This is a genomic window from Candidatus Methanoperedens sp. BLZ2 (assembly GCF_002487355.1).
Taxonomy (GTDB): Archaea; Halobacteriota; Methanosarcinia; order Methanosarcinales; family Methanoperedenaceae; genus Methanoperedens.
This window is the reverse complement of the sequence record NZ_NTMG01000044.1, coordinates 1-48,535: the sequence shown is the minus strand read 5'-3', so window position 1 is coordinate 48,535 and position 48,535 is coordinate 1. Positions and strand designations below refer to the sequence as shown.

The window sequence follows — 48,535 nt, the reverse complement described above, 5'->3', positions numbered from 1 at the left end:
GAGCAGACCCATGCAGTGGGATTTTAACCCTTTGAACATACATTCTTTTTTTTTCCTCCAAATGTTCTGTTTGTTATTCTTTCCTTCTTGTGCTTCGGGGCACGCAACGCAGATACGCATCGTGATTTTCGGGCGCGCTGAAATTTTATTGTTTTGATTTAATAATTATGGTTATGAACCGTTTTTAAATTGAATTTCAATTATCCCATGCTCTTCTATCGTTATTCGGTTTTCCACATCCTCCAGCCCAAATCATCCCTGTGCTCCTTCCTTTCGCTGACTAAGCGCCCGGATTTGGAGCGAGGCCCCAATTGCCTGAAAATATATCCATTTACTCAGGTTACTATTTTATATCTCATCAGCCAAATACAATATTATAATTCAGGAGCAAGAAATGACAGATACCATCCAGTCACTCAAGATCCGTATCGACGCCCTTGAAACAGAGCTTAACATCATGCGTAGAATGCATGGTGTAATTATGGAGAAAAAAGACCCGAAAGCATGGGATAGATTACATGCTGTTGGCAAGGAAATAACAAAAGAGTGGAAAAGTAAAAAACCAAGCTGGCAGCTAATATCCGAAGCAAGAAGATAATATGTACTGCATAGATGCCAGTGTTTTCATAAATTCCGAAATGTGAAATTAATCAGCCTTGATAAACAGCAGAGTGAGAGAGCTGCGGAGTGTATTGAGGTAGCATCGCCACAGGACGAACTAAAGAATTATTAAACATTTCAATTTTAAAATTCTACAACCTTTGTGTTAATCCCTGCTAAATTTCCGCTAAGCCTTTCGACTACATCCCGTTACGGTATGTATGAATAAATTACGTAACGCTAAATGGATCAAAAAATTGCGTAACGTATTCTCTTATTTGCGGTTTTTTTCAAAATGTTTATCAGTTCCCGCTGTAATTTTGCACCTATGTTATCACATGACGAATTGATCTTCCTCATCAATGAAAAGCCCCCCCTTGTCGAAAAAATGATCGACCCGGATATCCAGGTCCAGCCCAACGGTGTCGAACTGACCCTTGCGCGCGTGGAATTTCATGACGGTCCAGGCTTTATCGCTTTTGATAACTCGGAAAGGAAACTCCCGCAGACAAAAAACCTTGAGTTCGATGAGAAAGGGTGGCTGCATTTACCACAGGGAAGCTATAAGATCGTATTCAACGAGGTCGTGAACATCCCCAAAGATATCGCAGCGATCGCAAAACCGCGCTCAAGCTTACTCCGCTGCGGTGTGACCGTGGAAACTGCTGTATGGGATGCGGGTTACAGCGGAAGATCCGAGAGCCTTCTTGTTGTATATAATGAGAAGGGATTCAGGGTAAAAAAAGATGCACGTGTTCTGCAGCTTTTGTTTTTCAGGCTTGGGGAAGAGGTCAGGAAAGGATATTCCGGCGTATACCAGAATGAGAATATCTGAAAAAAGCTTTAATTTATATTAGTGAAAGTCATATGGGCAGTGGCGAAATCTATGAATATACTTGATGTTACAGAAGATAAAATCTTCAAAACTCTGGGCAAAGGCAAAGCTCCTGAATCCAAACCAAAAGAAAAATCCAGTCTTAAAAAGGAAGTTGAACCTTTCGATTTCAGCCGCCTTTTAGAATGAATGTCGGGTTATGATCGAGATGCTTCAATGCATTATCGATCTTTTTGCCATATCTAAATAGTACTTCATTTTACAACTCTGCTCCACCAGCGCCGTAATAAAATAAGCTTCCTCCAGCGTTTTTCCAGCAGAAAATGTCCCGTGGCCAAAAACGATAACGCCTTTATGGGTGCGAAGCGCCTGCGAGGTTTTATCTGCAAGTCCTGGCGATCCGGTAGCGCCTTTCACTACTGGTATTTCCTGAAGGAAATATTCACCTTCGATGTTTATCGGGACAATGGTTTCATTTTCAACAAGCATTGACTCAATAACCGAAAAAAAAGGATGTGCATGGATGATCGTAAGTGCAGGAGTATTTTTGTATATAGTCCTGTGGACTATGGTCTCTGATGAAGCAATGGTATCAAGATTTGAGGATTTATCAATATCCAGTTCCACAACACTGTTCTTGTTAATCTCATCAAGATGAACTCCAGTTCTGGTGATAAGCATCTTATCGCCATTACGGATACTGATATTCCCGAATTGCGATTCCACAAGCCCGCTGTCAACGAGTTTTTTCCCGAATTTTGCAAAATCCCTTATTTCCTGGTATTTCGAAAGCGCCATGTTCTCATCCAAAAGTAAAAGCACTTTTGCATAGTTTATTCAGTACGCATTCCCCGCACAGTGGTTTCCTGGCCCTGCATATTTTTCGTCCATGATGTATCAGAAGAAGTGTTAAAATATCCCAATCATTCTTAGGAATGATCTTCATAAGATCTTTTTCAATTTTTTCTGGATCCGTGTTAGCAGTCAATCCCAGCCTGAAAGCAATCCTTTTTACATGAGTATCAACAGCTATCCCTTCAATTTTCCCGAACCCGCCTGATAATATAATATTTGCAGTCTTTCGCCCCACACCCGGGAGCGTAAGGAGAGTTTCCATGGTATCAGGGACTTTTGAATCAAAATCATTAACGATTATTTTAGACAATTCCTTAATATTTTTTGCCTTGTTCCTGTAGAATCCTGTCGAATAAATGTCCTTTTCAAGTTCTTCCTGGGAGGTTTTGATATAATCCTGTGGTGTCCTGTACTTCTTAAAGAGTATTTTTGTGACCCCATTTACCTGCTTATCCGTGCATTGTGCGGATAGAATTGTAGCGATCAATAATTCCAGGGGATCTGAATAATGAAGTGCGATCTTTACTCCGGGATATTCTTTTTTCAATAAGGCGATTATTTCATTAGCCGTATCATCCGCCATATTCACTAATATTTGATGCAACATAGTTAAGAGTTTTGACAGACCGATATGTATAAATGCTAGCATTGTCTAATTATTTATCATAAGGAATGGAGGTAAAATTTTATGGCTAAAGAAACTGCATCAAAACCTACCACATCGCCCGCGTCTTCGTGGTGGAGTGAAAGAGGTAAAATAACAGCAAGGAAATCCGAAACAGAAGCTGCAAAAACAACAGCAAGGAAATCCGAAACAGGAACTGCAAAACCAAAAAGGAAAGTGAGAACAAAGAAAGCCACCAAAGCAGAATCAGGACAAACATATTATTGTGAGGTTTGCGGATGTGAAATGGTCTGCGCTTCAGATAGCGCAGGTGAAGTTATCTGCTGCGAAGAACCGATGTGTCTTGTCGTCGTCTGATTTCACATTTTTTTCTTTTTGATCTTCATTTCAAGAATTGGCGGGACGGGAACTTCAAACCCGATAATTCCGCACGCTTGACCCCTTTTTTCTGTATCATGACTTTGAATGTCTCGCCCATATCCATTATCAGCGATTTTAGGGGAAGCATTTTCTTATAATAATCCATTGGACTTTTTTCCTGCAAATCCTTCAGGTACTCGTCAATCCCGAGCCCCATTAGAAAATGCGCCTGGTCTGTGAAACCGCTCAATTCAAACCCGGATTTTCGTCCCCAGTGATCCAATGCCGAGAAATTGACATGAGATGTCATATCCTGTTCCCCGATATGCTCAAACGGCGACTCATTCACCGAGTGGTTATAATAGCACATTAGAGTGCCGAGGTTCCTGTATTCCTGGTAAAGCTCACTGGATGGATAACCGTAATCTATCGTTATGACAAAACCCTTTTTTAAAGCTGAACTGATCTCCCGGATCCATTTTATCATATCAAGATTTATTTCTGTGCGATATCCAGAAGGCAATGTTATATTCAGTTCTTTGAAATAATCCTTTAGTTGAGTAGAAGCAGGTTTTAATACCTCAATGAAATTTTTTTCATACCCCACAAAGACCTCCATGAGTTCATTTTCCATTACTACCACATGCACGGGAAATGCATCCGGAAGTTCATTGGAAAAAATACAACCCTCCATTCCCTTAAGATCGTTTATCGAATCGAGCCATTTTATGTTTTCATCACTCAATCGTTTTTTTTGTTCTTTTCGCAAAGAAGGGCTTTTTTCCACGATGCAGTAATTTAATTTCTGGATAAATTCGTGATTTCTTTTTAGATATGATAATACATCTCCTGAAAGAATACCCATTCCAGCGCCCATTTCCACAACAGTGAATTCTTTTTCTCCAAGTATATGCCACATCTCTTCGATTTGTCTTCCCAGCAGTTCACCAAATGCGGAAGTGAGATTTGAACTTGTATAATAATCTCCTGCTCGTCCTATTTTCTCTTTATCTGATGTGTAAAACCCAAGCCCGGGGTAGTAAAATGCCATTTCCATGAAATCATGAAAAGAAATAAGTCCTTGCTGTTTGATCTTCTGGACTATAAGCCTGGATAATGTCATAGCGATAAAAAGCAATGAAAATGAATGGTTCAGTATTTGTACGAATCAACCTCTTCCAATGCTTTTGTCTCTTTTTTCAGAGGCTGGTCTTTGACATCCACATCGTGAAAATCTGTTTTCTGTATTTCTTTAACCTTTCCAATATTCGCGGCAATTTTTCGAAGTGATTCCATGCTTTCTTTCGTCTGCGGCTTAGGCTGTGGTTTTGCTCTTCCTTTTTTCAATTTATAACCCAGCGGCTTTAATTCCGATTTTAAAAGTCCAAGCTCGACTTTTCGTTTATTTATCAGGTCAAGGATTGGCTTTCGTGCATTTTCAGGCAATTTCTCAAGCATCCGCTCAAGATTTTCAAGGGATTTATCTTTTTCAGGCTGCTTCTCCAATTTCTTTTCCAGTTCCTTATTTGTAGTATCGTTATCCATAATAATATTCTATATGTTTTAGTTAGCCCTTAATTCTTTCATATGCTGAATTCTTTTCATGATGAGCTCATCTGTTCCGATATCACGCCTGCTGTGCAATTCTCCTTTCAAACATGACAGGCCATCCTGGGCCTTCTTTTCTGCGTCCCTGATAGTATCAGCAATCCCAAGGACAGCAAGAGCCCTTGAACCAGTCGTATATATTTTATTATCTTTCTCATACACGCTTGAATAGAAAAGAAGAGAATCTTTCATTTTATCAATTTCCACAATAGAATCCTTTACCGGATCATCAGGATAGCCTGAAGGGACTGCATACTTGCATACCGTTGCCTGTTTTTTAAATTTGACATTGATCTTATCAAGTGTCCCGCTGACAATATTTGAACAGACCTCAAGGAAATCATTTTCAAGAAGAGGCAGAACATTCATTGCCTCCGGGTCTCCAAAGCGCGCATTGAATTCTATGACCGATATACCATAAGCCGTTGCCATGAACTGGCCATACAGTATGCCCTGGTAAGGAACACCTGTTTCTTTCTGGATTGCCCTCACTGTATCGTTCATGATTCTTTTGGCATCGATGTAATCGGATTCTTTCATAAAAGGCAAAATATCTTTTGAATCATTGTATGAGCCCATCCCGCCTGTATTGGGCCCTTTATCGCCATCGAACGCCCGTTTATGATCCTGAACCGAAGGAGCAAACGCAAGGGTTTTACCATCAACGAATGCCTGTACCGTAAATTCCTCGCCAATCAACCGCTCTTCGATCACAACATCGTCATTTTTCAGGACTTCTTTTGCATAGTCCTTCGCACCTTCAATGCCAAAATGGTCTCCCATCACCCTGACGCCTTTTCCACCTGTGAGACCTGCTGGTTTTATCACGACATCACCCAGCTCGTCGATGAATTCATCTGTACCGCTTTCTCCCTTCCTGAACACTTTAAAACCCGGACATCCCGGAATTCTGTATTTTGTCATAAAATCGCGGGTCCATGCCTTGTCAAATTCAATCCGGGCTGCAAGCCGCAGCGGCCCGACGACCGGGATCCCGGCATTCCATAACCTATCCGAAATACCAGCCGCAAGAGGAGCTTCAGGACCTATTATGGCAAGTTCGATATTGTTTTTTACAGAAAAATCTACAACTGTCAGGTCTGTCTCCTTTATAAGCAGGAAATCTTTACATAAACGTGCTATACCGGGATTTTTCTTGCTCATAACGGCAAAAAGCTGTGGATTCTTAGAACTTCGGGCAACGGATTCTGCGATGGCGTGTTCCCTTCCTCCGCCTCCGATCAAAAGGACTTTCATAGGTACACCAGAATGTGTCTAAAAATAAAAATGTTCTGGTCTATTTGATTATTTTGAAAATGAAAAGAAACTTGAATATTGGCCTATAACAGACCCAGTCCGTCAAGTTCAAGTACTATCTTTTCAACTGCTGCTTCAGCATCTTCGGGTTTCTTTCCACCCGTTACGACCAGTTTACCTGATCCGAATAAGAGCATGACAACTTTCGGGACTGACAGCCTGTAAACAAGACCAGGGAACTGTTCAGGTTCATATTCGATATTCTCAAGTCCAAGGCCAATGGCTATGGCGTTAAGGTTCAGCACTCTTCCGAGATCGGCTGAGGCCACGATATTCTGTATCACTATTTCCGGTTTTGCTGGTATATCAACACCCATCGTCTTTAATTTATCAAACACCTTGTTAAGACCCACACCTACGTCAGCAATACTTTTTGCTCCTGTGCAGACGATCTTTCCGCTTCCGAAGATCAATGCTGCGGTTTTAGGGTTTGCAGTCCTGTAAACAACACCCGGGAATCTCTCCTTATTATAATCTGCTCCTTCAAGGACCCTGATAACTTCATTAAGGTCAAGTTTTGCCCCAATAGCTGTCGATGCAACCACATTTTCTATCTTTATAGTTTTCTTTGGTTCCGTAGTATTTACCATATTCTCACGTTTATATAGGGTATTTAAAGCTTTATATATGTTGGGGTACAATTCACCTTTTTATATTATAGATATTCAGATAAAACGAAAATATAAGATATCTTTAACTACAATGAACTTATTAAAGGCAAGAAGTGGCGGGAGAAAATCCCGCAGGGATGTGGCCTGATAAGGCTGAACCGTAAAACTACACTGGAGAAAACAATGAAATCAATGTACGCGTACATCAGGGACGCATGGAAAAAACCTGACGAATCAGATGTCGGTGAACTCTTATGGGAAAGGATGCAGGTCTGGAGACGCGAACCGGCAGTAACAAGGCTGGACCATCCGACAAGACTTGACAGGGCAAGAGCCCTTGGTTTTAAGGCCAAACAGGGTATTGCAGTCGCACGTGTGAGAATAAGACGCGGTGGCAGGCGAAAATCAAGATGGCAGCGTGGGAGACGAACCAAGCACATGGGCGTCAATAAGATCACACCCGGGAAGAGCATCCAGAGTATTGGTGAAGAGCGTGTTGCACGCAGATTCCCAAATATGCAGGTATTGAACAGTTATTGGGTAGGCCAGGACGGCAAACACAAATGGTATGAGGTAATAGTCGTTGACCCGAACCATCCTTCGATAAAGGTTGATAAAAACCTTAAATGGATGTGCAGTAATACCCAGAAAGGCCGCGTATTCAGAGGAAAGACAAGCGCAGGCAGAAAGGGCAGGGGCCAGAGGTTCAAGGGCATAGGTACCGAGAAAACAAGACCCAGCCTGAGATCTCACGACAATACTGGCAAATGAATATACATTATATCACTTTTCGGGCAAGCGTTCACGCCACCGAAAGTGATGACAGGGTAAAAACTGCCCTGTCACTTTTTCTTTTTGATAATAAAATTAATGAAACACAGACCGAAGGTCATTTTGGCAATCCGATCACCTTACTTCAGGGACAGATCAAAGGTAAAGACTGCATTCGTTTTATCGATATTTTAAAGTCAGGTTTGCCTGAATATGAACTTGAAAAGTTGAGGAAGGAACGGTGCGAGAGGGTCGATGAAGAATGCTGCTTGCATATCAGGTTCGATAAGCAGGCTGCTTTTGAAGGAAAAGTCAGGCTTGCAGCGACTGCCGATACGATTACTGCAAAAATAAAAATTAGAGCATATCCGGCCAATTACGAAAAAGCGCTTGTTGCTGCGGAAACGCTTTTCTGATCCGGCAGTTTCGGATTATTTTTTCTACCATTTTTAAAAAGCATGAAAAACAAAAATAGTCATCTCAACCATTCTTCTCTTGATATTTTTGCCTGTTTTAGTATTTTTGATATTAGGTCTACCCCGATCTTAATTTTATGAGGATTGGGAATAGTCAAAACCAGATCACCTTTTATCATAAATGGATGTTTGCCGCCAGAATAGGGTCCTTCAAAACCCAGTTCATTAAGGCGCTTAACCAAAAATTTCCAACTTACTGGGATAAGCTTAGGCAACTGCCATTTCTCCAGTTGTTTCTATATGGGAATTTCCGATAGGAGGTATTGTTAATCCTTTTCTTAATCTGATTATTATCCATTCATCGATCACTTCTTCAAGATTCTTTCTGCATTCTTCAAGAGTTTCTCCGCTTGCCCATACACCTTGAAGTTCTGGCACTTCGCCATAATATGGTTCTTCGTCATCTATTATTTCATATTTGGCATGTTCAAGTGCAGCCTTAATATATTGGATCAACATGTCTGATACCTCTTTTTCATTTATTATGATCTATTATATTATATCTTTTTGGCGCCTGATTTTTCAAGTATTAAGAAAGAGTATAGAATTTATTAATCTTTAGTGGCATAAAAATCTATTGCCTTGAGTCACTGACCTCATGATGAATCACGAGGCATCAGATAGATGCTCAGGATTTTATTTTCTCTGAGTTTCTTGATTTCTAAGTTCCAATACAGGCGCAAATATATAATTAAAAGGAGTAACATGTATCATTGCATTGATATAATAGGTAGAAAATTGTATTTTAGCAGAATGTTTATAGGGATAATCCACATTCTTGGTGGATTTTATACTATTTACGAGTTTATATAATTGTACCTGTGAAGAATCCAGTATATATTTTTTTTGAAGGTCCTTTATCAAAATGCTCAACTTGCCTTAATGCGATAGTATTAGTTGGTACGTCAAGAGATATGTCAAAAGTTCTAGGAATTCGACAACAAGAGCATTCAATTTGAAACACACAATTTATTCGAGTATACACCGGGGCACTTTGGTATTCTCTTGACTGGAGAATCATTCCTTCATTGGTAGGTTCATCAGTTATTTCCTTTACCTCTAGTGTGTTTTCGGCTTGGATTTCTATTTCATATTCATTTTTTATCTTTGCCTCCAGTGAAATTTTATTTTCAAGTATCGACTCCAATCCACCGAATAATTTTTTGAGATTAAGACCTACACTAAGGAGAATTTCTGAATTAACGCCATATTCTATAGATAAGTTTGCTTTATGGCGAACACTGACTCTGTGAACTCCATGTATATTTCTTTGAGCGATTAGTTCGGTGTGCCAATCTTTTTCTCGAATAAAAGGATTAACGATTGAGCTTACACGCAAGAGTTTTAAAGAAACTTGATTTTTAAACTTAAGAAATGATTTTTTACTTATAAGAGGTTTGTTAACTTCTATTAAGGACTCATGTAATGCACTCATCTCGTAATGTCGAAGAGCTTGTCGGATCGATTGCGTGAGTTCAGCTCGAGCATTGTCTTTGTCAATAAAACGGAAAAAGCCTAGATTCACTACGTCGGAAGCGCTCACTTTGTCGGCAAAACCCGTTAGCATTATGCATGGTATCTTTAAGCCTAAATCATCCTTTACTTTTCGGACTAACTCTGTTCCTGTCATGCCAGGCATTTCTTGGTCGGTAACCAACACTTTAATTGGATAATAACGTAATATATCAAAAGCTTGGTAAGGATCATCAGCAAGGAATGGCTCAATAGCAAGGTTAAGTCTTACCTCATTTCCCAAGTTCTCTAGAGTGCTCCTAATATCATCAACTATTAATATATCTCGTGACATAGTTAACCTTCTTTTATCTGATAAACTTCTTCTGGCTTAAAGAGGATTTTAAAACATGTTCTAGTATTATTAGATTGTACTAATTCAACTTGTCCATTTACTGTCTCAAGACATCTCTTTGCAATTGAAAGTCCTAAACCCCTTGATGAACCTTTTGTAGAAAAGCCTGGTTCGAAAATCTTGCTTTGAACTTTCGAAGGAATAGGTGCTCCGTTATTTGAAATTAAAATCTCGACCTCTCCATTTAATTTATTGTACGAACCTGCTATTTCGATTTTCCCATTAGGACCTAATGATTCAAATGCATTCTCAAGTATTTGTATAATCGATAATAATAAATTCAACCGGTAATATTTAATTTGAGGTATATTGTCTAATGATAATGAAACTTCTGCTTTATTATTTGTGGCCTCTCTTGTTATCCTTATCGATTTTCGAATTACTGATTGGATTGAAAACCGTTCTGGTTCGCCAGGAAAGAATCCTGCACCTCGCTTAAGAATCCCTTTAATATAATCAAGCGATATCGAAGCATTTTCAAGTAAAGAAATAAAAATTTCTGAATTTTCGTCTTTATCTTTATTTTCTTGATTAAGTCCATAAATCTTTTCATTTAAATTAACGATGGCAAGTTCTATGGATGCAAGGGGTGTTTTGATACTATGAGAAAACTCAGAAGAAACCTCCCTGTAAACTGATAGGAGCTTATCCGAATTGAGTGATTTTTCAGATTTGTAAATTGCTGCTGGTATGGTGATTGCATTTGAGGATATATTAATATTAGATTCTTTGATATTACTTTTATATAATGGTCTTATTTCGTTAAGAAAAAAGTCAAGTTTATTAACAATCTGCCTTAATTCTCTGGGTTCGTTATATTTCGAATCATTAAAGTATGCTTTGAAGGAGCGCATTCCTTTTAATAGATTGATTATTTCATCATTCTCAATCCTAACTTTTTCTAGTTCTCTTAGCTCTTCCCGTCTTTGCATAAATGATTCCATTTCTTTCAAATCATCTTTAATTCTAAAACTTAAGAAAGAAATGTACATCAATATAAAAATTATAAATAGTGATAAATAATCACCTACATTCTGAATATACCTAAATAAATATAAATCAAAAAAAACTATTATAAATGAAAGAAATAATATTTTTTCGCCATGTTCAATGAGAATTTTTCTTAAAATTTTCAGGAAAATAGATGGTTCTGAAGAATACATTTTGCATATAATAATATTTTGATTGCTTAAGCTTATTCCCAAAACTATTATTTCATGAACAGTTATATAATTATCCTATAATGGAAACTTCTATTTCTGTAAAAAATAAAGACTTCAATTTCCATCAAAACGGTTAAAAATTTCCAGTATTCTTATATCTAACAATACAACTTTTGAAGTTACTATTCGCGCCTATTCTTAGGGCTTAAACGCGGTATTTAGGGTTTCAATCACTTTTTGAGCATAAATATTCGTCGCGTGCAGTCACCCCAAACCCCGTACAAATGTCATGGAACCTGTAGATACGTTTTAACTATATATGATCTTATTGAATAATATAGCCTTAATTTATCAAGCCTTAAAACTTACGATTATGCGTTTAATTCTATACAACATGGATTATATTTTATCACGCCAAAATTACCAATACGAATTGAAACCCCCCTAACATCCCCATAATACTAAAAAGAGAATTATGGAACAAAACCTTTATCATTTACCGATACAATTACGGGGTACCCCCATCATTGAATCAATGTGCCTGGGTGGGGTAGCTGGTTATCCTATGGGACTGTGGATCCTACGACCCGGGTTCGAATCCCGGCCCGGGCCTCATTGTTTTTATTTAGAGCTATGCGTATGACTGAACATAACATTTCTCATTTGCCAGTTAAAAATTGTTAAGCCAAAAATATGGAAGTAAAAAGGGGTCAAAATTAAAGCACATAAATTCCGTTACGCAATGTATTTAATAAATTCCCGTTACGCAATTGTGCAGGTTAAATTCCGTAACTGGATTTCATTGTATAAATACCGTTACGGGATTTACTCAACAAATTTCCGTTACGGGAAGTGAATACAATATTTTTATTTAAACCTCTTATTTTAATTTATGGCGATAGTTCTATAGCAAGTCTTACATTTCATACCTTGGCAATCCCAAAACAAGATTTTCAAAAAAAAATGAATTTGACAACAGAAATCTATGGTTTTTTCCGCCGCATTTTGTCAAAAAGTACATATAAGGTAGATTATACGTACTTTTTTTGTTATAAATCATTCTAAAAACATCTCATAAAATTTTAATAATTTTGTTTTTAGCGTTTCATCTTTGTGAGCTTCTTCCAACTGAACCCATCGGTCTGACCACTTATTGATTATAACCATAGTTTCAGGTTTTTTATGTTGATGGGGTAACGAAGAATGAAGCCAGTTAGGTATATAAACAACAGTTTTTTTATCGATATGATGAGCTTCCGATCCAGAGAATGGTTGATTGATAAAAACATCTGCCTCCAATCCACGAAGCACCGCCCCCCTTTTTATGCGGTCTGGTCGAGTCCTTTCATGATATTTTTTCATAATGACTAAATCAAATAAATACATATTGGCAACTGGAATACTAAAGTTTTTTTCTAAGCAAAATCGATTTTTTTTAGTTTCTGCGATTCTTTTTCAGCAACCTCGGAAAATTAGACGGAGTTTTTATATACCTTAAATACATAAAAATAAACTGTTATGCCAGTTGAACTCCCACCAGAATTGAAAAAGCTTGAGACTGAGTTAAAACTCCGTGGCTTTTCAAAACAGACATCAAAGATGTATCTTTTCTATAATCGCAAATTCCTTGAATTTATTGAAAAGGATATCGAAGAGATAAAGGATGATGATATAAAGGAGTTCTTGGCCTCCAAGATATCAGACGATTCTCTGTCAAATTCCTCGATCGCACTCATAAAAGCATCACTAAAATTTTTCTATACAGATATGCTTGGAAAAAACATGTCTTTGATAAAAACGCCAAAAGCATCAAAAAAGCTGCCTGTGGTGCTGACCCATAAGGAGATAAAAGACCTCATCGATAATACTGAAAACATAAAGCACAGGCTCTTAATTGAACTCCTTTATTCCACGGGCCTTCGGCTTTCGGAATGCATCAACCTGCAATACTGCGACCTTGACCTGAATGATGGAACAGGCTGGGTGCGGCTTGGAAAAGGCGCAAAGGACAGGATATTTATTATCTCTGAAATATTCAAGAAGGATCTTCTCGACTATATCGAAAAAACAAATGCAGGAGGAAGAGGTTATATTTTTTCGATAAAAGGCAGGAAAATGTCATCAAGCGGTATTCAACATGCGATCAAAATCTCCGCCGAGCGAGCAGGGATCGATAAACCCGTGCATGTGCACACGCTCCGGCATTCTTTTGCCACACATCTTCTTGAGAACGGGGTGGACATACGAAAAATCCAGAAGCTCCTTGGGCATTCGAATTTGCAGACTACGCAGATATATACTCAGGTCTCAAGTGATGAGATAAAGAAGATCAAAAGTCCGCTGGATATGCTGTGATGTTATAAATGAAATAAAATGAAATAATATAAATTTTATTTTATTACCATTTTATTTCGCCCTGGCTTTGTTCATACATCAATCTGTCTTTCTCTTTATTGAGTTCCATTTCCCTGCGAGCAATCGCTTTCATTGCTTCACTCGGTTTATAATTCACACTGATCCTGTGCTTTTGGTCTTTCGAATAAACAGTATAACCATATAAAAGGAAGGCCATTGTTGCTATCGGGATAAGGAATACCCAGCCAGCCACAAAACTCATAAAAGCCAGCCCTATTAATGAGGTAAAACCGTATGCTAATTTTTTATTCTTGAATATTTCATTTGTATTCATATAGATCAGTCCCTTTTTCGTCATTTAATTTACATAAAATATATTTCTCCTCTGAGGTAATAACTGTTTCTATAAATGTGAATTTATGTTATTTAATTTACATTTAATTGCGTAACGCGATTTTTTGGATTGATTCGCGTAACGGATTTAAAAAGGTATCCTTGAAAAAATCAGTTAGGTAATATTTCCCATTCCAAATATGATAAGTAAGTGGGCAGAAAGGGGGATTATGGTGGTGTATAAAAAAATTTCTCTGCCCACTACGATTCGTATATATACGAACAATAGTATTTATAGCTTACGGTTGTTGTAAACATAAGCATTTATTCTGAATAGGAGGTAGTGGGCTGTGGGATTTATGGTGTGTAGATCGAAAAAAAAATTTTCTCGGCCCACTACAATTCGTATATATGCGAACTAACGTATTTATAGTTTACTGTTATCATAATTATGAGCATTGATATATAAATTATCAGTATTATTGGTTCGAATGAAATAAAATTCATAGTAATCGCTAATAGCATACCTACATGTATTATTATATCCAAGATCAAAAGAAAAGAACAGCTATGTATAGCTTGAACGCTCCTGAAATCGCCACCAATGTTGGAGTATTTAGAAGAGTGATTGTTGCCCTGAAGCCCACATCCCAGTAAATTAGTAGCTTTCTGATATTAGTAATGTCATATGTAAGATTATACGATTCAACTAATGTTATAGAATTGATTTGATATTATACAAAATTACTAATATATACTTGTAATTTTATAGGCTTGCATGGATTGTAACAATGGGAGGGGCTACGAATTCACTAAGATTGGAGTATGGCATGAAAGCCTTGAAAAATTAGGTGCATCCGTGGAATTACAGCTCGATAAGAACTACTGGAACGGGTGGATTTAAGGAATAATACAGTGGTAGGAATAATACCGATATCAGGAAGAGGTGAAAAATCTCCAAAAGAGGTCTCCATCCCTGAACTTACAAAAGCGAAAGATATAGCATTTAGCAATATAACCGTGAAAGGAATGCTTAAAGGGAAGAATTACTCAGTTGAACCCGTAGGGGTATGGCATCCTGAAAATATAGCAGCATTCCAGGTTCATTTTGATAAAAGCTACAAAGATGAATACACCTTGATATCCAAAGGAGAGAGCCAGAGTGCAGTAATTCAGGCGACTTGTATAGCTATAGCAGTAGATCTCGGAACAAAAAAGGTAGTTGATATGTCTCCTATTGTTGGATAGAGGAGGAATAAAAATGAGGCTTCTAAAAATATTCTATCTTACAGCTTTACTAATAACAATTACTGTATCGCCAGTGATGGCAGCAAGTACTAATAATCTAACTACTCTTTACATAAGAGAGGACTCCTTCCGTAATTATGACTTCCTAAGTGAGACAGATAGCAATACTAATGTTGATTGGCCTGTATCAATGCTCTTTTACAATAACGCTGATATTAACAAGGTTAAGAGTATTTTCTTTATTGGCTTTGGATCGATCCTGAAAGGAAGACTTAACGATGGTGCAGGGTGGGTCTGGGATTCTGACGGAGGTACCAAAGGAATATCTTCAAGGTATGGACACTGGTTGCACATGAGAGTATATGCAGATAGCGATGACCGGATGTATAATCTAGCTTGGGGTTACTATGTTATTGGTACGACTCATTACGACGAATATCCTTTTGAATCATGGAGCGGATATAGCGAAGCTGCCGAAGAAGAGTTTGCCTCCATAGCTAGCAGCAAGGGCTATTCAGTATCTGAAGACTGGAGTACCTTCTATAACTATCATTCGGGACTAGAATTATTTTCCCGGTACTAACACACCCTATTACTATCATCGGGTTGACAGCTTCCTTTTTATTGCTTATACTTGTTCATCAATATTTGAATCTACGTGGATGGAAGCTCATCAGGCTGTATATGCTTCCTCATCCTCTTATTGTAAGTCTATTTCAAGCATATCAGGCTTATTTTTACCATGAGACTGATACGACTTGGTGGGGCTGGCTTATTGAGGGAGGGATAGCATATTTTTTACTTGTAACTACTGCTTATATTATCTCTATTCTAATCATACGATTATCAGGCAAGTCGGATCAGATTAAGTAAAGTCGTTTAAGATTAATCAGGGCATCAGAGAACAGTACTGCTCCAGATAAGGCTGTGGAATCCATATGCTGTCCGGCCTCTCTTGCAATATGGCGGCGTGAGTGTATTGCAGCATGTTCTGATATGAAGAACACGAGAAAGCCTATGAATGCAATACCGAAGATAGCAACCTCTGAGAAAAATATTATAGCTATCAAAAGAGCAATTAATATTATTTGTTCTGGCATATTTTCTCGAACTCTTATTTTAACAAGTACTCCTCGCCAAGCATCATATCTGCAATCCCGGATGGCACGTTAAGCAGCATCTCTCTATATTCATATAGTACATTAATTGAGGAAATGATCATCCTGGATCTGGCAATTTCCTTATCAAGAATGCTGTTGATGCCTATATTCGTGTATCCACGAAGCAAATGATCTGAGCCTGGCACACCAGACTTTTTTCCTTCAATTACTTTTCGCAGGTCTACCATATCATCCGCTATCTGCATGGCTTTACCGCATCCAGGCCCATATTCTGCAAAAGATGCTATCTCTTTTCAGCCAGTCCAAGTAGCAGCAGTTCTGTGGGCATCAAGTATTTCACGTAACTGCTGCCCATCCCCGGCAGTTGATCAAAGGAATGGGCTGCAATCCCCGGCCCCAGGAAATATGCAGCAGTAATCCATGCAAAAACATCCCACCTGTGGATACCTGCGATCCCGAACCCGATAGCCAGGAAGCTCAGATTCATTGCCGTATACGGAAGGTGCAGTATAGTCCATATCTCAGCCCGCTTTGAACCCTCAATCTGATACCAGGTCTTTTTCATGGTTAAGAATTGTTTTTTTTTATCCAAAATCTTTTACCTGCGGATGTACTGGTTCTTACAATAGTCTTTTTATACCACCATAACCAATTATTTAATGGAGGTAAAATTATGGGAATGATGGCCGGTTACGGCTATGGCATGATGGGCGGAGGCATGTGGATACTGGGGCTTATATTCTGGATCCTGATATAAAATATCAGGCAGTTTTTCAATTGGAATGGGAGGTTAATTATGGAGAAGAAAACACTCGGTATATTGGGTATTGTATTGATTGTTGCAGGCATCGCCGGACTGGTTCTTATTTCCGGTAACTCTCCTTACACTAATAGGTGGATCGGTCACAGCGGTATGATGGGTGATGGAATGATGGGAGATATGGATCGCACCTTCATCGAGCAGATGATTCCTCATCATGAAGATGCCGTTCTTATGGCTGATCTTGCGCTGCAGAAAGCAGAGCATGAGGAGCTAAAGCAGCTTGCAGCGGATATAAAGACCGCACAGAATAGGGAGATCAGTGACATGCGCTCCTGGTACAAATCATGGTATGGAACCGAAGTTCCGCAAAATTCGATGGGAATGGGAAGAGGCATGATGAGCGAGGACGCAGATATCGAACGTCTCAAAAACGCCAGTCCTTTTGATAAAGAGTTCATTGAACAGATGATACCCCATCATCAAATGGCGGTCATGATGGCGCAAATGATGCTTCAAGCGTCCGACCGGGATGAAATCCGAACGCTTGCTCAGAATATCATCACATCACAAAGCCGCGAGATAACCCAGATGCGAGAATGGCATAAACAGTGGTACCCGTAGTAAAAGATCCCAGAATTAGATATTCTCAGATAATAGAAAGCCTTTTAATCTTTAGATTGTATTAAAATATAGGGGTTATGAAATGAACAAAAATTCCGGTATTTTTGCAAAAATGGGAAGGCAGGGCAATCATAATGATAGTTCAAGATACTGAGGAAAATAGGAAGAAATGCCTTTGCCCGGATTGCCCGAGTTATCCTTATGACTGTAAAGGAGAGATTCTGTATTGCGGCAGGGGTAAGAGTGCCTGTGAAATTAACGCAAGAGGATGCAATTGTGTTTATTGCCCTGTTTATTATGAATATAAGCTGGAAGGATTATATTTTTGTGATACAGAAGAAGTCGGGGCAAGTAATACCCTGATGCGCAGGAAAAGGTCTTCTGAAGATGATTCCTTTTATCGGACAGTAGTGGGAATTAAAGATATGGCAGCCAGGGGAGAAAGCGTTGTAGTCGCGATGGGTTCATTGAAAAAGCTCCCCTTCTCTCTCGATGACCTGCATTTTGTTCCTGCACAGGTGGATAGGATTCCTTTAAATATGGACGATAAAGTGAATACTGAAATTTGTATCGGACCTGATGCGAAAAACCCATTAAAAGTTTCATCCCCCCTTCTGATTTCAGGGATGAGTTTCGGAGCAGTTTCAAAGAATGTCAGACTGGTAATTGCGCAGGTAGCTTCAAATTTAAAGATTGCCTTTAACTCAGGCGAAGGTGGAATTCTGGATGATGAACTCAGTACCGCCCGTGATTATCTTATTGCCCAGTATGCTACAGGCCGGTTCGGCATTAATGAAGACATGTTGAAGCATGCCGCAGCTATAGAGATCCGATTTGGGGAGGGAGCATATCCGGGTAAAGGGAGTTATCTGCCTGCAAGTAAAGTCACTCCGGAAATTGCGAAGATAAGAGGCTTAAGGAGCGGTGAAGCTGCATATTCCCCGGCACACCATACCGACATAACCACAACGCAAGAACTTAAAGAAAAGGTTTCCTGGCTGCGTGATCTCACAGGCGGTATTCCCATCGGTGCGAAGCTGGGATGCGGCAATGTTGAAAAAGATATCCGGGTTCTGGTTGATGCCGGGGTTGATTTTATTGCTCTTGATGGTTTTGGCGGAGGTACCGGGGCCACGGACCTTTACGTGAGGGAAAATGTGGGAATTCCAATTTTTGCGGCCCTGCCGCGTGCTTTTAAATTACTTTCTGATCTGGGTGTCAAAGATAATATTTCTCTTATCGCAGGAGGGGGATTACGCACTTCTGCTGATTTTGCAAAATGCCTTGCACTTGGTGCAGATGCTGTTTATATCGGCACAGCTGCATTGATTGCTATCAATTGTGAGCAATACAGGATCTGTTATACCGGCATGTGCCCCACAGGTGTGACCACCACAAATCCGGTGCTTACAAAGCAGGTAAATATTGAAAAGAGTATTGAAAAACTATCTAATTTTATTAATGTATGTACCCGGGAAATAGCTGGCCTGACCAGGATCGTGGGAAAAAACAATGTCAACGAGCTTGATAGCAATGATCTTGTTTCAATGAACAGGGAATTGGCAATCCTTACTAACACCAGGTGGTTAAATGGAGAATATTTAAAATAATTAGAAATATAGACTTCGAAAATCAGTTAGTTTTGTCTGTCCAAATGGGATAATCAGATGTTTGGGAGGACTTTTGCTGTATGTTATTTTGAGTTCGTTTTTCGAATGTTCAACATCCAAAATATACCCTGCCTTTTCTAACCGCTCTATGAAAAGCGGGATTTTTCGTGTATCAATCGGATTCATATTTTTCACGTCCATTAATTCGATCCGAAAGGATAAAAGCGATTGGAAAGAGCACGGTGAAAGTATCTGTATAAGTGCCTTTCAATTACTCAAATATTCCAGGATCGTCAGAGCATTCATCCACGTAACCGTCATTCCCATACCAGCAATCAACCCCAGGATAGCCCCGCATAAATGATTATCCCGTTTTTCAAGAAATGCGATCAGAAAATATAGGGCTATGAAAAAAATCAGCTTCATGATAACCATATCCGCAAGGCCAGGATTCCCGATCACTCTGATAAATCCCTTTTCCGTTACTCCATTATTCAGGCCGATATATGTCGTTGCCAGGTCCCCGATGAAATAAAACACGAATCCGAAGGTGAACAGTGCTTTGTTATCGTTGTCCATTTTCACTCAATATTCAGATTAACTTATATAACATAGCTTGGTGACCGGACAGCACTCCTCAAAGTAAACCGGTAGTGAAGCGTTCCATGAAAAAGCGAATATTGACGGCCATTGAATAGCCTTAACTCCAGAATGGCTGAATGCACATAAAGCCGGATCATGTTGTCAGAAATATCAAAGAACTGTGGTAATCCAGAGACTTTGATCGTAGTTAAGTTTATAAATACATATAATCATTGTAATATTTGTGATTAAATCCGGGATATATCTTACAGATATTAGAAAAAGCCTTTCAAAAACAGAGTCCTATCTACTTTCAAAATTGTCAGAGGAAGGAAGGGAAATTTTTACGGTAAGAGATGCAACTGATGTTCTAAAAAAATCTTACGTACAGTCCAGAAAAATAATAAGCAATCTCAAGGCTAAAAGGTGGATTGAAAAAATAGAGGCAGGAAAATATCTAATAATACCATTATCCGCTGGCGTTAAGCCAAAATATACGGAACATGAGTTCGTGATCGGGTCAAAGCTTATCGAACCATATTATATCGCGTACTGGAGCGCATTGAATTATTATCATTTGACCGAGCAGATACCTTTCTCTGTTTTCATTGCAACCACAAAGAGAAAGAGTAACAGGAAAATATTGGATGTAGAGTATCTTTTTGTAACATTATCCAAAAAGAAGTTTTTTGGCTATAATACCATAAACATTGCTGGAAAAAACATCGTAATATCAGATAAGGAAAAGACCATAGCAGACTGTCTTGACCATCCAGAGTATTGCGGCGATATAACAGAAGTTGCAAAAGCTTTAAAATCTGAAGGTCTGTCCTTCATAAAAATAGTTGATCATGCAAATAAGATGGGAAATGCAACAATACTAAAAAGGCTTGGATATTTGTCAGAAATCCTGGATATAAAACTGGATGAAGAATTAAAAAAAATGATGCTGGAATATATTTCAAAAGGGTATTCAGTCCTCGACCCGTCCATAAAATCAAGAAAAGGAAAATATAATGAAAAATGGAAGCTGTTGATAAACAGAAAAATAGGTGAAGAGCTTTGATAACTGCAGATGAAGTAAAGAAAGCAGCAAGGAACAAAGGATTTCCAGCAGGAGTTGTAGAAAAGGATTACGCTCTGACTTGGCTGCTTTATGGAGTATATAATTCCGAGCTCAAAGATGTTCTGGCGTTCAAGGGAGGAACAGCATTGAGTAAAGTGTATTTCCCGAAATTCTGGAGGCTGTCCGAGGATCTGGATTTTACACTTACGAAAGAAATCCGGCCAGAAGAAATAGAATCGATGCTGAAAAACGGTCTGAACCTGCTCAATGAAAAGACAGGAATGAATTTCAATATTGCCAGTTTTCATTCCAATCCAGATCATGCCATAGCAGCAATACAATTCACAGGATCACTTGGCAAGAACGTTATCAGAATGGATATCAGCATCACTGAGATGCTGGTCACTGAACTTTTGAAAATGGAAAAAGCTGATGATTATTCTGATAGTATAAGCTTTACAATTCTTGTTTACTCTCTGGATGAGATATTTCTGGAAAAGCTTCGCTCAATTATACAGCGCGGCAAGAGCAGGGATTACTTTGATGTCTGGATGCTCCTGAATAAAAAAAAGTTTGATAAAAGCAAGATCAAATATCTTTTCTTGGAAAAATGCAAATTCAAGAAAATCAATCCAGACTATGAAATGTTTTTCGATGAAACAAAGCTAAATGAAGCAAGAGATTTCTGGGGAAAAGGCTTGGGAAGACTGATGAAGGAAATCCCGGTGTTTGACACAATCATAGCTGATTTGAGGAAAGAGCTTGAATTTCTGAAATGAGCCTTGATGAGTTTATGGAAAAAGATATAGCAATTCCAATCAATAAAGTCCAGATTAAACAAATTATCCCCTGATCAAATGGCACCCAGAGTAAATTTTGGAAAGAACGGTATTTTAATATCAGCAATCGTATTAATTATATCAGTACTTCTAATAATCGATAGACTGCTGGCAACAGGTCCGGTACAGCTTATCCTGGCGGACGGTAGAGCTGTTCCTGTAGAGAGTGCTTCTTTGTTTTCAATAAATGAAGTGTTATTTTTCATAATAACTGCCTGGCTTGGCGGTATGTCTTTTCTGTATATAATACTCTTTTCAAAGGAAAATCAAATACCCGGATCAAACGATGAAAAAACACCTGAATTAAAAGGAGATGCATTAATACCGGAAAGTAAAAACACAGCCATGTTAGCAGCCACAATTCTTGAAGGCGATGAGAAGATATTATTCCAGAATATCCTGGATAACGACGGGATACTGCAAAGAGAACTCATTGTAAAGACAGGTTTTTCAGAGCCAAAGGTAAGCAGGCTGCTTGACAAAGCCGAAAGAAGAGGATTGATAGTTCGCCACAGGGACGGGATGGGAAACAGGATATTTCTGAAAAAATGAAATTATGGAAGCAGCGGCTTAATTTCATTTTTCTGAAACTGCTTTCAGGATAATTTCAGGGAATTCTTATAAGGTCTTTCATACACTGACAAAATATGAATAGATGGAAAGCATTTGCATTAATTATGATCGCCCTTCTGGCTATTGCCATTGGGCTGAGATTTACATATTTAGGGGCGCATACATTTCCAATTAATGAGGAGCAAAGATCTTTTGCAGTAAATGCAGCCCACAATGGGCTACGGGCGGAAATAGGAAATAACAATTATAGTGTTACAGTTCAGGATCGTGGGCGGATAATTTCTACCTTGAACGGGGATAAAAAAGTTGTACGTGTTGTTCTTATCCGGGAAAATATGACCCTGACTGCTCTTGTTGATATGGATACTGGAAATTTAGTTGAAAAAAGCAAAATGGAATCGAGTGGATGGATGATCGATTATAAGGATCAAAGATCAAAGCGCTGGGGTCATCAACGTTTATTCGACCGGTGATATGATGGAAATCATAATGGAGATGCAGGATGTCTGGAAAATTTATCGTATGGGCGATTTTGACGTACCCGCACTTGCGGGAATAGACCTGGTAATAAAAAAAAGCGAGTTCGTGGCTATAACAGGCCCCAGCGGATGCGGCAAATCAACGATGTTAAATATGATCGGTTGTCTTGACATGCCCACACGTGGAAAGGTTTTGCTCGAAGGCAGGAATATATCAGAATTTAAAAGTGACGAACTGGCGCGGATAAGAGGTAAAAAAATCGGGTTCATATTCCAGACTTTTAACCTGTATCCTACCCTGACAGCTATTGCGAATATCCAGCTGCCCATGAGGATTCATGAATTTCCTGAAGTAGAAATAGAAAACACTTCAAGAAAATTGCTGGAAATGGTGGGTTTATCCGAACGGGGAAATCATTTCCCTGCCCAGCTATCAGGCGGGCAGCAGCAAAGAGTAGCGGTCGCAAGGGCGCTCTCCACAGGCCCTTCTATTCTCCTTGCAGATGAGCCGACAGGGAACCTGGATACTAAATCAGGAGGGGAAGTCATGGATGTTTTTAAACGTTTAAACACTGAGGGATTGACTATAGTTATGATAACACACGACCCCAAAATTGCAGGATATGCAGGAAGAGTTGTGAAAATGCTTGATGGAAAAATAGTAGGTGAAACATGAAAAAATTCAATATATTTTTAATAATCGTATCGACATTAATGATAGCACAGGTTGCATCAGCAGCCTCTAATTATCTTGTGACCGAAAGCGCGCCTGTATATCCCGGAGATACGACATATGTCTATGTACCGATACAGAACAAGGGATTTGGGAACTTTATGGAGGATGTTACTGTAAAACTTGCGCCAAAGGACAACGCATCTATTAACGCTGTAACGCTCCTTAACGATATATATTCACTTGGAACTATTACTGACTGGGGCGATCAGCGAACTGCAAAGTTCAGGATATATATAAATCCTGATGTGGTGGAAGGAGATTATTATTTTAATGTTTTTATTACCTACAAAGGATTGCAAACAGACCGCTCTAATCAACAGATGAGCGCCACAACCAAGCTGGATGACCAGATATTGACTATTAGAGGAAAGCCCATGATAATGCTGGTAAATTCAACGATCAGTACCGTAGCACCGGGGAGCAAGAACACAGAAACGCTAACATTTAAAAATACTGGCACAGGTACGGTACAGAATACTGTTGCTGAAATAAACATTGACAATACGAATTCAGCGTTTTCTGTGCTTGGGGGAGGAAAGCAATTTTCCCTGGGTACTATGAAATCAGGAGATATTGCATCGATAACATTCAATCTGGCAGTAGATGTCGCCGCGCGCCCTGGTGTTTATAATATTCCTGTAAAGATCACAGGACAGAACAATTATTCAACCGATAATCTCATCGGATTGGTTGTTGCAGGAATAACCGATTTTGATGTAAGCTATGTGGAGACTGTGGGCTCTTTTTCGCTTAATGTCGCCAATATCGGGATAAGCCCCGCAAATGCAGTAGCGGTCAACCTGCCGCGCCAGAAGAACTTCTCAATAACAGGGAGCAGTACCTCTGTGCTCGGGAATTTGAATCCCGGTGATTATACATCTGCAATATTCCAGATAACGAAAACTGCTGAAGCCGGAAGCATTCTTGAATTAGAGATACAATATACCGACACCAGTGGGCAGAGACATACGATCACAAAATCCCTGCCCGTGATATTATCCTCAACAAGCACACAATCGAGAGGGAAGAGCAGTACGAATTATACATTATGGATAGTCATTGTAGTGATCATACTGGTATTATACTGGCAGCGCGGAAAAATAAAAACATATTTCAAAAAACAAAAATGAAATCCCTTAAGAGGACTTTATGAAGACTTATGATACTTTCAGGCTGTCTTTGAGCCATGTGAAAAAAAGCAAGATGCGAAGCTGGCTCACTATTATCGGAATTGTAATTGGTGTAGCAGCGGTCGTAGCTATAATCTCCATAGGTCAGGGTATGCAGGAAAGCGTGGCTTCCCGTCTGGGAAGTCTTGGGGCCGACCTGATCACTGTCACCCCGGGTTTTTCACGGGCAACTGGCGGTGGCGGTTTTGATGGGGGACGAGGGGGCGGAAGCACCAGTATTAACCTCACAGATAAAGACGTAAACGTGATCAAGCAGGTACCCGGTGTGCTATATGTGAACGGCATGGTTTCAGGCAGGTCGGATATGTTACTGGGTACGGAGAAGACGTCGGTATCCATAACAGGTGTTGATCCCATAGTGTGGCGCTCCATGGTCACAACACAGCTTGAAGCTGGCAGATACCTTCAGCCAGGTGACTCAAATGCAGTAGTTATTGGCTATTCTTTAGCCCATGAAACTTTTTTGCAGCCGATAACCCTGAATAGGCCGGTCACGATAGGAGGTAAGACTTTCAAAGTCGTGGGAATCTTCGTCCAATCAGGAGGAGGTTTTGGAGGCGGAGGTGATAATGCAGTATATATGCCTGCTGATTACGCCAGGGATGTGATAACTACAACCATACCCAGAAATACTTTTACTTCTATCATGGTGAAGGTAACTGACCCGGCGCTTGCAAACCAGGTGGCTGCAGATATTGTAACTAAACTTATGCCTTCCAGGCATGTAAATCCAAGAACCAGGGATTTTACCGTCACTGCATTTGCGGTGATACAACAGCAAATAACCAGTGTTGTCCAGTCCATATCGCTATTCCTTGCTGCGATTGCAGCAGTTTCACTCCTCGTGGGCGCTGTAGGTATTGCAAATACCATGTTCATGTCTGTCATGGAACGAACACGGCAGATTGGATTGCTGAAGGCTCTTGGAGCTACTGATAACGAAGTTATGAAACTGTTTCTTATGGAATCCGGATTATTCGGATTTGTCGGGGGAATGCTCGGAATATTTATCGGCATACTGATATCCGTACTCGTATCCATTGTGGGCGGGCAGGCTATAGGACCGGGTGGAACAATGAACGCAGTTGTAACGCCCCAACTTGTTATATTTGCGCTTGCTTTCTCGATATTCGTAGGCATAATATCAGGCGTCGCACCCGCAAGGTCAGCTGCAAAGATGAATCCGGTAGATGCACTGCGGTTTGAACAATAAGGAGAATCAGGAGAACTGGAGCAAAATTTAAAATAATTCACTAAAAACTTTATACTATAAAGGCTAATAATAGAGGTAGGGAGCGAAATATGCAGGAAATAGGAGTCGGTGACATACATACTCATACCATGTATTCAGGTTTTACGAATTATAAATTTTTGTCATTCCCGGACAGTGTGACCACTCCCAGGACATCCATTAAGGTCGCTGAAAAGATGGGACTTGGTGTACTTTGCATAACAGATCATAACACTATCAAAGGTGCGCTTGTTGCTCAAAAATTCAATAAGGATATAGTGGTGATCGGTGAAGAGATATCTTCAAACGAGGGTGAGATACTGGGATTGTTCCTTCAAGAGCAGGTCGAGCCCGGCTTAAGTGCCGAAGAAACGATCGAACAAATACACAGCCAGGATGGAATAGCCGTTGCTCCACACCCTTATAGTGGATATTGTTCCTGTGTTGGCACGAAAATGAACACATTGAAGTTTGATGGGATAGAAGTATTCAATTCATTACACAGGGATGGATATTCCAATGCTCTCGCTTTTAAAAATTGTAACGGGCATGCAAAACTTGGCGGAAGTGATGCGCATGCAAGTTTTATGATAGGAAACGGTTATACGTTATTTGACGGCAGTTCCCAGGAAGATTTCAGGACAGCCATAAAGAACAGGCAGACACTTCATGGTGGAAGAGTTGCATCTATTAAAGATTTTGTCTATTACGGTGCCCGGGTAGCGTTTGAATCGTCAAAGACAATACTGAAGTTCAATGATGTAGATTGCCCCATGTCTGCCGAAATATCAAAGGTAAGAAATTCACGTAAATTATCATATTTGCTGGGTTCTCTCGTATATGCATTTTCACCACTGCCTGTTATTTGCACACTTCTTGGCGATAGGGTGTTGAAACATAAAGGACGCAGGGTATGGAAAGAACAGCAAGATCGCTATTTGTAATTTCGTTTCGAGTATGAATATCCTGAAGCTTCGCCCCCACTGGCAACTATGTATAGCCATTCGTAAACCGATTTTATCATCCCGAATTGCTGGAACCTGCGCATTGAGAATCCAACCTTCATACGATCATCAAGCATTACACGTCCGATTTTACGCATTCTCAGTGCGATCTCAACATCATCACCCGCATCGATACACTGGTACATGCCAGCCCTGAGGAAAGCTTCTTTATCGAATGCAGTGTTGCATCCCAGCGTATAATACAGGGCGCGGGTATAATACCCGATGCGGGAGAAAGTATTTGCACTCATAAGGGAAATTTTGTGTTTTAATCCCTCTTCAATCGGATAAACAGTCCCATAAAGCTGGACAATATCATGTGACTCGAAATCATTCTTTATTATCTCAAGCCATTCCGGAGGGATTATGCAATCTGCGTCCGTTGTAGCAACGATATCTCCACATGCACGCAATACACCGTCATTCCTGGCTCCTCCCACCTTTTTGCTCGTCTGGGTCATAACTTCATCAGCATATACTTGCGCCAGTTCATATGTGCGGTCATTCGAATTTCCATCAACCACGATGATTTCGTATTCATCCCTGCTAATTGTCTGGTTGCACAGGGATTGCAGACAGGCTGTAATATTAGCTTCTTCATTGTAAGTGGGGACAATTACGGATATCATGATTCTATCAGTTCCCTATATAGATTGCAATGCATTTGGGCAACTTTTTTAATGTCATACTGCTCGGTAAAGTCGCGTGAACCAGGAGCATATTGTTTTAATGATTCATCATCCGCAATCTGCTCCCCGGCCTCCGAAACGTTATTAAAGAATTGAACCGCCCCTCCAAAAATTTCTTTGAATTCCGGTATTCCACGGGCAACCACGGGAAGGCCGCAGGAGAGCGCTTCCAGGATCACCAGCACAAACATCTCAGAATACGAGGGCATTAAAAATACATCGGCGCCGCTGTAAGCTTCCGCAATATCAGGAACGAATCCCGTGAATATTACGTTATCCTGGCATTTCTTTTTCATCCACTCTATCTTGAGGCGATCTTTTGAAAATGGCCCGGCAGGAAACCCTCCAACCCATACCCAGTGCATTTCAGGATGCATTTTTGACAGCTCGATAAAATCATATATTCCCTTGCGTGGCGTCTGCTGGCCTACGGCAAGCACTACCTTCCCGCCGTCAGGTATTTTATACCGTTCCCTGAAGCTTTTTCGCTTTCCTTCATCCCTTTTGAAATAATCCCTGTCCACCCCGTTAGGGATGGTCGTGGTAGGAACAAAAGGTGCGATCTCCCGAACTTCGCTGCGGCACCAGTCTACCAGGGTTATTATATGATCAAACTTCCTGTAGCTGTAAGGATAATAAGGGGTGAAATATTTACTGAATGCCAGGCCGCCTTCATTAAGGCGGGGTGTGACATGTGCGGTCAGTATCTTTATGCCTTTTGAGTATTTGCGGCTCATAAGCGACACCGGGCCGAAAGTGTGATAATGGACTATGTCAAAATCCCGGCCTCTGGAGTTCCATGACACTTCCATATCCGGCATACTGGCCAACTGCCTGTACAGCGTTTTTGCTGCAGTTCCGCATCCCAGATACTTTAAATTCAGGAAATCTTCTGCAAAAATATTAACCCTCATTTATTTTCCTCACAAAATTCATCGCATTTCTGATACAACCATCCATATTAAGATATTCAAATTCCGAAAAACGTCCGACGAGTCCTATGCCAAGTTTTTCGCAAAAGTCTTTTACAATGGCGATATTTTTCTTATAATCCAGGTCATAGATAACATACGCAAACCTTTGCCGCTCCAGGGCAGTATATACTATATCCTCCCCATTCTTTATGATATTCATATTTTTAAGTGCTTTAATTACATGGTCAATTATCTTCCGGTCCGACATTTCTGATACATCATCCCCTTCATGATATGTTATCTCTGCAAGTATCGCTGGATATCCCGCAGGCGCCACATCAGGGCTGTAATTTGATGGAAATGAAATCCTATTAAACAGCCCAAGATCTTTATCAGGAACATACATCCATGAAATATCCGGAAGCTTTCCCCGCACCCCGATAAAAACACAGGCTATCGAGTTATATTTCAGTTCATTGCAGGATCTCCGGACTGTATCCGGAACATTTTCAAGACTTTCCAAGAGCCTCTGTAAGGGAATAGTAGATATGCAGCGATCTGCTATAATAATATTATCGCCATCACTTATTAAATACTTTTCTCCTTCTTTCCTGACTGAAGATACGTTAAAGCCTGTGCGGATGCACTTTTTAATCGGCGATGCAATTGATCTTACCAGCGCCTCGATCCCGCCCTTTCGCGGGTAGGTGAAAATTGACTGGTGCGTATATCCTTCGGTTTCTATCCCGATAGCAGATTTTATAATATCCTCCATCGGCGGGCGGGGAATGCGTCCTTCTACCCAGTGCAATGACATCTGCTCTGCCGGGAATTTCCAGATCTTTTCATTATACGGGATCAAGTACAGGTCAGCAATGCCTTTCCCGAAGGTATGGATGATCCATTCACGAAAATTCCCGGGGGACGGAAGTTTTCCTTTTTCAACAGCGATCAGGGTTTTAATAAATTCATTGATACAGAAAAAGAGGTCATCTTTAGGAAGCTGGTTCAACCCGTTTTCAAAGGGATATTTGATATACAATCCCTTATAGAAAATTTTTGTATTGCGAATATTGCGCTGGCTGTTCTTTCCGAGCACATCATTCATGAATGTGAGAACTTCTGCATCACGGCTGAAAATGATATGCGAGCCCCCTATATCAAAAGTGAACCCGGAATCGCTCACAGAGCGGCATAATCCCCCAAAAACCGGTTCCCGCTCAAGAACTGTGACATCTTCACCTTTTTCATGAAGCAGGCGGGCAAGAGTGATACCTGTAAGACCACCGCCTAATATTGCTGTTTTCACGGTGGAATATTCGCTATCAAGCAATATATTGTTTTCTAAATTGAGCTGGGTATTTGATAATTTAATAATTAAGCTCTTACTTGCCTTGATGGTTTCGGGCTATTCACGGTTCAAGCAATCTTATTTTCAATTGAGAGCAATTTAAATTATTTCAGGAAACGATACAAGATTTTGCAAATGGAAAAAATATAAGTATTAACTTGACTATCAAATCATGTGGAACTGAATGATATCAAAAAATAGATTTGAAAATATCCTATTAAAGGAAATTCAGGGACTTTCTGACCGAGAAATATCTTTAATTATAAAAACAGTACATTTTTTAAAAGAAGAAATAATCAGGGAAAAACATGGGAACTTGCAAGAAATTCTTCATTTTGCAGGGATCTGGAAAGAAATGCCAATACAAGATTTAAATATTTTCTCTGAAATTGTGAAAGAACGTGAAAAATTCAGCGAGGGACGGACTAATATTGAATAGCTTCACGTTGGATACTGATATTGTAATAGAAATTCTCAGAAATGCGGTTGGAATCTGCGCCTGAGGTGGCCGGTGAATGGGAGCAAACCTGACTTATATACAATTATACAATAATTGACTATCAACATCAATGGATGGTTAATGTGAGTTGTGTAAAATTAAGATTATAATATTATTCTTTAAAAAGTGCTTTATTTGCGAATCAATCCGACTTTGAAGTTAAACCACAACTTTCAAGCCATTTAGATACAAAACTCAATAAGCATAAGTATATATATTTTGCAGTTTAAATTGTAATAAATGACAATTTATTGCAAAAATCGCATTTTGATTGTTATATTTGGAGGATTGAACCATAATGTTAATTGAATTTAGTGTCGAAAATTTTCGTTCTATTAAGGAAAAGGTAACTTTAAGTATGGTATCTTCTTCTGATAAATCATTAGATAATAATTTGATTAAAACAGATGTATTGAAAAAAGATAGTCTTTTACGGAGCGCAGTGATTTATGGACCTAACGCATCTGGAAAAAGTAATGTAATTCTTGCCTTTAATTTTTTAGTACACTTGGTCATGACATCTCATAAAAATCAAAAAGATGCTAAAATTAATGTTTCTCAATTTAAATTAGACAAAGAGTATCTATCTAAACCCAGTAAATTTGAAGTTGTTTTTATAAAGAATGAAACTAGATATGTTTATGGAGTATCAGCCACGAGTGAGAAAATTATTGATGAATATCTATATTATTATCCTAAAGGACATAAAGCTATAATTTTCGAAAGGTCGAATACTAATAATTTTAATTTTACTATAGACAAAAAGGTTCAAGAATTCATAAAGGAAAGAACCTTAGATAATGTTCTTTATCTATCAAATTCAACTCAGTTGAATTATATAAAGTCATCTGAAGCTTTTGATTGGTTTAAAGATAACTTACAAATTATAAATATTGACGAATTTCCTTTATTGACCGAATTTACTATTAATTTGCTCAATAAAGATGAAAAATCTAAAGAACTTATAATAGAAGCACTTTTAAATACCGACTTAGGAATTGAGGATATTAAGGCCTCAATTGAAAAAGTTTCTATTGATAATCTGCCTTCTGCTTTTCCAAATGAGTTAAAGGCTTTAATAAGTGAAGGAAAGAGTGAATTCAAGCAATTTAATATTAAAACCACTCATAAAGGCAATAAGGGTAAAGATACAGAATTTGATGTACAATTTGAATTCGATGAAGAATCTGGAGGAACACAAAAGATGTTTTTCTTAATCGGTCCATGGATAGATGTGTTGAGCAATGGCCGAATCTTAATCGTAGATGAATTAGACACTAAACTACATTATAAATTGATACAATTTTTAATTAAATTATTTCATGATCCAAATCAAAATAAGAACAATGCTCAATTAATCTTCACTACGCACAACACAATTTTATTAGATATGAATTTATTCCGCAGGGATCAAATATGGTTCACGGAAAAAAACCCCGATATCGGCAGTACTGACCTTTACTCTCTAGTAGAATTCAATCCACGTAAAAATGAAAATATCCAGAAAGGGTATCTAGCTGGTAGATTTGGTGCAGAGCCTTTCATTATGGAAGAGAGGATATTTTAAAATGACAAAAACTTTGAGTAGAAAAGTGGGTGGGAGAGAACGTCGCAAGAAATATGTTATTGTTTGTGAAGGAACGGAAACAGAACCAATATATTTTAAAAAATACAGAACTAGATATGATAATTTAGAGGTCATAATACCCAATGCAAGATGTACTGACCCAAAAAATCTTGTTGATTTTTGTCGAGAATCTATTGAACATTATCCATTAGATTTAAAAAATGGGGATATTATTTGGTGTGTTTTTGATTGGGATAATAATAAACAAGAAGCTATTTTTACCGCATTTAGAAAGGCTAAGAATGTTAAATTATGTCTATCAAATCCTTCTTATGAATTATGGTACCTTTTGCATTTCGTTGATAGATTTTCGAAATTAAACAATGATGAGTTGAAAGAAAAATTAGAGAGACATATACCGAATTATAAAAAGAATAAAGATTATTTTGAGTTATTAGAAAGTAAAAGAGAAAGTGCAATTAGTAGGGCGAAACGGTTAAATGAAATGCATGAAAAGAAAGGGACAGATTTAAAAAGTGTTGATAGTAATCCCTCAACTCAGGTTTTTAAAATAGTTGAAGAACTTCTTAGTATTACTCAACATTCAAAATAAAATATATGGTTTAATGGGAGGATTAATATTCTAAAAGTAACTAAATCTACCATAATCCCGTATTAATCCTTTACTTGGGCGGCAGTTATTTTTCATGTTCTCAGTAATCGGCTTACAAATTGTATTTATGTTGTTCAGTTCTCCTTGCTACCACAAAGAGAACATATTCATCATCTGTTCAAGACAGATAAAAAGAAATGATTTTATCCAATAACAAGAATTATATATCTATATGCACCGATATGGATAGATATTATGGCATCCAAAACCGAAAGCTTTACGGACATAATATTCAAACTGACCAGGAAAAAGAATGCTCTTGATTACATACGTTCCCTGAAAACCAGTACTGAACTTGCAGATAATATTGAAAAAGCAATGCAGGAAACAAGAAAAGCAAAACTGATTTCATAATTGACCTGCTGCGCCGTAAACCTGCTGCTGAGAGTAAATTGGAAGAGCTAACAGCAGATGGTGATAAATTAACCACAACGCCTCTTAACGCATCCGAACTCTACAAAGGTGCATATAACTCATCCCGGCCGATCGAAGAAGCTAAAAAAGTACGGCATCTGCTCGATACCCTTGATATCCTGGAATTTTCAACCGCTGCCAGTGAAACTTTCGGAAAACTTTCGATAGAACTCCAAAGATATGGAAATGATATCGGGGATTTTGACCTCCTTATAGCAAGTATCGCCCTTACTCATGGCGAGCCTATGCTTACGAAGAATGCACAACACTTTTCGAAGGTTCCGGGGCTGGTTGTTGAGAGTTATTGAAGTTTATCTATTTTTATAATCCCACTCCTTTTTATGATATAAAAGCGCCTGTAATACTTTCTTTGGGAACTTGGGGACTTTTTAGAACAAGCAGCAGCCACAAGCAGATTCGATAGACACCGCTTTCGCTATTTTCTCTTCCATAACTCTTATATTTTCATCTTACATATAGATGTAAAGAAGATGAATGTATAAGTACACTGACCATGCAAAGAAAATGATGGAGACAAGAGAAATAAGCGAACATGAGGCGCAAACAGCAATAGAAAAAGGTAAATTGGAATTTACAAGGACAGACGAAAAAGGAAGAGGCAACGAATACACTCATTCCATAGTGTTAAAGGATACTTTCCCAAGAAAAATCATGGTGGGATGGGCTTATGATAAAGACGACATAGTTATACTTACAGTATATGAAGTGAAAAGGAAATCGAGGTAGATATGGCAATAGTATGCGGTAAATGCAAACAGGAAATGAAGGAAGTAGAACTAAAAGAGTATGAATTTGAGGATGGCATAGTCCTTGAAAGTGTCAAAGCAATGCGCTGTCCGAAAGGCCATGTTACTTTTACAGAAGAACAAGCGCTTCTTATGGAGACGAGAACTGAAGATATCAGAAAACATGCATTCAGATTCATACGTTCGATAAGTAAAAGCGCAAGGTCTCTTGTAATCAGGATTCCTGCTGATCTTGCGAAGAGTTTAGAGATAAGTGAAAGTTCAAAAGTGGAGATGATTCCGATAGGTAAAAAGAGATTTATTGTCGAGATTAAGTAGCAAGTCCCCTTCTCATGAACAAAAGCATCAGCACATCCTGATCTTCGATCGGAAGCCCATTAGAAGTGCATTGTATAGTGAATTCATGCATATTTCATCCGAAAGGAAACGATACAATAAACCGCAAAGTTCGCAAAGAACGCAAAGTGTAGCAGCAAATCTTTGCGTCCTTTGCGTTCTTTGCGGTGAGCATTCAATTTATCTTTGAATTCCTATCGGCTTATTTAACGCTGAGTGACTATATCACAACAAATTCGAAACATAAATGTATAAGTGCATCAATTTAATCTATTGATATGAAGTTACTCGTAAGCCCGATCAATGTTGAAGAAGCGAAAACCTGCAAATCAGGCGGAGCTGATATCATAGATGTAAAGAATCCGAAAGAAGGCTCACTTGGCGCAAATTTCCCATGGATGATCAGAGATGTGAAAAACGTGGCAGGCATAGTACCTTTGAGCGCAACGATCGGTGATTTTAATTATAAGCCAGGAACGGCATCACTCGCAGCACTTGGTGCGGCTGTCGCAGGTGCAGATTATATCAAAGTTGGATTATTCGATATACAGACCAGGGAGCAGGCCCTTGACATGCTCACAAACATTGTCCGTTCAGTAAAGGAATATGACAAAAATAAGAAAGTAGTGGCTTCGGGTTATTCCGATTACAAGAGAATTAATTCCATCTCACCATTTGAACTGCCATCAATCGGTGAAAAAGCAGGTGTAGATGTTGTTATGATGGATACGGGTATCAAGGATGGCCGCTCCACATTTGAATTCCTGACCGAAGAAGAACTCAAAGATTTCGTTTCAAGTTCAAGAGACCACGGGCTCCAGGCAGCACTTGCAGGCACGATCAAATTTGAAGATATTCCTGCATTAAAAAGAATTTCTCCTGATATTATCGGAGTCAGGGGTTGCGTGTGCGGCGGAGACCGCAACTCCTCAATAAGGAAAGATCTTGTTGAAAAATTAAGAGCCCTGATCAACAGGAAATAATGGAAAATGATAATTGGTGCATCATCTTTTGCAGGAACACTTCCTGAACTGGAGCGCGAGGTTGAATCTATAGAACTGTATATACCAAAGCTTGAAGTTTATGAAGGAACAAAGTTAATAAAATCCCGCGTATCCAAAATAAAAGATACGCTTTCGTCATACGATTTATCAACTTCTATCCATGCTCCTTATTTTAGCGATGTGCCAAATTACCCGCACGAACTTATTGTGGATACTGCAAGATTGAATGATACAACAGAAAAACTCATGAAAGAAAGTATAACGATCGCAGAAGCTCTCGGATCAGGGGTTGTGGTCATTCATCCGGGAAGGATAAATGGAGATAAAGACAGAGCATTTGAAAACATGGTGTCAGGATTATCCTGCCTTTCAAAATTTGCCGAAGATGCGAATGTTATACTCGGACTTGAAAATAAGGAAGGGACTGACCCGGATAACCTGTGCATCAGCGCAGCTGACCTGATAAAGGCTATCGAAAAGACAGGTTCACCTAATTTGAGGGCTACGTTTGATATCGGGCACGCTAACCTGACGTGTGAGGGAAACCAGGGGAAACTTCGGGAATTTGCTAAGGAACTAAAAAATCACGTAGTGCATGCTCATATCCACGATAACAAGGGTTTGTGGACAGAGAAGTTCTGGGGCGATCTTCATGGTGCGCCAGGGACAGGAGTTATTGATTTTTCTATTTTGAAAGAACTCAGGTTTAATGGTGTGTATAATCTTGAGGTATTCTCTGTTGATGATGTAAGGGCGGGAAAGAAGATACTTTCAGGTTTGAATAATGGATAAGCCATCGAATATTTTAAATATTATGTATGTTTGTAGGAAAATAATGGGCAGGAATTTTTTTAAATACCACCACCCCCCCAACCTGCCCATTATACCACCATTATTTTGTCTAATATATCAGGATATTTGTCTAATATATCAGGATATGTCTAATATATCAGGATATTTTCAAATATACCAGGATAATCTCAATTGAATATACAAATTGGATAGAGCAGGCAGTGGATAGGATGTGGGGAAAATATAAATGAATTATTTGCCTGCTCATACTAACAATAAGTATCATAACTAATATACTTATTCGGACACTAAAATGAGCATGATGATGACAAAATAATCATTCAATTAACACTACTTCCACTTCTTCACCAGCATTTCGTCCTTCGATATTTTCCGGAATTATCACGAACCCATCAGCTTTAGAAACCGAACTTAAAATCCCGGCCCCTGCTGTTGCCAGTGGTATCGCAACGCCATTATCTATTTTTACACGGGCAAATGTTTTATACCCTGTCCTTCCAGCTATTTTTCCGGAAAGAACTGCCCTTACAGTTCTTTCAGGCTCATCCGGAATATGCCCGAGCCTTCGAAATGCGGCCTTTCCATAAAAAAAAAGCGCCACTATACCTGCAACTGGATATCCCGGCATGCACAAAACAGGTTTACCATTGATAATTCCAAGAGCTGTAGGCTTCCCAGGACTGATCCCGACACCATGAACAAGGAGTTTTCCAAGTGATCCGACAACTGCCGGAACAAAATCGCGTTTTCCCACTGAAGTCCCGCCGCTTGTTAAAATCATATCTGCATCAGGATTTGATATAATAGCTTCTTTTATTTTTTCAGGAGAATCAGTCACAATATCAAGCAGGCGAGGGATGCCCCCCCATTTTCGTATATACAACGCAGACATCAATCCATTCGTTTCATAGACCTCTCCATCCGCCAGGTTTTTCTTACCTCTGGGCGCAAGTTCCTCACCAGTCGGAATAATAACAACAAGAGGCCTTTTAAAAACCTTAATATTCCCGATACCAAGGGATGCAAGAACAGCGATATCACAGGGACGAAGCAGGCGTCCCCTGTTTAAGATAATTTCACCTTTTTGTACATCCTCCCCTATTGCCCCAACGTTCTTGAAGGGATGGATTTGTGCAAATATCTCAACCTTATCGCCGCTTAATACCGTATCTTCCATCATAACGACCGCATCCGATTTTTCCGGCATCGGTGAACCTGTATGCACCCTCATGCATGTACCTTTCTCCATACTATTTGCTAATCTGAGTATGACAGGCGAGCCGGTGCCTGCTCCGAGCGTTTCAGATGCCATGACTGCAAATCCATCCATGGCTGCACGCCTGTAATGCGGCACATCTATACTTGCAATTATATTTTCTGCAATTATCCTTCCATCACATTCTTCGATGGGCAAGGTCTCTATTTTTGAAATTGGTTGAAATGAATGGAGAAATAATTCTTTTGCTTTTTGTGCATTTATTCTTTCTTTAAACATCATCCACCCGACACAGGAGGGAAAATAGCTATTTCTTCACCCGGTTGAAGCAAATTATCCATTCCATTTGATTCAAGAATATTTTCTCCATTCAGAAAGATATTAACATAGGGCTGTAATTTTCCATTGGTGAATAAGATCTTATCAAGGCCCGGGAACTTATTACAAATCATTTCAAGTATCTCTCGAACAGTATCTCCTTCAATCTCAAGCTCACCGGTTTTTGTGAATTCCCTGAAATTTGCAAAGAATCTGATCCTGATTTTTGGCATGCACCATGAATGTTTTTCCAAAACCATAAATGCTATGAATAAGTTTAAACTATCATGGAGTGGATGAATAAAAAAAACTTTCCTTATTATCTTTGTTTTTTTATCCTGGTAGCCCTTGCATTTTTCTTAAGACTTTACAGGCTTGATGAAAGGGTATTTCATCACGATGAGGCTGCTGTAGGTTATTTTACGTACAGGTTGTTCACGCAGCATAGCTATTCTTACGATCCCTCGTTCCATGGGCCTTTCATGTATTATGTGACAACAGAAATATTTAAAAGAATAGGGGATAGTGATTATTCTGCACGGATTCTGCCAGCAATTCTCGGGTCTGCTATGCTGTTATTTTTGCTGCCCTTAAAGAAACATATCGGAAAGACCGGGTTGCTGATCTGTGCTTTCTTCCTTGCATTCTCGCCATCGTTCCTGTATTATTCCCGGTTTTACAGGGAAGATATATTCATGTCCTTTTTCACACTATTATTATTTGTTTGCGCGATCAAATATACAGAGAATTATTCTAAAATGAATTATTCAAATGATAAAAATATAGTGATCAGGAATGCATATTTATTTGCAACTATATTAATAATATTAACACTGGCGTTTATCTGGGTCATACCGGGTTTATATATCAGGATGCTGTCGTTGTTAACCTTAAAAGGTTTATATTTTGTTTCATATGCATTAATTGGATTAGTTATTATTATTCTATATTTTGGCAGATATCCTTTAATGAGATTTCTTTACATTGTTATCGGGGCACTGGCGCTTGCATCGCTGGTGGCACTTAAAGAAAATGCATACATCATAATGGCTCTGGTAGTCTTTTTCCTGTTTCTTTTCGCCATAAGGGAAAAATGGTATAGTGATTTGATCGGGAAAATCAAAAATCTCGATAATAAATTTTTGATCCTGTCTACAGAAATGCTATTATTTATTTTTATATTTTTTGTCTTTTTCTCATTATATTATACGGGAAATTTCCTTGACTTTACGGGGATGAAAGATGCCTTCATGAAAGCGGTTTTACACTGGTACGAGATGCATAAGATCGAACGTATGGGCGGCGTTTTCTTTTTTTACCTGCCGATCATAGCTCTCTATGATCTTCCAATATTAATATTTGGAATTTTAGGAATTGCACATTATAGCTGTTGTGATAATAAGAAAAGAAAGATATTAATGATTTCTCTTATCTACTGGATAATAGTTTTAATATTTTATCTTATATCAGAAACATATCCGGCATCAAGCAGGTTCCTTCCTGTATATTACCTCCCGGCTTCAATAATCGTTTTATTACCGTTGCTGCCATTTTCATTCTTAAGCGTATTGAAGTCAAAAAATCTTTTTGTTGCTTTCCTGACATACTGGGCACTGGCTAATTTCTTTGTATATTCCTATGTCCAGGAAAAAGTACCATGGCTCGTACTCAATCCCTTACTTCCCCTTGTATTAATTGCAGCGATCTACCTGAATGAAATTATTCCGGGACTGGATTTGAATTCCCGTAAAGGGGTTATTACAGTTATAATTATTATTTTAACATCATCTTTTTTTATATATTCAAGCGTTGAATTGAACTTTAAACGTTATACAGATACCGCTGAACCTCTTATCCAGGCGGCCCAGCCACCGCAGAAATTTGCATTATTCTTAAGTAAAATAAATGAAATTTCATCGCAGTATGAGGGTAATTATACAAAGATACAACTTACAGACCCGGAATTAGAAACCCAGTTCCTCTGGTATATGCGCCATTTCAATAATATTCAATGGAAAGCCAATATCAATTCCACTCTTGACGCGCCGTTGATAATCGTTCATCAGGGCGATGAGGCGCCAAGTGAAGCTGATATCGTAAAGCGCAACCTTCGCACAGATTATGAGCGACTTGATAGCGCAAAGATGTCATGGTACTGGTTTAAAGAATCAGATATAACCATTGATTATTTGCTTTACAGGAAGATGAATCGAGAGCCGTCAGAATACAAGATAGTGCTGTTCTATAAGCCTAAATACCAGGATAGTTAAGTTGCCGGATTCAACGCTCCTGGCCAAGCAGCAAGATTGTCCTGGCAGTCTTTTCACACATGATCTCCCAACCTTTAATGAGTTCCTTTCCACCTCTGCAAACCATACTGGCAAACCCCTGTGCTTCATTGCTCCGATCCCCGAAAGCCATTACTGTGTTCGCACTTGATTTGAGCAATTGACCAGCGTCTCTTCCTGTTTCCTTAGCAATGAGTGCAAGCTTGGTATTGACCGCAGTTCTGTCAAAATCAAGGTTAAACAGCACCTTAAGATCATAGACATCCTTGAACCTCTCCCTGCCTGTATGTACTTGTGTTGCCATGATCTTATCTGCGATCAGATCTTCAATGCTTGAGTGGGGAAAGACGACTGCTTCCACGGGTTTTGCTTCTTCCATAACATAAAATTCCACTGGCTTTATGACCTTCTTTATCGCAGGAAGCCATGCATGCTTGCAGTTTATCTGAACTCTTATGGGCTTTGCCTGAACATCATTTCCGGCTACATGCTCGTACTCTCCAAACCTGGAAGGCATCCTGTGCCTGAAGTTCAAGGTTCCTGATGCTTTATCAGCGGACTCAAATTCAAAAAAACCATATGGGATTCCCTGTATCTCAACTGCCGTTCCCTGATTTCTTAGCTGCTTATTTATTTCTTCAATCTTCTGAATCAATGCATTGTGATTCTGTATCGTTGTATTGAAATCAAGATCATTGGATGCACGCTGGAACATTGGATCAATGTAGCTCTGAACGCAGGTTCCGCCTTTGAATATAAGATATTCGCTTATGGGCAGAAGCCTGTATAAAATCTCCATGTGCCAGAACATAGTCTCTGTGAGAAATGCAGGAATGCCATATTTCACCTGTATCTTTCTGAATATATCCTGAGTGAGCTGGTCCCGGCTCCACGTATGTATTGTGGATAGAAGTTTTATCTTTTCCTCAACTCCAAAAGAAATTCTCATCCCATCACCGTGTTTATTGCATGCCTTATCTCCTTTTCATCTACCCAACCGTGTGCCATGGTCTGTTCTTTCCCAGTTACCTCGAAAAGCCTTTTACCCCTTATCTCATTGAACTTTTTCATAACCGCCAGTATAAGAGAAAGTAAACCTTCCTCCTGTGCAAGCTTTTTGAAATATGCAATATCCAGAACATTATCCAGCCTGTTCTGCAGCAGTGCAAGATAAGCACCGTATAGGGTGAATGGTGTCTTCCTGACCAGGCACTCGATAATTCCCCGTTCTACAGACGCCACCCAAACCTCGATACCCAGGAAATCTGTCCTTACAATGTCCGGCGGGATGTTATTACACGCATAAGTAATAATAGTAACATCCCCTGCCTCATCCATATTTTTCTCATATACTTTTATATTTGCAATTTTACCAAGTACCCGGAGGCGGGGATAAAGATGCTTATAGTGATCTTTCAATATGTTTACAGCATAGACAGGAGGATCATAATCTACAGGATTGATCTTCCGGCGTGCAGCAGTAAAGGAGCCAAGGTAGTATTTATCACCGCAAATCCTGTCAACAGCTGCAAGCACGTCCTGTGGAGTACGCAAATAATCTGTGCCTGACAAAAGCAAGTCGCGCAGTTTGTCATGAAGAGGAAATTCAGGGTCAAGAGCTACCCTGATGCGCCCGTTTACAGTTTCTTTTAAGACTCCAAGACCAATTAGCTCTTCAACCTGCTCATATGTGCTCCTAAGACCTGAGCCTGTCATTTTAACAAGCTCATTCCTGGTCATTGACCTGCTGGATTGAGCAAGTGCCTGCAGGAGCTTTATCTTGGTCCTTGTGCCTAATATTAATTCAAGCATAAAGGATAATTTTGACTTCATACCATATAAATATTACTACTTATAGTAGCTAATATATTATATTACTATTTTTAGTAGATACTTGTTCATGAACTCATCTGACTCTGGTTTTGTTATAAGGATCGGTTCGTCGAATTCAAGGTTCTTCAAATAAAGTCACAGTCTACCTCCACTTTAATTTATATATTAGTTTAGTTGTTAGATTATATGGAACATGAAATTTTGGAGGTAGTATGGTGAAAGTTCTCATTGTTGTGGATATGATAAATGATTTCGTCACAGGGAAACTTGGAAGTGACCGCGCCCGGAGTATCGTCCCGAATGTTGTTGCTCTTGTAAAGAAAGCGCATAAACTTGGAGTTCCGGTAATATTTCTACGGGATGCACATAGTACGACAGATAAGGAAATGGGCATATGGGGGGAACATGCCATGAAAGGAAGTAAGGGATCAGAAATTATACCGGAGATTCAGCCTGAAAAAAATGATATAGTGATAGAAAAAAAATGGTACAGCGCTTTTGTGGATACGCGACTTCCTGAAATATTAAAACAAATGAATGCAGACACCCTGATCTTTACAGGTGTGAGTACAGATATCTGCGTACAGAATAATGTTGCTCATGCATATTTTTCAGGATATAAGACTATAGTTGCGCGTGACTGCACTGCTTCAATAGATGAAGAGGCTTATGAATACGCCCTAAAATATATGAAAAATATATTCGGTACGCAAATTTCATCATCTGATAAGGTTTTATAATGGTTTTTATGATCTCCGGAGTCGATGAAGCAGGAAAAGGCCCGGTTCTTGGGCCTATGTGCGTTGCAGGAATACTGCTTGATGGAACAAAAATAGGCGAGCTTTCAAGGATCGGAGTGAAGGATTCTAAACAACTGACTGCAAAAAAACGGGAAGTATTGGCCGGGGAAATAAAGGAACTGGCTGAAAAATATTTTATCCTTGAAGTTACTTCTTCCAGGATAGATGAACTCAGGAAGATAATGACAATGAATGAAATAATGGTTGCCTCGTTTACGAAAGTCCTTAAGGAATTAAGACCCGATCATGCTTTTGTAGATGCAGCGGATGTAATTGCGAACCGGTTTGGCGAAAATATCAGGATGAAATACCCAGGGGAAATAATGATCACCTCAGAACATAAAGCAGATGTTAAATACCCGATCGTATCGGCTGCTTCCATACTTGCGAAAGTCCAGAGGGACTTGCTTGTAAAACAAATCGAAAACGAATTGGGATTGGAAATAGGAAGCGGTTATCCTTCTGATGCTAAAACTATCGGATTTCTTGAACAATGGGTAAAAGACAATAATTCCCTTCCTTCTTTTGCCCGTAGTTCCTGGGAGACTTCTAAAAATATTTTTGATAAATTTGATAGAAACCAGAAAAGATTATTTGATTACGATATATAAAGATGAAACAAGCCTTTCGATAAGCTTTCTTCCTTCTTGAGTCTTGAAAATTGGTAGATTCCAATCCTGTATTATTCTTCTCCTTTGTGTTTTAACTTCCTTTTGTTTTATTGGATCAAAGCCGGTTTTCTCCTGCGATTTCCTGTAAACCATTATGCCGCATCGCTGCCAAACCGGTGTTTCAGCAAGATTGATCCCATGACTGAATACAAGCTCATGGATCTGGCTGGCTTTCATGTTTTTCAGGCTCATTGCAGCCTCATTTTCGCTCATCCCGGATTTTAACAGCGTGTAATATCCATAGGAACTCATATGGTTTCTCCATGCTTCAGCCTGTCTCCACAAAAGATATTTGTAAATGTCTTCTTTTCCAAGAATGACGATCCTTGAATCAAAAGAAACAGGTTTTTCAAGCTTCAACTGGATTGTAAGCGCTGAGGAAACAAATGCTGGAATAATGGAATCGATTTTCTCGACCCTGTTGTTATAAGGCATTTCATAGAAAAAGAAAGATATTTCATCTGAAAATGTAAAAGCAAAAAGTGGGTTCAGGCCGCTTTCCTTAAAAAATAATTCAATAGAATCCGCCATCGCCCTGGCAAATATCTCATCATATGGTTTTAAAAGCCCGAGTAACCCCAGTGCGCGATGAAAACCCTTTCCATCGATCCTTACTGCAAAAGGAGGAAATACCCGAAGGTGGGAATATATTTCCCTCTCTTTCATTTCATTTTCTGAAAAATCATCACTCAAGATTTATTATTGTTCCTCATCTTCCTGGGGAATATCATACTCTTCAGAAACCTCTTCGGGTTTCTTGAACTGGTCTTTGACATGCCTTATGAGAATAACATCCGCAACCGCTACAACCCACCTGAACGGGACGACGACGCCTTTGCTTCCCGAATCGAACATATTGGGATTTAATTTTGTGGCAGCAAGACCCGTTGCTTTTTTCTCGTTTACTTCAAGAACCACATCATTAACCTTTCCGATATATACTCCTTTTTCCGTGTAAATGTTTAATCCAAATAGAGTTGAAACCTCAGCCTGCATTGTATCACCTTACCTGAATATGAATGATATCAATATAAACTTTATTGAATCTTTTTTGAGACTTTTATTATATTCTGGTTTGAAAAACCACAGAGAGCACAGAGTACACAGAGAAAAGCTGCAACGCTCTGTGCTCTCTGGGTACTCTGTGGTCGATTATCCTTACGCACAAGTTTAATATTCTTATGTGATGATTTAGGCTGCAATGTTAACAACTGATGATATTAAAATTCTTATTAAGAAATATGCGCTTCAGAATGCTGTAAAATATAACAAGCTGCCGCAGGCTGGTTCTGTCATGGGCAAGGTCATGGCGGCCCCGGAACTAAGGACAAGGGCCAAAGAGATAAATTCACTTGTGGGAGAAGTGCTGGATGAGATAAACAACATGTCTCCCGATTTATGGGAGCAGGAATTGAACCGGCTTGCGCCTGAACTCATTGCAGAACTCAAGGAAAAGAAAGAGCCGGAAAAAGGCCTTCCACCGCTTGATATTAAAGGGCTGCTTGTGATGAGGTTTGCGCCAAACCCCAATGGTCCGCCCACCATTGGAAGTTCACGCGGTATTGTTGTGAACTCGGAATACACAAAAAAATATAAGGGCAAGTTCATCATACGTTTTGATGACACAGACCCGGCGACCAAGCGCCCCATGCTTGAAGCGTACCACTGGTATCTTGATGACTGCGAATGGCTCGGTGCAAAACCGGATGAGGTAGTTATTGCCTCTGACAGGATCCCGAAATATTATGAGGTAGCTGAACAACTTATCAAAAAAGGCGGAGCATACGTTTGTTTCTGCGAGCAGGAGGAATTCAAGGCGCTAAAAGATGAAAAGAAAGCCTGCCTCCACAGGGGAAAGGATGTGGAAGAGAATCTTACATTATGGAAAAAAATGCTGTCAGGCGAATTTAAAGAGCAGGGAGCAGTGCTTCGAATCAAGACTGATATCTCACATAAAGACCCGGCAATAAGGGACTGGGTAGCCTTCCGCATCATTAAAACGCCGCACCCAAGACCCGAAGTTGCAGATAAATACAATGCCTGGCCGCTTCTTGATTTTGAGGGCGCCGTGGAAGACCACCTCCTGGGCACGACGCTTATTATCCGGGGCAAGGACCTCACGGATAGCGAGACGCGCCAGCGATATATATATAAATACATGGGCTGGAAATATCCCGAAACCATGCACTGGGGACGCGTACAGATACACGAGTTCGGGAAATTAAGCACAAGCGGCTTAAAGAAAGCGATAGCTGACGGAACATACACGGGATGGGATGACCCGCGCGTGCCCACGATAAGGGCATTGAGGCGGCGCGGCATACGATCAGAAGCTCTCAGGAAATTCATGATAGAACTTGGTCTTGGGGAAACAGATATCAGCATCAGCCTTGACACGCTCTATGCCGAGGACAGGAAGATCATTGACCCGATCGCAAACAGGTATTTTTTTGTATGGAATCCTGTTGAACTTGAAGTGGAGGGTGCAGAACCAAAAGTTGCAAAGGCGCCGCTTCATCCTTCAAGAGGAGGGATGAGAGAGATCCCCGCAGGAACAAAAGTGCTAATATGCCAGAGCGATGTGGAAAACCTGAAAGAAGGTGAAAAGCTGCGGTTGAAAGATCTTTATAATATCCAGATCACAGGATTATCGCCGCTGTCAGCCAAATTCATCGGCACCGATATGGATCTTGTCAAGAAGGAGAAAGCGCGCATCATCCACTGGGCTCCGCTTGATGGCCTGAAAGTGCGAGTTCTTTCACCGGACGGCGAATATTCGGGAATTGGCGAGCGCGGGATCGAGAAAGAGCTGGATAAGGTGGTGCAGTTTGAGAGGTTTGGCTTTGTGAGGATCGATAGCGTTAGTGGGGATGAGGTAGTGGCGTATTATACGCATAAGTGACAAATTATTTTTCTTTTTGTTTACAGCGCTCAGGAACATGCTTAAAATACTCGAATAAGCCCAATTAGAAAGAAATCATCGTAATGAAAACCAAACAGTTATTAGAGAGCATACATAATTAATGATCATTGGTTAATATGTCTGAAAGTCTTGTCCATGAAAGTATTGATATCCTGACGAAATCAAAATTCTTCGGAAGTAAAGAGAAATTGCTCGACGAAGCAGTCAGGACTTTGTTGGAAGTCAAACCCTCTTTTAAAATAGAAATCGCGGTGGAACTTTATAAGAAAGGCACTATTTCAATGAGCAGAGCTTCAGAAATTGCTGGAGTATCAGGAGAAGGATTCAAAGAAATACTATCAAGCAGAGGTATAGTCCGAAAGATCAAAGCCCCCACAAGTGAAAAAATGAAGAAAGAAGTCGATTTGATTTTGCAGCGATAAAGATGATTATAATTTTTGATACGGACATACTTAGTGCTTTTGCAAAAATAGAAGCTTTGCCGTTATTAAAAACTCTTTTTTCAAAACATGAAATTTATATAACTCCTGAAATTTATGGTGAGCTCAACGTTCCCATTGATTACGGCTACACTTTTCCTCTGGATATATTCAAGAATTTCAAGGTGATAAATCCTGATAATGAAGAACAAGAAACATACAGGACATTTTTAAGAACAAATCGGCGCATCGGGAAAGGCGAACTTGAAGCAATTTCAATATGCATCAGCAGGAAATGGATTTTCTCATCTATGGATGAAGTTGCGATATCTTTTGCATTAGCAAATGGTGTGATCACCATAAGTCTTCATTCTATTTTAAGATCGTTATGGGAATCAGGTATTTTGACCAAAAATGAAGTGGAAGAAATTATTTTAAAGATCGAACAGAAAGATAATACAAGGATTAGAGATATTCAAAAGATATTGAAATAATAGATTCGATCCAACAAATGCTCTTTTAAGCCCGGTTATGTGCTTGTCGAGAATGAAATAGGGGCGCTGATAGAATCGGCGGGAATAAAATGCATACTATGGAAGTCAATTCAGATTCGATGTTTGATTTCATCAAATTGCCTTAATTGCACCAACATGTAATGTAACGGTCACAAAAATACAATAAGTACATTTTGAAGCAGCAGCTTCATCCCCGCAAAGAGGCGTTTCGGGCAAGAAACTCCTTCGTTTTGCAGGGATATTAAATGCTGATGATGTCACTGATATGACACAGGCAATTGAAAATGGGTATGGTAAATTGGTTTCTATAAGCTGCAAACTTGGCATCTGATAACGATTGTGGAAAGATTCGTGATACTCCTCTCCCCGGGTTATTCTATTCCAGTGTCCGACGGATGGATATGCGGCTCTGCTTTCGGATGGCGAGATGAACGCAGCGGAGGACAACATCGGACGGAGGAGTATTTCAAGGAGACAATGGTGCAGAATGAGAATTATATAATAATAATTTCATTTACAAAGCTCTGCGCTATTGATTATATGCTCACAATTAAGCCAGAAAATATAAGTAAGCACTTTTACCGTACTTTATGCATAAATGAAAAAAAGTGTATACTTTGGCATACATACAATAATTGACCGTCGGGATTGGGGGGAAGTATTTCTTATATACTATGAATCAAACTCATTCATATATAAATTAATTTTAAAATGTTTCGCCTCTGTAGCATTAATTTCTTGTGATCGAACTTGAATTTCTATCATTGTACTTAAAGTCTTTAAATGCTCAACTATTCCAAGAATATTATCTTTTCCATTATTTCTTACTATTATACAGCTGCCTTTCTTCATATCCTGTGGTTTCATAATGCCACTATTTTAAGATTATCCGCCTTGAAATCAATAATATATGCTGCTGTTAATTGTATAAAATTTCATATGCTTGTGAAAATCAGCGAGTTTGGATTCTGCTTTCATACAACTATAAACTCCTTATGAAATGAGCATAACATTTCACAGATAAGATTAAAGTCATCCAAATAGTTTACAGATAAAAAGAGGAGAAAGTGATTGACGATTGCAGAGTTCGACCAGAGGAATGCATATGCGAAATAGGGCTTCGCAAAAGGAGTTTTTATTATGGATAAGGGAGCACATTTTTACAGGTGCGATTTTCAAGTTCATAGTCCGAGAGATAGAAATTGGACTGGAAAACAAATTGGCGTTAATCCAGATGCACTTGAAACATTAACCGCTGAACCGAAAAAGCAAATAACTGATGACAGAATTCAGTTTGCAAAAGAGTATTTGCTTAAAGCCAGAAATGCCGGACTCAATGCAATTGCTATAACTGACCATCACGATGTAGTTTCAGCAAAGCTTATTAGAGAGGTTGCAAAAGAAGAAAATCAAGCATTTATTGCTGATTCTCAATTTGAAAAGATAATAACCATATTTCCGGGTATTGAATTAACTCTTGCAAATCCTGCAAGTCAATGTTTATTAATCTTTGATGCTGGTTTTAGTGACGCCAATCTTGATTATGTTATTAATTTTTTAGGGATCACACCGACAAATGAATTTGAAAAGTCCACAGTAGAAACTGAAAGAATCTCACAAGCGATTATTAACGACTTAGAGCCTATCCGAAAAGTCCGGATGCTCTGAATGTTATCCATGCACATG

General features: G+C 39.3%; 62 protein-coding genes and 1 tRNA gene. 36 read left to right on the top strand and 27 right to left on the bottom strand.

Translation table 11 applies throughout. From position 1 onward, the window contains the following. Nucleotides 1-394 precede the first annotated feature (394 nt). The 3 genes from CL181_RS08275 (at nucleotide 395) to CL181_RS20235 (ending at nucleotide 1,624) form a co-directional block, all read left to right on the top strand. A complete protein-coding gene (locus tag CL181_RS08275; protein WP_097298836.1) occupies nucleotides 395-598 on the top strand; it encodes a hypothetical protein in 204 nt (67 codons plus the stop codon). Nucleotides 599-928: 330 nt separating this feature from the next. Continuing rightward, on the top strand, nucleotides 929-1,435 hold the full coding sequence (locus tag CL181_RS08270) for a deoxyuridine 5'-triphosphate nucleotidohydrolase (RefSeq protein ID WP_097298835.1): 507 nt from the start codon (nucleotides 929-931) through the stop codon (nucleotides 1,433-1,435). A gap of 51 nt (nucleotides 1,436-1,486) precedes the next feature. After that, nucleotides 1,487-1,624, top strand: a complete 138-nt coding sequence (locus tag CL181_RS20235) for a hypothetical protein (protein ID WP_217993121.1) — start codon at nucleotides 1,487-1,489, stop codon at nucleotides 1,622-1,624. A 24-nt stretch (nucleotides 1,625-1,648) separates the two neighbouring features. On the opposite strand, the gene CL181_RS08265 is transcribed toward CL181_RS20235, so the two are convergent. Together CL181_RS08265 and nth are read right to left on the bottom strand one after the other, a co-directional pair. Next, nucleotides 1,649-2,233 (bottom strand): aldolase, encoded by a 585-nt coding sequence (locus CL181_RS08265; RefSeq protein WP_097298834.1) that lies wholly within the window; start codon nucleotides 2,231-2,233, stop codon nucleotides 1,649-1,651. A 4-nt stretch (nucleotides 2,234-2,237) separates the two neighbouring features. After that, complete coding sequence (nth, locus tag CL181_RS08260; RefSeq protein ID WP_097298833.1) at nucleotides 2,238-2,873, bottom strand: endonuclease III; 636 nt, start codon at nucleotides 2,871-2,873, stop codon at nucleotides 2,238-2,240. A gap of 105 nt (nucleotides 2,874-2,978) precedes the next feature. Here nth and CL181_RS08255 point away from each other — a divergent pair, with 105 nt between their 5' ends. After that, on the top strand, nucleotides 2,979-3,272 hold the full coding sequence (locus CL181_RS08255) for a hypothetical protein (RefSeq protein ID WP_097298832.1): 294 nt from the start codon (nucleotides 2,979-2,981) through the stop codon (nucleotides 3,270-3,272). A 25-nt stretch (nucleotides 3,273-3,297) separates the two neighbouring features. Here the strand turns inward: CL181_RS08255 and CL181_RS08250 are convergent, their stop codons facing one another. The 4 genes from CL181_RS08250 to CL181_RS08235 form a co-directional block, all read right to left on the bottom strand. Then, a complete protein-coding gene (locus CL181_RS08250; RefSeq protein ID WP_097298843.1) occupies nucleotides 3,298-4,398 on the bottom strand; it encodes a class I SAM-dependent methyltransferase in 1,101 nt (366 codons plus the stop codon). Nucleotides 4,399-4,427: 29 nt separating this feature from the next. After that, complete coding sequence (locus CL181_RS08245) at nucleotides 4,428-4,820, bottom strand: hypothetical protein (RefSeq protein WP_097298831.1); 393 nt, start codon at nucleotides 4,818-4,820, stop codon at nucleotides 4,428-4,430. Nucleotides 4,821-4,838: 18 nt separating this feature from the next. After that, nucleotides 4,839-6,140, bottom strand: coding sequence for a phosphoribosylamine--glycine ligase (purD, locus tag CL181_RS08240; protein ID WP_097298830.1), 1,302 nt, complete (start codon nucleotides 6,138-6,140; stop codon nucleotides 4,839-4,841). Between the two features lie 83 nt (nucleotides 6,141-6,223). After that, complete coding sequence (locus tag CL181_RS08235) at nucleotides 6,224-6,790, bottom strand: TATA-box-binding protein (RefSeq protein ID WP_097298829.1); 567 nt, start codon at nucleotides 6,788-6,790, stop codon at nucleotides 6,224-6,226. Between the two features lie 204 nt (nucleotides 6,791-6,994). Here CL181_RS08235 and CL181_RS08230 point away from each other — a divergent pair, with 204 nt between their 5' ends. Both CL181_RS08230 and CL181_RS08225 read left to right on the top strand, forming a co-directional pair. Further along, complete coding sequence (locus tag CL181_RS08230) at nucleotides 6,995-7,582, top strand: 50S ribosomal protein L15e (protein ID WP_217993120.1); 588 nt, start codon at nucleotides 6,995-6,997, stop codon at nucleotides 7,580-7,582. Further along, nucleotides 7,579-7,998, top strand: coding sequence for an RNA-binding domain-containing protein (locus CL181_RS08225; protein ID WP_097298828.1), 420 nt, complete (start codon nucleotides 7,579-7,581; stop codon nucleotides 7,996-7,998). The genes CL181_RS08230 and CL181_RS08225 overlap by 4 nt, the downstream gene beginning before the upstream one ends. A gap of 59 nt (nucleotides 7,999-8,057) precedes the next feature. Here the strand turns inward: CL181_RS08225 and CL181_RS08220 are convergent, their stop codons facing one another. The 4 genes from CL181_RS08220 to CL181_RS08205 all read right to left on the bottom strand — a co-directional run bounded on the left by CL181_RS08220 (nucleotide 8,058) and on the right by CL181_RS08205 (nucleotide 11,088). Next, nucleotides 8,058-8,273 carry a type II toxin-antitoxin system HicA family toxin gene (locus CL181_RS08220; RefSeq protein WP_097298827.1) on the bottom strand — a complete coding sequence of 72 codons (216 nt, stop codon included), beginning with the start codon at nucleotides 8,271-8,273 and terminating at the stop codon, nucleotides 8,058-8,060. Next, entirely contained in the window at nucleotides 8,266-8,517 is a 252-nt protein-coding gene (locus CL181_RS08215; protein ID WP_097298826.1) for a type II toxin-antitoxin system HicB family antitoxin, read from the bottom strand. Before CL181_RS08215 ends, CL181_RS08220 begins: the two co-directional genes overlap by 8 nt. A 346-nt stretch (nucleotides 8,518-8,863) precedes the next feature. Further along, the gene (locus CL181_RS08210) at nucleotides 8,864-9,865 is read right to left on the bottom strand and encodes a response regulator (protein WP_097298825.1); all 1,002 of its coding nucleotides are present in this window, start codon (nucleotides 9,863-9,865) and stop codon (nucleotides 8,864-8,866) included. 2 nt (nucleotides 9,866-9,867) lie between these two features. Further along, on the bottom strand, nucleotides 9,868-11,088 hold the full coding sequence (locus CL181_RS08205; RefSeq protein WP_097298824.1) for a HAMP domain-containing sensor histidine kinase: 1,221 nt from the start codon (nucleotides 11,086-11,088) through the stop codon (nucleotides 9,868-9,870). 539 nt (nucleotides 11,089-11,627) lie between these two features. Here CL181_RS08205 and CL181_RS08200 point away from each other — a divergent pair. Then, nucleotides 11,628-11,700, top strand: a tRNA-His gene (locus CL181_RS08200). Nucleotides 11,701-12,144: 444 nt separating this feature from the next. On the opposite strand, the gene CL181_RS08195 is transcribed toward CL181_RS08200, so the two are convergent. Further along, nucleotides 12,145-12,450: a hypothetical protein gene (locus tag CL181_RS08195; RefSeq protein ID WP_141398844.1), complete on the bottom strand. Its 306-nt coding sequence runs from the start codon at nucleotides 12,448-12,450 to the stop codon at nucleotides 12,145-12,147. A 156-nt stretch (nucleotides 12,451-12,606) separates the two neighbouring features. Here CL181_RS08195 and xerA point away from each other — a divergent pair, with 156 nt between their 5' ends. Further along, entirely contained in the window at nucleotides 12,607-13,443 is an 837-nt protein-coding gene (gene xerA, locus CL181_RS08190; protein ID WP_097298822.1) for a site-specific tyrosine recombinase/integron integrase, read from the top strand. 43 nt (nucleotides 13,444-13,486) lie between these two features. Here the strand turns inward: xerA and CL181_RS08185 are convergent, their stop codons facing one another. Then, the gene (locus CL181_RS08185; RefSeq protein WP_097298821.1) at nucleotides 13,487-13,801 is read right to left on the bottom strand and encodes a hypothetical protein; all 315 of its coding nucleotides are present in this window, start codon (nucleotides 13,799-13,801) and stop codon (nucleotides 13,487-13,489) included. An 890-nt stretch (nucleotides 13,802-14,691) separates the two neighbouring features. On the opposite strand from CL181_RS08185, the gene CL181_RS08180 reads away from it, so the two are divergent. Both CL181_RS08180 and CL181_RS08175 read left to right on the top strand, forming a co-directional pair. Beyond that, a complete protein-coding gene (locus CL181_RS08180) occupies nucleotides 14,692-15,024 on the top strand; it encodes a hypothetical protein (RefSeq protein WP_141398842.1) in 333 nt (110 codons plus the stop codon). Nucleotides 15,025-15,037: 13 nt separating this feature from the next. Continuing rightward, the gene (locus CL181_RS08175) at nucleotides 15,038-15,607 is read left to right on the top strand and encodes a hypothetical protein (protein ID WP_097298819.1); all 570 of its coding nucleotides are present in this window, start codon (nucleotides 15,038-15,040) and stop codon (nucleotides 15,605-15,607) included. A gap of 277 nt (nucleotides 15,608-15,884) precedes the next feature. Here CL181_RS08175 and CL181_RS08165 read toward each other — a convergent pair whose 3' ends face one another. Genes CL181_RS08165 through CL181_RS08155 form a run of 3 tightly spaced genes read right to left on the bottom strand, consistent with a single transcriptional unit; the run spans nucleotide 15,885 to nucleotide 16,737 of the window. Further along, nucleotides 15,885-16,124 carry a hypothetical protein gene (locus CL181_RS08165; RefSeq protein ID WP_097298817.1) on the bottom strand — a complete coding sequence of 80 codons (240 nt, stop codon included), beginning with the start codon at nucleotides 16,122-16,124 and terminating at the stop codon, nucleotides 15,885-15,887. Nucleotides 16,125-16,138: 14 nt separating this feature from the next. Next, nucleotides 16,139-16,390, bottom strand: coding sequence for a hypothetical protein (locus CL181_RS08160; protein WP_097298816.1), 252 nt, complete (start codon nucleotides 16,388-16,390; stop codon nucleotides 16,139-16,141). Between the two features lie 38 nt (nucleotides 16,391-16,428). Continuing rightward, nucleotides 16,429-16,737, bottom strand: coding sequence for a hypothetical protein (locus tag CL181_RS08155; RefSeq protein ID WP_097298815.1), 309 nt, complete (start codon nucleotides 16,735-16,737; stop codon nucleotides 16,429-16,431). Nucleotides 16,738-16,941: 204 nt separating this feature from the next. On the opposite strand from CL181_RS08155, the gene CL181_RS08150 reads away from it, so the two are divergent. Both CL181_RS08150 and CL181_RS08145 read left to right on the top strand, forming a co-directional pair. Continuing rightward, nucleotides 16,942-17,529 carry a DUF305 domain-containing protein gene (locus tag CL181_RS08150; protein WP_097298814.1) on the top strand — a complete coding sequence of 196 codons (588 nt, stop codon included), beginning with the start codon at nucleotides 16,942-16,944 and terminating at the stop codon, nucleotides 17,527-17,529. A gap of 134 nt (nucleotides 17,530-17,663) precedes the next feature. After that, nucleotides 17,664-19,139: a glutamate synthase-related protein gene (locus CL181_RS08145; protein ID WP_097298813.1), complete on the top strand. Its 1,476-nt coding sequence runs from the start codon at nucleotides 17,664-17,666 to the stop codon at nucleotides 19,137-19,139. A gap of 267 nt (nucleotides 19,140-19,406) precedes the next feature. Here the strand turns inward: CL181_RS08145 and CL181_RS08135 are convergent, their stop codons facing one another. Then, nucleotides 19,407-19,718, bottom strand: coding sequence for a hypothetical protein (locus CL181_RS08135; protein WP_097298811.1), 312 nt, complete (start codon nucleotides 19,716-19,718; stop codon nucleotides 19,407-19,409). A gap of 247 nt (nucleotides 19,719-19,965) precedes the next feature. Between CL181_RS08135 and CL181_RS08130 the strand changes: the two genes are divergently transcribed. The 8 genes from CL181_RS08130 to CL181_RS08095 all read left to right on the top strand — a co-directional run bounded on the left by CL181_RS08130 (nucleotide 19,966) and on the right by CL181_RS08095 (nucleotide 26,779). Further along, nucleotides 19,966-20,787 carry a hypothetical protein gene (locus CL181_RS08130; protein ID WP_097298810.1) on the top strand — a complete coding sequence of 274 codons (822 nt, stop codon included), beginning with the start codon at nucleotides 19,966-19,968 and terminating at the stop codon, nucleotides 20,785-20,787. After that, a complete protein-coding gene (locus CL181_RS08125) occupies nucleotides 20,784-21,566 on the top strand; it encodes a nucleotidyl transferase AbiEii/AbiGii toxin family protein (RefSeq protein ID WP_097298809.1) in 783 nt (260 codons plus the stop codon). The genes CL181_RS08130 and CL181_RS08125 overlap by 4 nt, the downstream gene beginning before the upstream one ends. 78 nt (nucleotides 21,567-21,644) lie before the next feature. Further along, on the top strand, nucleotides 21,645-22,178 hold the full coding sequence (locus CL181_RS08120; RefSeq protein WP_097298808.1) for a MarR family transcriptional regulator: 534 nt from the start codon (nucleotides 21,645-21,647) through the stop codon (nucleotides 22,176-22,178). A 95-nt stretch (nucleotides 22,179-22,273) separates the two neighbouring features. Continuing rightward, nucleotides 22,274-22,672 carry a hypothetical protein gene (locus CL181_RS08115; protein ID WP_097298807.1) on the top strand — a complete coding sequence of 133 codons (399 nt, stop codon included), beginning with the start codon at nucleotides 22,274-22,276 and terminating at the stop codon, nucleotides 22,670-22,672. 1 nt (nucleotide 22,673) lies between these two features. Next, on the top strand, nucleotides 22,674-23,354 hold the full coding sequence (locus CL181_RS08110; protein ID WP_217993118.1) for an ABC transporter ATP-binding protein: 681 nt from the start codon (nucleotides 22,674-22,676) through the stop codon (nucleotides 23,352-23,354). Next, entirely contained in the window at nucleotides 23,351-24,544 is a 1,194-nt protein-coding gene (locus CL181_RS08105; protein WP_097298806.1) for a COG1361 S-layer family protein, read from the top strand. The genes CL181_RS08110 and CL181_RS08105 overlap by 4 nt, the downstream gene beginning before the upstream one ends. 19 nt (nucleotides 24,545-24,563) lie before the next feature. Beyond that, complete coding sequence (locus CL181_RS08100) at nucleotides 24,564-25,817, top strand: ABC transporter permease (protein WP_097298805.1); 1,254 nt, start codon at nucleotides 24,564-24,566, stop codon at nucleotides 25,815-25,817. An 89-nt stretch (nucleotides 25,818-25,906) separates the two neighbouring features. After that, nucleotides 25,907-26,779, top strand: coding sequence for a PHP-associated domain-containing protein (locus CL181_RS08095; RefSeq protein WP_097298804.1), 873 nt, complete (start codon nucleotides 25,907-25,909; stop codon nucleotides 26,777-26,779). Here the strand turns inward: CL181_RS08095 and CL181_RS08090 are convergent. The 3 genes from CL181_RS08090 to CL181_RS08080 are packed head-to-tail and all read right to left on the bottom strand — an operon-like array spanning nucleotide 26,770 to nucleotide 29,751. After that, nucleotides 26,770-27,468, bottom strand: a complete 699-nt coding sequence (locus tag CL181_RS08090) for a glycosyltransferase family 2 protein (protein WP_097298803.1) — start codon at nucleotides 27,466-27,468, stop codon at nucleotides 26,770-26,772. The two genes, CL181_RS08095 and CL181_RS08090, sit on opposite strands and share 10 nt — an antisense overlap. Next, on the bottom strand, nucleotides 27,465-28,442 hold the full coding sequence (locus CL181_RS08085) for a glycosyltransferase family 4 protein (protein ID WP_097298802.1): 978 nt from the start codon (nucleotides 28,440-28,442) through the stop codon (nucleotides 27,465-27,467). Before CL181_RS08085 ends, CL181_RS08090 begins: the two co-directional genes overlap by 4 nt. Beyond that, entirely contained in the window at nucleotides 28,432-29,751 is a 1,320-nt protein-coding gene (locus tag CL181_RS08080; RefSeq protein ID WP_097298840.1) for an NAD(P)/FAD-dependent oxidoreductase, read from the bottom strand. Before CL181_RS08080 ends, CL181_RS08085 begins: the two co-directional genes overlap by 11 nt. A gap of 226 nt (nucleotides 29,752-29,977) precedes the next feature. On the opposite strand from CL181_RS08080, the gene CL181_RS08075 reads away from it, so the two are divergent. From CL181_RS08075 to CL181_RS08040, 9 genes are all read left to right on the top strand, one after another. Beyond that, nucleotides 29,978-30,232, top strand: coding sequence for a hypothetical protein (locus CL181_RS08075; RefSeq protein WP_097298801.1), 255 nt, complete (start codon nucleotides 29,978-29,980; stop codon nucleotides 30,230-30,232). A gap of 358 nt (nucleotides 30,233-30,590) precedes the next feature. Continuing rightward, on the top strand, nucleotides 30,591-31,859 hold the full coding sequence (locus CL181_RS08070) for an ATP/GTP-binding protein (RefSeq protein WP_097298800.1): 1,269 nt from the start codon (nucleotides 30,591-30,593) through the stop codon (nucleotides 31,857-31,859). 1 nt (nucleotide 31,860) lies between these two features. Next, entirely contained in the window at nucleotides 31,861-32,472 is a 612-nt protein-coding gene (locus CL181_RS08065) for an RloB family protein (protein ID WP_097298799.1), read from the top strand. Nucleotides 32,473-32,727: 255 nt separating this feature from the next. Next, the gene (locus CL181_RS19725) at nucleotides 32,728-32,886 is read left to right on the top strand and encodes an antitoxin (RefSeq protein ID WP_141398841.1); all 159 of its coding nucleotides are present in this window, start codon (nucleotides 32,728-32,730) and stop codon (nucleotides 32,884-32,886) included. Nucleotides 32,887-32,924: 38 nt separating this feature from the next. Further along, complete coding sequence (locus tag CL181_RS08060) at nucleotides 32,925-33,254, top strand: type II toxin-antitoxin system VapC family toxin (protein WP_255251484.1); 330 nt, start codon at nucleotides 32,925-32,927, stop codon at nucleotides 33,252-33,254. 187 nt (nucleotides 33,255-33,441) lie between these two features. Further along, a complete protein-coding gene (locus CL181_RS08055) occupies nucleotides 33,442-33,693 on the top strand; it encodes a DUF4258 domain-containing protein (RefSeq protein ID WP_097298797.1) in 252 nt (83 codons plus the stop codon). Between the two features lie 2 nt (nucleotides 33,694-33,695). Next, a complete protein-coding gene (locus CL181_RS08050) occupies nucleotides 33,696-34,031 on the top strand; it encodes an AbrB/MazE/SpoVT family DNA-binding domain-containing protein (protein WP_097298796.1) in 336 nt (111 codons plus the stop codon). Nucleotides 34,032-34,327: 296 nt separating this feature from the next. Next, nucleotides 34,328-35,032: a (5-formylfuran-3-yl)methyl phosphate synthase gene (locus CL181_RS08045; protein WP_097298795.1), complete on the top strand. Its 705-nt coding sequence runs from the start codon at nucleotides 34,328-34,330 to the stop codon at nucleotides 35,030-35,032. 6 nt (nucleotides 35,033-35,038) lie between these two features. Further along, nucleotides 35,039-35,845 (top strand): sugar phosphate isomerase/epimerase, encoded by an 807-nt coding sequence (locus CL181_RS08040; protein WP_097298794.1) that lies wholly within the window; start codon nucleotides 35,039-35,041, stop codon nucleotides 35,843-35,845. 337 nt (nucleotides 35,846-36,182) lie between these two features. Here CL181_RS08040 and CL181_RS08035 read toward each other — a convergent pair whose 3' ends face one another. Then, the gene (locus CL181_RS08035; protein WP_097298793.1) at nucleotides 36,183-37,364 is read right to left on the bottom strand and encodes a molybdopterin molybdotransferase MoeA; all 1,182 of its coding nucleotides are present in this window, start codon (nucleotides 37,362-37,364) and stop codon (nucleotides 36,183-36,185) included. Next, entirely contained in the window at nucleotides 37,361-37,633 is a 273-nt protein-coding gene (locus CL181_RS08030; protein ID WP_097298839.1) for a ubiquitin-like small modifier protein 1, read from the bottom strand. The genes CL181_RS08035 and CL181_RS08030 overlap by 4 nt, the downstream gene beginning before the upstream one ends. A gap of 63 nt (nucleotides 37,634-37,696) precedes the next feature. On the opposite strand from CL181_RS08030, the gene CL181_RS08025 reads away from it, so the two are divergent. Next, on the top strand, nucleotides 37,697-39,670 hold the full coding sequence (locus tag CL181_RS08025; RefSeq protein ID WP_176505114.1) for a flippase activity-associated protein Agl23: 1,974 nt from the start codon (nucleotides 37,697-37,699) through the stop codon (nucleotides 39,668-39,670). 10 nt (nucleotides 39,671-39,680) lie between these two features. Here CL181_RS08025 and CL181_RS08020 read toward each other — a convergent pair whose 3' ends face one another. Next, nucleotides 39,681-40,637: a nucleotidyl transferase AbiEii/AbiGii toxin family protein gene (locus CL181_RS08020; RefSeq protein ID WP_097298791.1), complete on the bottom strand. Its 957-nt coding sequence runs from the start codon at nucleotides 40,635-40,637 to the stop codon at nucleotides 39,681-39,683. Then, nucleotides 40,634-41,500: a hypothetical protein gene (locus CL181_RS08015; RefSeq protein WP_097298790.1), complete on the bottom strand. Its 867-nt coding sequence runs from the start codon at nucleotides 41,498-41,500 to the stop codon at nucleotides 40,634-40,636. Before CL181_RS08015 ends, CL181_RS08020 begins: the two co-directional genes overlap by 4 nt. 233 nt (nucleotides 41,501-41,733) lie before the next feature. On the opposite strand from CL181_RS08015, the gene CL181_RS08010 reads away from it, so the two are divergent. Together CL181_RS08010 and rnhB are read left to right on the top strand one after the other, a co-directional pair. Next, nucleotides 41,734-42,261, top strand: coding sequence for a cysteine hydrolase family protein (locus tag CL181_RS08010; protein WP_097298789.1), 528 nt, complete (start codon nucleotides 41,734-41,736; stop codon nucleotides 42,259-42,261). Further along, the gene (gene rnhB / locus CL181_RS08005; protein ID WP_255251483.1) at nucleotides 42,261-42,932 is read left to right on the top strand and encodes a ribonuclease HII; all 672 of its coding nucleotides are present in this window, start codon (nucleotides 42,261-42,263) and stop codon (nucleotides 42,930-42,932) included. Before CL181_RS08010 ends, rnhB begins: the two co-directional genes overlap by 1 nt. Here the strand turns inward: rnhB and CL181_RS08000 are convergent. Both CL181_RS08000 and CL181_RS07995 read right to left on the bottom strand, forming a co-directional pair. Then, nucleotides 42,912-43,685 carry a tRNA(His) guanylyltransferase Thg1 family protein gene (locus CL181_RS08000; protein ID WP_320410167.1) on the bottom strand — a complete coding sequence of 258 codons (774 nt, stop codon included), beginning with the start codon at nucleotides 43,683-43,685 and terminating at the stop codon, nucleotides 42,912-42,914. The two genes, rnhB and CL181_RS08000, sit on opposite strands and share 21 nt — an antisense overlap. Nucleotides 43,686-43,691: 6 nt before the next feature. Then, on the bottom strand, nucleotides 43,692-43,988 hold the full coding sequence (locus CL181_RS07995; RefSeq protein WP_097298788.1) for a PRC-barrel domain-containing protein: 297 nt from the start codon (nucleotides 43,986-43,988) through the stop codon (nucleotides 43,692-43,694). A gap of 205 nt (nucleotides 43,989-44,193) precedes the next feature. On the opposite strand from CL181_RS07995, the gene CL181_RS07990 reads away from it, so the two are divergent. From CL181_RS07990 to CL181_RS07980, 3 genes are all read left to right on the top strand, one after another. Then, nucleotides 44,194-45,894, top strand: a complete 1,701-nt coding sequence (locus CL181_RS07990) for a glutamate--tRNA ligase (RefSeq protein WP_097298787.1) — start codon at nucleotides 44,194-44,196, stop codon at nucleotides 45,892-45,894. Nucleotides 45,895-46,031: 137 nt separating this feature from the next. After that, nucleotides 46,032-46,337: a UPF0175 family protein gene (locus tag CL181_RS07985; RefSeq protein WP_097298786.1), complete on the top strand. Its 306-nt coding sequence runs from the start codon at nucleotides 46,032-46,034 to the stop codon at nucleotides 46,335-46,337. Nucleotides 46,338-46,339: 2 nt separating this feature from the next. Further along, nucleotides 46,340-46,828, top strand: coding sequence for a hypothetical protein (locus CL181_RS07980; RefSeq protein ID WP_255251482.1), 489 nt, complete (start codon nucleotides 46,340-46,342; stop codon nucleotides 46,826-46,828). Between the two features lie 132 nt (nucleotides 46,829-46,960). On the opposite strand, the gene CL181_RS07975 is transcribed toward CL181_RS07980, so the two are convergent. Together CL181_RS07975 and CL181_RS07965 are read right to left on the bottom strand one after the other, a co-directional pair. Beyond that, entirely contained in the window at nucleotides 46,961-47,167 is a 207-nt protein-coding gene (locus tag CL181_RS07975) for a hypothetical protein (protein WP_141398840.1), read from the bottom strand. Nucleotides 47,168-47,521: 354 nt separating this feature from the next. Then, a complete protein-coding gene (locus tag CL181_RS07965; RefSeq protein ID WP_097298782.1) occupies nucleotides 47,522-47,716 on the bottom strand; it encodes a hypothetical protein in 195 nt (64 codons plus the stop codon). Nucleotides 47,717-47,989: 273 nt separating this feature from the next. On the opposite strand from CL181_RS07965, the gene CL181_RS07960 reads away from it, so the two are divergent. Further along, nucleotides 47,990-48,517 carry a PHP domain-containing protein gene (locus CL181_RS07960; RefSeq protein WP_097298781.1) on the top strand — a complete coding sequence of 176 codons (528 nt, stop codon included), beginning with the start codon at nucleotides 47,990-47,992 and terminating at the stop codon, nucleotides 48,515-48,517. The last annotated feature ends 18 nt before the right edge of the window (nucleotides 48,518-48,535 follow it).

Excerpts from the sequence above, each read along its gene's own strand:
- CL181_RS08275 (WP_097298836.1), top strand. The coding sequence starts at position 395 with ATGACAGATACCATCCAGTCACTCAAGATCCGTATCGACGCCCTTGAA.
- CL181_RS08270 (WP_097298835.1), top strand. The coding sequence starts at position 929 with ATGTTATCACATGACGAATTGATCTTCCTCATCAATGAAAAGCCCCCC.
- CL181_RS20235 (WP_217993121.1), top strand. The coding sequence starts at position 1,487 with ATGAATATACTTGATGTTACAGAAGATAAAATCTTCAAAACTCTGGGC.
- CL181_RS08265 (WP_097298834.1), bottom strand. The coding sequence starts at position 2,233 with ATGGCGCTTTCGAAATACCAGGAAATAAGGGATTTTGCAAAATTCGGG.
- nth (WP_097298833.1), bottom strand. The coding sequence starts at position 2,873 with ATGGCGGATGATACGGCTAATGAAATAATCGCCTTATTGAAAAAAGAA.
- CL181_RS08255 (WP_097298832.1), top strand. The coding sequence starts at position 2,979 with ATGGCTAAAGAAACTGCATCAAAACCTACCACATCGCCCGCGTCTTCG.
- CL181_RS08250 (WP_097298843.1), bottom strand. The coding sequence starts at position 4,398 with ATGACATTATCCAGGCTTATAGTCCAGAAGATCAAACAGCAAGGACTT.
- CL181_RS08245 (WP_097298831.1), bottom strand. The coding sequence starts at position 4,820 with ATGGATAACGATACTACAAATAAGGAACTGGAAAAGAAATTGGAGAAG.
- purD (WP_097298830.1), bottom strand. The coding sequence starts at position 6,140 with ATGAAAGTCCTTTTGATCGGAGGCGGAGGAAGGGAACACGCCATCGCA.
- CL181_RS08235 (WP_097298829.1), bottom strand. The coding sequence starts at position 6,790 with ATGGTAAATACTACGGAACCAAAGAAAACTATAAAGATAGAAAATGTG.
- CL181_RS08230 (WP_217993120.1), top strand. The coding sequence starts at position 6,995 with ATGAAATCAATGTACGCGTACATCAGGGACGCATGGAAAAAACCTGAC.
- CL181_RS08225 (WP_097298828.1), top strand. The coding sequence starts at position 7,579 with ATGAATATACATTATATCACTTTTCGGGCAAGCGTTCACGCCACCGAA.
- CL181_RS08215 (WP_097298826.1), bottom strand. The coding sequence starts at position 8,517 with ATGTTGATCCAATATATTAAGGCTGCACTTGAACATGCCAAATATGAA.
- CL181_RS08210 (WP_097298825.1), bottom strand. The coding sequence starts at position 9,865 with ATGTCACGAGATATATTAATAGTTGATGATATTAGGAGCACTCTAGAG.
- CL181_RS08205 (WP_097298824.1), bottom strand. The coding sequence starts at position 11,088 with ATGTATTCTTCAGAACCATCTATTTTCCTGAAAATTTTAAGAAAAATT.
- CL181_RS08195 (WP_141398844.1), bottom strand. The coding sequence starts at position 12,450 with ATGAAAAAATATCATGAAAGGACTCGACCAGACCGCATAAAAAGGGGG.
- xerA (WP_097298822.1), top strand. The coding sequence starts at position 12,607 with ATGCCAGTTGAACTCCCACCAGAATTGAAAAAGCTTGAGACTGAGTTA.
- CL181_RS08185 (WP_097298821.1), bottom strand. The coding sequence starts at position 13,801 with ATGACGAAAAAGGGACTGATCTATATGAATACAAATGAAATATTCAAG.
- CL181_RS08175 (WP_097298819.1), top strand. The coding sequence starts at position 15,038 with ATGAGGCTTCTAAAAATATTCTATCTTACAGCTTTACTAATAACAATT.
- CL181_RS08165 (WP_097298817.1), bottom strand. The coding sequence starts at position 16,124 with ATGCCAGAACAAATAATATTAATTGCTCTTTTGATAGCTATAATATTT.
- CL181_RS08160 (WP_097298816.1), bottom strand. The coding sequence starts at position 16,390 with ATGCAGATAGCGGATGATATGGTAGACCTGCGAAAAGTAATTGAAGGA.
- CL181_RS08150 (WP_097298814.1), top strand. The coding sequence starts at position 16,942 with ATGGAGAAGAAAACACTCGGTATATTGGGTATTGTATTGATTGTTGCA.
- CL181_RS08145 (WP_097298813.1), top strand. The coding sequence starts at position 17,664 with ATGATAGTTCAAGATACTGAGGAAAATAGGAAGAAATGCCTTTGCCCG.
- CL181_RS08135 (WP_097298811.1), bottom strand. The coding sequence starts at position 19,718 with ATGGACAACGATAACAAAGCACTGTTCACCTTCGGATTCGTGTTTTAT.
- CL181_RS08120 (WP_097298808.1), top strand. The coding sequence starts at position 21,645 with ATGGCACCCAGAGTAAATTTTGGAAAGAACGGTATTTTAATATCAGCA.
- CL181_RS08115 (WP_097298807.1), top strand. The coding sequence starts at position 22,274 with ATGAATAGATGGAAAGCATTTGCATTAATTATGATCGCCCTTCTGGCT.
- CL181_RS08110 (WP_217993118.1), top strand. The coding sequence starts at position 22,674 with ATGATGGAAATCATAATGGAGATGCAGGATGTCTGGAAAATTTATCGT.
- CL181_RS08105 (WP_097298806.1), top strand. The coding sequence starts at position 23,351 with ATGAAAAAATTCAATATATTTTTAATAATCGTATCGACATTAATGATA.
- CL181_RS08100 (WP_097298805.1), top strand. The coding sequence starts at position 24,564 with ATGAAGACTTATGATACTTTCAGGCTGTCTTTGAGCCATGTGAAAAAA.
- CL181_RS08095 (WP_097298804.1), top strand. The coding sequence starts at position 25,907 with ATGCAGGAAATAGGAGTCGGTGACATACATACTCATACCATGTATTCA.
- CL181_RS08090 (WP_097298803.1), bottom strand. The coding sequence starts at position 27,468 with ATGATATCCGTAATTGTCCCCACTTACAATGAAGAAGCTAATATTACA.
- CL181_RS08085 (WP_097298802.1), bottom strand. The coding sequence starts at position 28,442 with ATGAGGGTTAATATTTTTGCAGAAGATTTCCTGAATTTAAAGTATCTG.
- CL181_RS08075 (WP_097298801.1), top strand. The coding sequence starts at position 29,978 with ATGATATCAAAAAATAGATTTGAAAATATCCTATTAAAGGAAATTCAG.
- CL181_RS08070 (WP_097298800.1), top strand. The coding sequence starts at position 30,591 with ATGTTAATTGAATTTAGTGTCGAAAATTTTCGTTCTATTAAGGAAAAG.
- CL181_RS08065 (WP_097298799.1), top strand. The coding sequence starts at position 31,861 with ATGACAAAAACTTTGAGTAGAAAAGTGGGTGGGAGAGAACGTCGCAAG.
- CL181_RS19725 (WP_141398841.1), top strand. The coding sequence starts at position 32,728 with ATGGCATCCAAAACCGAAAGCTTTACGGACATAATATTCAAACTGACC.
- CL181_RS08055 (WP_097298797.1), top strand. The coding sequence starts at position 33,442 with ATGTATAAGTACACTGACCATGCAAAGAAAATGATGGAGACAAGAGAA.
- CL181_RS08050 (WP_097298796.1), top strand. The coding sequence starts at position 33,696 with ATGGCAATAGTATGCGGTAAATGCAAACAGGAAATGAAGGAAGTAGAA.
- CL181_RS08045 (WP_097298795.1), top strand. The coding sequence starts at position 34,328 with ATGAAGTTACTCGTAAGCCCGATCAATGTTGAAGAAGCGAAAACCTGC.
- CL181_RS08040 (WP_097298794.1), top strand. The coding sequence starts at position 35,039 with ATGATAATTGGTGCATCATCTTTTGCAGGAACACTTCCTGAACTGGAG.
- CL181_RS08035 (WP_097298793.1), bottom strand. The coding sequence starts at position 37,364 with ATGATGTTTAAAGAAAGAATAAATGCACAAAAAGCAAAAGAATTATTT.
- CL181_RS08030 (WP_097298839.1), bottom strand. The coding sequence starts at position 37,633 with ATGCCAAAAATCAGGATCAGATTCTTTGCAAATTTCAGGGAATTCACA.
- CL181_RS08025 (WP_176505114.1), top strand. The coding sequence starts at position 37,697 with ATGAATAAAAAAAACTTTCCTTATTATCTTTGTTTTTTTATCCTGGTA.
- CL181_RS08020 (WP_097298791.1), bottom strand. The coding sequence starts at position 40,637 with ATGAGAATTTCTTTTGGAGTTGAGGAAAAGATAAAACTTCTATCCACA.
- CL181_RS08015 (WP_097298790.1), bottom strand. The coding sequence starts at position 41,500 with ATGCTTGAATTAATATTAGGCACAAGGACCAAGATAAAGCTCCTGCAG.
- CL181_RS08010 (WP_097298789.1), top strand. The coding sequence starts at position 41,734 with ATGGTGAAAGTTCTCATTGTTGTGGATATGATAAATGATTTCGTCACA.
- rnhB (WP_255251483.1), top strand. The coding sequence starts at position 42,261 with ATGGTTTTTATGATCTCCGGAGTCGATGAAGCAGGAAAAGGCCCGGTT.
- CL181_RS07995 (WP_097298788.1), bottom strand. The coding sequence starts at position 43,988 with ATGCAGGCTGAGGTTTCAACTCTATTTGGATTAAACATTTACACGGAA.
- CL181_RS07990 (WP_097298787.1), top strand. The coding sequence starts at position 44,194 with ATGTTAACAACTGATGATATTAAAATTCTTATTAAGAAATATGCGCTT.
- CL181_RS07985 (WP_097298786.1), top strand. The coding sequence starts at position 46,032 with ATGTCTGAAAGTCTTGTCCATGAAAGTATTGATATCCTGACGAAATCA.
- CL181_RS07980 (WP_255251482.1), top strand. The coding sequence starts at position 46,340 with ATGATTATAATTTTTGATACGGACATACTTAGTGCTTTTGCAAAAATA.
- CL181_RS07965 (WP_097298782.1), bottom strand. The coding sequence starts at position 47,716 with ATGAAACCACAGGATATGAAGAAAGGCAGCTGTATAATAGTAAGAAAT.
- CL181_RS07960 (WP_097298781.1), top strand. The coding sequence starts at position 47,990 with ATGGATAAGGGAGCACATTTTTACAGGTGCGATTTTCAAGTTCATAGT.